We start from the raw sequence: 54,049 nt of genomic DNA, 5'->3' as shown, positions 1-54,049 counted from the left end.
ACGACACCCGATGCTGGCACCCACGTTACAAAGAGACCTGGCACCCGCGAAAGGAGCCGGCCGTGTCCCTATCAGCAGTCAACGCGTGCCTCCGAACCCGGCGACAACACCCCCCGGATCATCAAGTGACAGGGCAAGAAAGTCATACCAGGTCGGACGGTACATGTTCGACGGTCCCGTAGGGCGTCGGCATGGTCACGTTAGTCACCCTAAATACCCGGGATGTGGGGTGAAGGAGTGGCATTCCGAGCAGAAGCTTGGCTGTTGCTGCCAGCGAAAGATGCGCACTCCCGGATCCGATTCCCCGACGCCGCCGGTTCAGGAGGCTGAGGGCAGCGGCCGCTAGACCGCAGCCGGTGGCGTGATCCAGCGCCTGCACTGGCAGCGCCCCGGGGGACCACAATCCGTTGCCGTCAGCGACGCCATACGAGTACCCAATACCGGTGGCTGCTAGGACAACGCTGTCTCACCCTCTGACCCGTGACCACGGCCCTTGCCGGCCCGGGCGATGACCGCCAGATGAGGATGGCGCTCTCCGCAGGGTGGCTGTGTCCAGGCCGAAACGCGATAGCGATTGGGGTCAGTAGCCGGTGAAAATGACGCCGGCCGTCGCGACAAGACTGAGCAGACGGGATCGCGCGCTCGGATCTCGGAGATCCGCCACCGCGCTCCGCTTACCTCCCACTACTCATGGGTGATCCTCGCGGGAGCGGATGAAGGAGATAAAGCGGTCCCCCGAAGGGGGCAGACGGCGTTGCGGATCGTAGACGAGTCCCGCGAGCCGAACCGCGTCGCGATCTTCGAAGGGTATGACCTTGACCCCGGTCGGGGGTTCTCGTGCGGGGAGGATGGCAACACCGACGTTCCTTTGGACCAGGCCCCAGAGTGTTGAGAGTTCCGTCGCTTCGAGAATGATGTTGGGGACGAGGCCATGGCCGGCCAAGTAGGAGTCCGTGATTTGCCGCAGACCGAACTCTTTGCGCAAGGCCATGATGGGTAGCTCGTGGAGGTCAGAAGGTGTGATTGTAGTCCGACGCGACAGATCAGCACCGATCGAAGTTGCGAGCCCCAGTGGTTCGGAGGCCAGGGGTATCCATTCGAGCGACGGGTCGGCAGGTCGGGGGCTCATGATGCCGGCGTCAGCCTCGCCCGAACGGATGGAGGCAAGGACATCATCGGCAGCGCAGCCGCGCAACGTGAAATGCGATTGTGGCGAGGTCTTTTGGAAATCACTGAGCAGTTGCGGAACGAGCCAGGAACCGTAGGAGGTGACGAACGTCAGGGAGATACTGCCCCCGTGGGGGTTCTGCAGGGCCTTGATCCTGTCCTTGGCCGCCTGGATTTCGCTGACGGCCCGGGCGGCGTGCGGGAAGAGGATCTCCCCCGATTCGTTTAGAAGCAGTCTCTTTTTGTGCCGTGCGAAGAGTTCGGCGCCCAGTTCTTCCTCCAGCCGTTGCAGTGCCCGGGTCAGTGCGGGCTGCGACATATGGAGTTCCGCAGAAGTCTGGGTGACGTTCCCCGTCTCGGCGACCCGCATGAACCACACAAGTTCGCTGATGCGCATTTTTCCTGCCCTTCCACACATCCTCTGGCCACGGATCCCCCAACCGTTTCCTTCAATCATAACCAGCGGGCATGATTTCATTCGAGAAAGTCATTTCACAACATGTAATTTGATGCGCAAACTGAATACATGGACCTAAGTGACCCTACACATGCAGAAATCTCATACAGGCCGCTGGCCGGGATTACGGTTGTATCTCTCGAACAGGCGGTTGCCGCTCCCTTTGCCACGCGGCAGTTGGCCGATCTTGGTGCCCGAGTCATCAAAGTTGAACGACCCGGTTCTGGTGACCTAGCCCGCGGTTATGACCGCACAGTCAGGGGGATGGCGAGCCATTTCGTCTGGCTGAACCGGGGCAAAGAGTCAATCACCCTTGATGCGAAATCGGACGAGGACAATCGCATCTTGGCGGAACTGATCGACCAGGCCGACGTTGTCGTGCAGAACCTGGCGCCGGGTGCTTTCGAGCGGCTGGGTTTTGGCTCCGCGAAGCTCCGGGCATCGCGTCCGGAGCTGATCACCTGTGATATCTCCGGATACGGCGCCGGTGGGCCGTATGGTGAGAAGAAGGCTTATGACCTGCTGGTCCAATGCGAAGCAGGACTAGTCAGCATTACAGGAACTCCGGATAACCCCTCAAAGGTCGGCTTGTCGATCGCCGATATCTGTACGGGCATGTACGCGTACTCCGGGATCCTGACCGCTCTGTTCGAGCGCAAGACAACAGGGATCGGTGTCTCGCTGGAGGTCTCCATGTTGGAGTCGCTCGGTGAGTGGATGGGGTACCCGTACTACTACACCGTCTACGGGGGCGAGCAGCCGGCCCGGACAGGGGCCAGCCATGCAACGATCGCGCCGTACGGACCGTTTACAGCTGCCGACGGCGTCACGCTCAACCTCGGTCTGCAGAACGACCGGGAATGGAAGTCCTTTTGTGAGGAGTTCCTGCGTCATCCGGAGCTCACAGACGATCCGCGCTTTGCAGCCAACGCCGACCGTGTCGCCCACCGGGAAGAATTGGATTCCATTGTCAGCGCAGTCTTCGCCGATATGTCCTCAAGCCAGGCCGCAGATCGCTTGGAAACGGCAAAGATTGCCTGGGCAACGCAGCGTAACGTGCTCGACTTTGCCTCCCATCCGCAGCTCCTCGCCCGCGACCGGGTGCGTTCGATTCAGACCCCTGTCGGGCCCGTGGATGCCCTTCGCCCGCCCGTGACTGTGGCAGGCAGAGAGCAGCCAATGGGAGATGTGCCCGGTCTCGGACAGCATACGGCTGAGATTCTCAACTGGCTCCAAAGCCGCAAACCCCAACTCACCGCAGACCGAAAGTAGGCAACAATGACAACTGCAGAAAACGCCACACGCTCCGTACCGGGCTGGGATGGCCGCTATTTCGAAGACTTCACCGTGGGAGACCTCTATCGCCACCCTCTGGGCCGGACAGTCCTCCCGGTCGACAACAGCTGGATGACCCTGCTCACCCAGAACACGGCCCCCATCCACTTCGACGCCCATTATGCGTCCCAGACCCAATGGGGCAAACCATTGGTCGACTCCACATTTACGCTGGCACTGGTCACGGGCCAGAGCGTCACCGACATCAGCCAGCACGTCATGGCAAACCTGGGTTGGGACCGCGTCCGTCTCCCCAACCCCGTCTTCGAAGGCGACACAATCTACTCACAGTCGGAAGTCCTTTCCAGCAAGGACTCCGCATCCCGGCCCGACATCGGCATCGTCACCGTACGCACCATCGGGTACAACCAGGAAGGCGTCATCGTGATCACTTTCGAGCGGACCATCATGGTCTACCGCCGCGGACTTGGTCCGGAAACCGCCTCGGTCCAGCCTGTCTGGGACGACCGGGCACGGAAGGCTGCCGGCATCTCCCGCTCCGCGAACTGATCAGGGAAACCCCGCGGCGGAAAAATGGCAGCCGCCGCGGGCAACGTTACGCGTCCGTGATGGTCGAATACTGAGTCAAAGGGCGCAACACTAGAGGATCAAGCCAAGTGAATATTTCAGTCTGAACTGAGCCACTAGGACTGCCCGAAAGGTACCCACCTGAGCGACATCCGGACCTAATTACGGCTTGAATTGTGCCGCCTGTAAACATTGATCTCATCAACATCGGGGTCACTTTCAGGAGGGCTGTGGGGTCAAGAGCGGAGTTGTTCGCCAGTATCCGCAGGGACGCCAGAGTCGAAGGAACCTCAATCCGGGAACTCGCGCGCAAGCTCCACGTAGCGATAAAGAACGTCGGGAAGGCTTTGAAGTCCCCACTGCCGCCGGATCGAAAGACTCCGGAGCGGTCTTCGCACCGTCTCGATCCATCCAAAGCAGCGCTCGACGCAATGCTCACCGAGACACGGTTGCGCCGCGATAGCATTGCGATACCGCCCGCAGGATAGTGGCCCTACTGATCGAGGAACGTGGCGCGGAGGAGCTGTCGTATTCGACGGTGCTTGTCTACGTGCGGGTCCGCCCGGCCCAAATCGACGTTGAGGCCGACCGTCGTGCGGAGGCGTTCGTGCGGCAGGAAACACGCCCCGGCGGCTGAGGCGGAATGGACTTCGGTGAAGTCTGGGTTGTGCTGAACGGCGTGATAACGAAGTGCCACAAGTTCTTCCTCCGGCTCTCCCAATCGGGCAAGGCCATCCACCGGAGCGTTGACCGCACTACCGGCGTGTCTTCCGCGTAGCCGGGAACGCTTTGTCTCAAGTGGGAGATTAAGGACGGAGAGGTAACGGAACACGAGCAGGGACCCAATAAGCAGCTGAGCGGGCTCGTCGTTGCGAGGAGCGGCAGCGTGAAATCGTACGACGACCCGGCTTTGCCTTGGGTTGTTTTCGACGGGTCCGGGGGCCGTGCTCGATCCGGTCAGCGAATACCTCCGAGAGCTATTGGCCTGCGGAATCAGTCCGGCGTCCTGCCGTTCATACGGTTATGCCCTACTGCAGTGACGCCGGTTCCTGGCAGCGGTAAATGTTCCTGGGAATCGCGCTCAACGCTCAGACGTACGGGAATTCGTGCTGTGGTTGCGCACGGTCCAAAACCCACTCGAGACTGCCGTCGCCCGGGCGCACCCGCGGCGGGTCGGTCATCCGGCGAACGGGCACACCCTATCTGGCCGCCGGGTATACGCCGGCAACGATCAACCACGCACCGGCGGTAATCTCGGTGTTCTATGACTATCACCTGCAGACCGGGCAGGGGCCGGCGGTCCCACCGGTGCCGCCGCAATCACGGACCGGACGCCTGCCCAACGCCCACCACAATCCGCTGGAACCGTCCGGCTGCATGGGCGCGGCAACTATCGACATAAGCAAGCCGAACGACCACTGCGCGCGGTCCCGGATGACGTCGTCCAGGACCTGTTCGACGGGCTGGGCTGTAACCGGGACCGGGCCTGTTCAGCATGTTCCTGTCCAGCGGCGCACTGGCCGAGGAGATGCTGGGCCTCACGGTAGCCGACACCCCATCCGGGCGAGTGGCGGATCTATGTGCGGACCATAGGTCTGGGCGGGCGAAAGAAGCTTGCCCGGCCGCGCTGGAGGCATTCGCATGGCTGGGGCTCTATCTTGCTGAGCTCGCCGACGAGTGCCACCGGCCCGAACTGGACGAGCCGCTGTGGTGGACTTGACGGCGGCTCGGTGCCAACGCACTCCGCATAGAAGCGAGGACCTCATTGCTTTCGGCAGCGGGGTTCGCCGTTACGGCGCTCCGGGAGAAGACCGATGCTAGTCCAGGGATGGGGGGAGGCCGTACCTCGAAGTGGCTGAGCGATGGCTCTGAGGGATGTCGGCTTCCATGGCCCTATTTTTTGGGTGCATGTTGTTCGGTCGGTTGCTGAGAAGGTTCTTCCCGGAAGAGTTCCCAATCCTTGATGTAAGCGATGGGCGCGAGCAAGCCGGGGTGCATTTCTGTGACCACTGGGCGGTCGCCCCGTACGCGTGAAGCCAGTCCGGGTTGACGAGGGCGGCCTTACCGGGGCGACGAGATCGGCTCTTCCGTCCCGGACCATCGCGGCGCCTGCATCCGGATGTTCGAGGTCGCCGTTGGCGATAATCGCCAATCCTGAATATTGCTTGGCCAGCGGTGTGCCGTGTCGCTGACTTTGGTTTGGGAAATCCTGATTCCTGCCGCCATATCGGGTCCGATGGCCTCCACGATGTCGCGGCAGATTTCGCTCGCCAGCCCAACCTGGACTTCATATGAGCCGCCGCAGTGGTCGGAGCGGGCGTTGAGGTAGCTGGTGAGGAATTGATCAATGAGGTAGCCGTTGGCTCCCTGGATTTCGATGCCGTCGAAGCCTGCTGCCTAGGCGTGTATGCCGCCTGGATAAAACTCTGGCGGACGGAGCGATGGTGGTATCCACGACGGTTTTGCCTTGGCTTTGGGCCCCGGCATGCATCAGCTAGGCAAAGATGCGGGCGCCTGACCTGTGTGCGGCATGCGCGACGTCCTTCCACGCGTCGGATTGCTTTGGGTGGCATTCCAGGCTGGTAGAGGTAGCCCTGGCTGTGTTGGGTTCCGATGTATAAGCCCTCGGTAATGATCAGGCCGATGCCGCGGGCGAACTTTTCGTAGTACGAGGCCACACGGTCGGTCGCGTAGTCTTCGGCTGTGGCGCTGAACCTGGTCATGCGCCAGCGCCACTCGGTTGGGGAGTTCCGTGCTGCCGATCCGGACTCGTGATGCATGCGTGGAGTGGGTAGTTGCCGATTGGTTGGGCATGGGACTTTCTTTAGATATTGGACAAAGCTCGGACTGCGTCCGCATCCAGCGCGGGCATCTCCCTCCTTGGACCCTGGCCCGGGAGGGATGGAAGGGGCCACCGCCACCGCTGAGGCTGCTTGGCGCCGTTGCTCGGCCGCGGGTTTCTTAGTCTGTGGGTGCCTTGCGCGGGTCCACGTTTCGGGCGGCCAGGATGAGGATGCCGGAGGCGATGATCGGAATGACGCCCCACCAGAAGGTGGCGCCTGTCCAGGACATGCCAGCTGACAGGGATGCACGGATCAGTACACAGCCGATGATCGCTCCGATCTGGCCGGCTGCATTGATGATTGAGCCACCGGTGGCTCGGGTGTTGACCGGGAAGCTTTCGCTGTTGACGAACAGCAGCGATGCGTAGGGGCCGATCAGGAAGAACAGCCCGGCACTGTAGAAGGTGATGATGAGGGGAAGTTTCCGGGGCAAGCAGCATGCCGCTGAAGGAGACTCCGCAGAGGAACCATCCGATGGCGATGGCGTTGCGCCGTCCGATACGGTCGCCCAGCCATCCAAAAGCAAGGTATCCGAGGAAAGCGGTGAGATTCGAGATCATAAGGATGCCCCGGGGCGTTGTCGAATGCGGTCCCCTTGCCGCTCTCGGCGGTGAGTACGGAAGTGCTTAGAACGGCAAGGTGAGGACACCCAGCCAGCTGAGCATGTACGAGAGTCCGATGACCACGGTTGAGCGGAGCGATTCTCCCTTGAACGCTGCTGCGAGCGGGGCTGCAGTCTCAGTGTGGTCAACGCCAACGGTGGCGGCCAGGGCATGGGCTTCTTCTGCCTTGCCTCACGCAGCAGGCATGCTGCCCTGTGACGGGCCATGAACTGGGGGCTTTCCTTCAGGTACCGGCCGGCAATGAGGATGAAGATCGCCGGGAACACTGCGACCACAAAGGTCCATGCCCACCCGCCAATCGGAAGGACGATAGCAATGTAAGCGGCGGCGAGGACAGAGCCGACGGGCCATCCGGACTGTACGAGGGAATAGATGAAGCCCTGCGACGGGCCTTAGCCGGGTCCGAGTACACCGGGGCGAACATCTCGCCCAGGTACGTGGCGTTGATGGCCTGTTCCGCGTAGCCCGGACCGGCTAGGGAGCGGACGAGGATTAGTAGGACGAAACCCAGACCAGCGGCGATACCAAGAACCCACCCGACCGCCACGGTAAGCAGAGATGAGATCGCTGCTCCCACCACGGCAATAATAATGCCTTTACGCTGGCCATTGTTGTCCACGATTGGGCCGACCCCGAACGCCACGAGGGCCGTGTCCGCCGTGACCCAGGTGTTGAGTCCTGTAGCTGTGCTTGAATCCCAGCCGAATTAGGCGGCAAGCACGGGCAGAAGATTACCGAACAGGACGACGTCATAGACCGCGAAAGTCCAGGCGAAAAAGCAGATCCAGGTGGCGATCTTGACGTCACTGGGAGTTACCGTGGGTGCTTCATGCGTCAAGGAGTGTGAAACGCTCATTTCTTCGATTCCCTGTGTTGGTGGGCTATTCGGACTCGGTCCGCGGCGAATAGGACAGCGCCTGCACGGTTTCCGGGCCTCTAACTAGGACATGAAGCTCTTAAGCCGTTCCTTGATATCGGCGTGGGAAGCTCCACTCGCAAGAAGCAAGATCAGAAGCAAACGCGACTTCAGGCCGTCCAAGATTCCGGAACTCAGCAGTCCTTGGGCGAGAAGGTCGATTTCTGATCCCGGAAATCCATAGGTTGATTCGTAAAGTTCCCCTGCACCGGCGCGGGAGGAGAACAGCACCGGGAACGCTGCTGCGGCTTTGGTCAAGGACGGCATCAGCTGCCGTGGTACATGCCCGCCTCCAAAAGTTTCGACGACCAAGCCATCGAAACCGCCTTGGAGAACCAGCTGTACCAACGTTTCATCCTCGTCGAAGCCGAGCTTAAGTAGAGCCACCCGGGGCAAACCCGAAGACTGAATCTGTTCACGCGGCACCGGTTGTGTCCTCGTGGCCGGCCGGAGGGGGATCCGAACTCGCCCTTCTGTAATCCAGCCAATAGGGCCTGCATTGGGGGAACTGAATGCGCCGGTGCTGGCGCTGTGCATTTTCCGCACAAACCTGGGTAGGTGAATTTCATCGTTGAAAACGACCAAAGGACCCAGTCCTCTGGTTTGATGATTAGTGGCGACTTGCACGGCTCCCAGAAGGTTTGCTGGTCCGTCTGCTCCCGCGAGTCCGGGATTTCGCATAGCCCCAGTGAGCACAACAGGAAGATCCGTTGTCAGCACGAGATCCAGAAGGAACGACGTTTCTTCCAGCGTGTCAGTCCCCTGGGTAATGACGACGCCATCGATGTCCWGTGATTCAGCCATGGCTTCGACGACGACGGCGAGCTCCAGAATATCTACGATCGACAAGTCTCCTGAAGGGTACTGACGAAAGCCGCAATAACTAAGATTTGCCAGCTTCCGCGTCTGGGGCACAGCGGCGAACAAACTCTCGGCCGTCATCGTCGGGACGGCGTCGTTCCCGTTGGCGTCAGGGACCGATGCAATGGTTCCGCCCAACGTGATCACGGCGATACGGGGAAGTTGATTCGACACTTTGGAAAGTCCTTAGATTGCTCAAATAGAAGAGGAACGTGGCCAGAAACCATAGGGCGTCGCCGACCACGTTCCGGTCCGACAGCTATTCGGTTGTTGGGTCTATGGGTCCGAGGTCCCAGACCCTGGGTTGAGACCTTCCACGGTGTTAGGGAAGGTCGCGGTCGAAGGGATAGAGGCTGTTCGATTCGAAGGGGAAACGTTCCCTGAAATCGGACGCGACTGCTTCGAAAGTTTCGAATGAGACGCCGTCATGGCTGGAGATGTAAGTGAGGAGGCGTTCGAGCATGAGGAGGACCTGGGGACGGCCGGACACATCCGGGTGAATCGTGATCGGGAAAATCGCGTAGTCGTCATGTTCGCGGTACACCCAGTCGAACTGGTCCTGCCACATCTGCTCGATGTCCCGGGGATTCACGAAGCCGTGGCTGTTCGGGCTCGCCTTGATGAACATCATCGGGGGGAGGTCATCGATGTACCAGTTGAAGTTGATCTCCACGAGATCGATTTCTTGTCCACGGACCAGCGGCTTCATCCAATGCTCAGCCGGCTTGGACAGGTCGATGTTGGTCCAGGTGTCCCCGGTGCGTGCGTAGAACGGCTGAAAGTCGTGGAACGCCTGGCTGTGGTCGTATTTGAACCCGTTCTTAAGAAGGAGATCGGTAGTCACGGACGACAATTCGCACCAGGGGGCGATGTAGCCTCGCGGCCGCTGTCCCGAGAACTTCTCGATCAGCTCGATGGACTTGTTGAGGACGTCTTCTTCCTGTTCGGGGGTCATGGCAATGGGGTTCTCGTGCGTGTAGCCGTGTGCACCGAGTTCGTGACCTGCCTCGACGATCTGTTCGATCCGATGCGGGAACGTCTCAATTGAGTGACCGGGGGAGAAAAACGTCGTCTGGATGCCGAATCTCTTGAAGAGCTTCAGCAGCCGCGGAAGACCTACCTCGCCCGCGAACATCCCCCTTTGGATATCCGCAGGGGAGTCAGCTCCTCCGTACGAGCCGATCCAGCCTGCTACTGCGTCGATGTCGACGCCGATGCAGACCTTAATGTCCTTTGCCATTGGTTTCTCCTTTTATTAGTGATTTTCGAAAGAGACTACTTGTAGGCCTTGAGGGCCTATTCCGAGTGGCCGGGTCGACCGGCTGAGCAACTGTCAGTCCGTCGAAGGCCCTCTCGCTCCCTGATGATCAGGGTGGTAGCAAGGCGAGCTCACCGCGCATTCGTTTGCATTGAGCATATGTGTGATGTCACTCACTGGTCAAGTCAACGTCTTTTGAAGCGCAGCTCCTATTTCTAGGCATTATCGAGCTAGAAATAATACTGTAGCCTCATCCGCATAGGCGCCGATCCCTCCATTTGCGAAATCCTTTGCATAGGTGATGCGCAGGCATCGCTAGCAGCAGATGGGGGGGGCGGCTCGCCGCCTCGCACCTCTCATGACTGGGGGCGTGAAAACGTTTGGAATAGTTGCGGGGTCGGGCCATGCCAGCACATGCGCGGAGCAGGCGCAGGACTTCGTTCCGCAAATTCCGGGCCGCTGGCGTAGGCCTTCAAGGTGCCATGATCATCAACCGCGGGGCGGAAGCTTCGGGCGGGTATGCAGCAGCTTCAGCTCTGCTGTCCCGCAACCCCTGGGCGACGGCGATTTTCGCAATTAGCGATTTTGCGGCGGTCGGGGCTATGGGGGGCAATTCGTGAGTTCGGCAAGGCCCCTGGTCGCTATATCGCGGTTGTGGCCCACAACGGTGTGCCCATGTCTTCGTTCCTTCCGTTTCCCCTGACCGCATTAGGCTCGTCGATGTTCCGGATGAGCGGAAATGCTCCTCGACCTGATGGCTGGCCGTGAAGTGGAGCCCAGACTACTTGCGCCTCATCTCGTTGCAAGGGCGTCGACCGCGCCCTAAAGCACAGACGAGGATTCGACGCGTAGGGAGTCGGTCGCTTCCCGCTATAGAAGCACGTTTGATGCCTGGTGGCCGAGCGGCGTGATCAGATCCGGCCAAGTTGCGCCCAAGGATGATAGAATCCGCCCCCGCATGAGCGAAGCCCTGAGGGCACCCACCCGGCCTCGTGGCAGGCCAAATTGGATTCGGGCCTCAAGAACCGCGCTTCATCTCCCGGTCGGGTAGCTCTGCACTTGCCGAACTGGGCCGGAAAAGAGTAGCTCGTTGGGTTCCGCCGTCAGCGGGGCCCGGTCCGTGGACGCGCTGGGAACAAAGGATTCCAGAGACCGGGCCAGCAAATTCCGGTCAATGCCCTGGATAATGAAGACCATTGACGTCAGTTCTGAATCCGCGGGCCGCTCGGATGGAGGTACGGGCCGCGGCTGGGCTATTACGCCTCCCACGGACTGGAGGACGATTGGCCCGTTGGGGGTGTGGATGGTCCCCTTACTCCTGAGAATATGCTGCGGATGGGTACGGGTCACTGCATCGAGCCAGAGGGCATACTCGGCCCAACAAACCTCTGGGGATAACTGAACCGTCCAGGCCTCGGGGCTGAAGCTCTCCTGATCCCAATGCGGGGCTGTCTCTACCGCACCGGCCATCTGAGCCATTGCAACCTGGCTAGGCGTGAGGGCAGATTCGCGGCCGTCACGGGAGACCCTTAGCTCGGCGGCTGGGTTGAGCTGCCGGACGAGGACCGACAGTGGGCCCACGGCATCACTTTGGGCCAGATCCAACTTGGACAATACGACGCGGTCCGCGCACCCCACCTGGGCGCGGGCCAGTTCTTGATGGCGCAATTGGCTGGTGCCATTAATACCGTCCACGATGACCACCAGTTCCTTAAAGAGCAAATTCGCCTGAAGCACCGGGTGCTCAGTGATGACTTCGACAATGGAACGGGGGTCCGCCACCCCCGACGTCTCGATATAGACGTGACTTATAGCTGCGCCACCTTCCTGCCCGGTTCTGTGCGTTGTCCCAACAATCGAAATGAGACAGGCGATCAGCTCATCTTTCTTATCGCAACACACGCAGCCCCCGGCGACCAGTCTGGTGCCTACAGCCTTTGCCTGACTGGACGCCGAGTCCAGAAGCCAGTCGTCGACGCCAACTGAGGCATAGTCATTCACGACTACGGCCAGCGATTCTGCAGCCTGCGTTGCCGCTGCGTCCTCGAGAATCCTTGACAGCCACGTCGTTTTGCCTGCGCCGAGGAAGCCGCCGACGACCGTGACGTCAATCATTTGCTGCACTCGGGTCCGAGCAGGCGGTGAAACGCGGAGCCAGCGGGTCTAGAGGTGCGCCGTTTAACTTCCCAGCAATAGTCCAGACGTCCGACAAGGAGTGTATTTGCTCGGTGACCCCGGCTGAATTCCGTATCGACAGACCTGAGGCTCCGGGGTAGAACGTGACGTTCAACCCAGACCCAGTCAGGATGGCATTGGCTGCCCGGGCCAGCTGGCTTCTGGATAGTATCCGGCCGCCGGGGGAGTCCGAAATACCGGCGCTGTACCAGTCAATGTCGGAGGGCGGGGTTCCGCAACCTGAACACATGCTGCTTTGTCCTTTCGTTGGCATCCACCTCTAGCGTTCCCGATTTGGGCGGATGGCGGACGGCCTGCCGAGTATTTCCTGCGGGATCGGCCAGCAGACCTGTTTCAGTAAGACCGGGGCAGGCCCAGGCTTTGGTGGGCACGAAGCTTTTGATCACGTTGTTGACCGGGGCTATCTGGAATATGCGGGTTTCGCGGAATTTCCTTTCGACGTCGTATTCGTCCACCAAGTTGTAGGCTCCGGGGGTGTCTAGGCCGGCGTTTGGCTGCGGCCTAGCTGGCTTCGGAAACGAGGTGCTTGGCCATGTTAAACTCGGCGCCGCAGGGCGCCCATGGTGCACATCTGTGCTTGGAATGCGGCTTGAGTGGCCGTCGGGCTTGTTGAAATCCTCCACAATGACGCTGGCCTCGGTCAGGCCCAAGCCGCCATAACTCGGCCGGGATCAGGGTCGAAAGCAGACCCGCCTTAGTCAGCGTCTACATAAATTCCTGCGGGTAGCGGCGGCTGCGGTCCGGTTCGCGCCAGCACTCGTTCGGGAAGTTGGCGCACGGGATGCGGGTCTGCTCGCACACGTGCTCCGGTTCGGAATTCAGATAGGCATCGTTGCTCCTTGAAATCGGTTCCGGGTGACCCTGTGCTCCCGCTGAAATTCGACGTTACGCCAATATATTTGAAGTTGGCAAGAGTGACATCCGGAATCAGGACCCCGGACGAAACCTGGAAAATAGGCCGGAACAATGGCCAAACTAGCTAATTTCGCTAATATATTTCGTAGAAGGGAACCTCGTCAGGAGCAAAACCATCGGCGAGAACCTTGGCATCTCCACCACTCCGGCACGGGAGGCCCTCCATGCCCTACGTGTGGAAGGGTTTCTGGAACTGGTACCGAGGCGCGGATTCATTGTGGCGCCTCTGACCGGCCAGGACATCCGTGACCTCTTCCAGGCCCTCATCGACGGGGAACTCGCCGCCCGGGCCGCGGCCAAAGCCGGGGATGTATCCGAGCTCGAGGCTCTTCACCACGAGCTGTTCGCTGCCCGCAACGACCGCGCGAAGCAGGAGGATAGTAACCACGCCTTCCGCCGCGAAATCAACCTCATGGCCGGCTCCCGCAAGTTCGTGTGGCTCCTCGGACTGGTCACGCGGTACGTTCCTCGGCAGTTCTATTCTGCAATCCAGGGCTGGCCCCAAGCCACCATGAACGATCACTCCGTACTAATCGAAGCAAACCAGGCGCATGACCCCGAGACAAGCCGGACAGAGATGCAACAGCATATCGTTCTCTCCGGCGAGCTCCTTGCTTCATATTTTGACGCCCGCATCGCCGCCGCTGGGAGCGTCCCTGAGGATACAGCAGCCGGATCAAGAGACGCGACGCGACCCAGATCGTTCCCAGCGCATGGGTTGGAGGGCACGCTAGGTGTAGTGTCCCTGCAGGTCGGTGACACGGGATTGATGTGGCGCAATAAGAGGACCCACGGGTGTTGTGTGGTGCTTGTCGAGAGCAAACACTCAATCCAGGGGGTCCTCGTGTCCCACTCTAACGCGAACCTTACCCCTGCCGGTCGTCTGAAACTCGCCCGGTGTGTGGTGGATGGTCACTTGCCGTTGCGCCGCGCGGCTGAATGCTTCAATGTTTCCGTGCCGACCGCGGCCCGCTGGGCGAAACGCTACGTCGAGCTCGGGGAAGCCGGCATGCTGGATCGTCCCAGCCGACCGCTGAGCTGCCCGCACCGCAGTTCAGTGCGGACAGAACATCGCGTCGTGGGCCTTCGGACATCCAAGCGTTGGGGGCCGGCCAGGATCGCCTACCACCTGGGTTTGAACATCTCCACGGTTCATCGGATCCTGTGCCCCTACCACTGCGCGCCGCTGCGCGCCGCTGCGCTACACGGACCGTTGCGCCGCGCGGCTGAAATCCGTCAGGAACGAGCCCCTCGCTATGAGTACGCGCGGCCAGGGGAGATGATCCACGTCGATGTGAAGAAGCTCGGCAGGATCCCCGACGACGGGGGCCACTGGGGCCTGGGACGTGTAGCGGGAGAGGCTCACGCTCGCGCCCGAAACCTTGCCGAGGGCGCCCGTAGAACAGGGGCCTGCTCCGTGGTTTCACGTTCATCCACCATGCCGTCGATGACCACTCCCGCTACGTCTACTCAGAGATCCGCGCCGATGACACCAAGGAAACCGCCGCCAGTTTCATGCGTAACGCGATCGCCGCGTTCGCAGCCCACGGGGTGAAGATACAGCGCGTGCTGACCGATAACGGCTCCTGCTACCGGTCTCGACTCTTTGCTCAGACCCTGACGGAGGCAGGTATCCGACACAAACGCACCAGACCCTACCGACCCCAGACAAACGGCAAAGTAGAACGCTTCAACCGCATCCTTCTAGAAGAATGGGCCTACGCCCAGACCTACACCTCAGAGGCCGCACGCCAAGCCTGCTACCCGGACTTCATCGAGCACTACAATCACATGAGGCCACACACCGCACTCAAAGGCGCCTCACCTGCCAGCCGCGTCACCAACCAACCGGGTTAGTACAGCTAGGCGGCGGAGGCCGATCGGCTAAGCACTGTGATGCCGTGTGCAACCGTGCAAGCCTTTGCGTAAGATTGCGTTAGATGGTTTCTGCTTCGCCGTCGCGTAGAACGAAAGTGGCTCATGACAAACCCCGAAATAGATCGTAAGTCCCCAACGTTGGCAGAGATAGCCAGCCGGGCAGGGGTACACCAATCGACAGTGTCGCGGGCACTCACTGCCGACGGCCGGGGCGTAGGCGCGAAAACTGTGCAGAAAATTCGAACCATGGCAGCAGAGATGGGCTACAAACCAAACCCCGCCGCGGCGGAGCTGCGGACCGGACGCAGCAACTTGTTGGGCGTGCTCGTGCCCAACCTCATGGACATGGTGCTAGCCGAAATCTATGCAGGCATTGACGCAGGAGCCCACGAGTCCACATACAGTACCTTCGTCTCAAATACCCAAGATGATCCTGAACTCCGGCGCAGCAAGCTCAGCGAGTTCCAAGCTCGTCGGGTTGACGGAATTATCCTCGGCGACGCCAGGATCGATGGGGATGAGCTGGTTCAGATTCTCAAGCGCCAGGGAATTCCATACGTCTTGGTTAACAGAAGGCTGGCGGGTCACCCCTCGGTCACCACAGACGATGTCCTGGGGGGCGCGCTGGCAGCTTCCCATCTGCTCGACCTGGGGCATGTAAACGTCGGCATAGTGGCTGGACCCAGCTTCGCCAGCACCTGCGTCGAGCGCAGCCATGGGTTCGTCCAGAAGTATCTCATGGCGGGTTTAAGGGTCCCCGAGGGGTGCATAATCAATTCTGGGACAGATGCATCTGGTGGCTATGAGGCCGCGGCTCGGCTCCTTCACGAAAACCCGGAGATTACAGCCATTTTTGCAATAAATGATTTTGCAGCCGTCGGCGTCATGGGCGCCATCCGGGATCATGGGCGAACACCCGGAAAAGACATTGCGGTGATCGGATACAACGACGTGCCACTTTCGAAGTACCTCCCTGTCCCGCTGAGTTCGGTTCGATCGCCAATGTTCGAGATGGGGCGAAAAGGTGCATTGATGCTGATCGAGGCAATCAATGGCAAGAAGGCTCAGTCGCAGCTACTTGAGCCGGAACTGATCCCCCGTGCCTCTACGCTCGGGAATCAGCCAGCGGACGACGCGGGTCGGGTGCACCTGTAAAACGCATACAGACACGTATGGATTGATTTCCGTCGTCCTGACGGCATCCGCCGTTGGTTTCAAGGACCGTCCGGATTCGACCGATGGTTGAGCCTTGCGGCCCCGCCGGGTTCGGAAGCGCCGCGGAAATAGTCTCAGCGCCGCCGACGGGGCGGGGATCGCGGAGGCGCTGAATTCCCCCGGTTGGTTGATCTGGAACCATGCAGGTCTAGGTGAGTCGGTTCAGCGAATCTAATTGGGAGCGTTGTCTACCCTTTAGCGGGTGCTTGAAGAAAATAGCCAGGTCAATCATCGTCGGAACGCACGTCCACGTCACCAAGTACGGGGCGCTGGCCGTAGAAATGTCAAGGAGAACTTCCAGATTTACGGCACCCCGAGGTCGTGCACACGGACTCGGGAACATCCATGACCTCCGAGATGCTGGCGGGCTTGGAAGGACAGCTCGACCCACTTCCAGACTGCGGGTACGCGATGACAATCCTTCTGAATCGCTCCCTGAAGGGCGAGCCTGAGTTGCGGGGACGATTCTGCCTCAGGTCCGGCCACTACGCCCGTCACCACCACGACCGGACACTCCAGAATCGGCCTCCGCACCCCTTCGAACGTTCACTCTGCGTCCACGCCGTGGTGCCGCCGTGGCACCATTCGGGCTGAAGAAGTGCATAATGCAACGGACCTGATCCGGGGACGCATCCGCGTCCATTCAGCAGCTTTTCGTCCAGCCAATAAGAGCCAACCGCCCAGATCAGGGGCGCCTTGGAGGTTCAGGGTCCCAGAACTGCCAGCGGATCTTCCCACGGAGACACGGCTATAGCAGGGTGATCGCGCATCAATACATCGTCTCGATCATGCAGCCCTGCAAACCATTGCGTGATGAGGATGTGACCTCATGAAAGTGACTAGTCCTGTATTTTCAGGGCCTCCAAGGAATCCCTTGACGAAGCTGGCAGGTTATGTCTACGATTCATGCAATCCAATGCGTGATCTTCATTACACTATGGATTTGCTCCCCGCTGCATACCTGCTCGCTTCTTGAGCTTCGAAGCCGGCGCAAAACCTCCCGACGGCCTCCGCAGCCCGTCTAGACCTTTACCCTTCGTTTCAGTCACCTGAGAGGCCCCAATGAGCATCGAAACGGACAGCGTCGATCTGACGCCGCCAACCCAGAATGAAAAGCGGAAGCTTCCTAGCTTCTCCAAACGCGAAACCACGATCGCCACCGTCCTCGCTCTCCTTGCTTGGACGATTGCCGTCTTTGATTACGGTCTTTTTGGGACCCTTCTACCGGCGATGCAGGCCGACTTCGGCTGGACCGAAACGGAGGCCTACACCATCAACACGTGGGTCGCCGTCGGCACCGCCTTTGTCTGCTTCGGCATCGGACCAGTCATTGACCGGCTCGGCCGCCGCAAGGGCATGATGACCACCATCGGCGGAACCGCAATTGTCTCCGGTCTGACTGCACTGATCCCGACCGGAATCCCGTTCCTCAGCAACGGCTTGTTGGTGCTCATCCGTTCCTTCGGCGGCCTCGGATTCTCCGAACAGGCCGTCAACGCCACGTACATGAACGAGGTTTACCAAGTCACCGAGGTCGCCGACAAGCGCAAGCGGCCAGGTTTCCACTACTCCTTTATCCAGGGCGGTTGGCCGCTGGGTTTCGTATTGGCAAGCGGATTGGCCCTAGCCTTCCTGCCCACGCTCGGGTGGCGTGCGCTCTACTTGATGGCAGCTATACCTGCTGCGATCATCGTCTGGGTCATTGCCAAGAAGCTCAAGGAGACGCCGCAGTTTGAGCTCCACCACAAACTCACCGAACTTGAGAAGCACGGCCAGTCCGACGAGGCGCACGCCTTGGCACAGTCCTATGGCGTGGAACACTCCTCGACTGCACCCTTGAAGCGGATCTGGGAAGCGCACCTCCGCCGCAACACCATCATGTTCTCTCTGGCATGGATTCTCAATTTCTTCGGGATCCTGATCTTCAGCATCCTGGGCACCTCAGTTCTGAAGAACGCCAAGGGCGTCGAACTATCCGACGCTTTCTGGATGCTCATCGTCATCAACCTGATCGGCTACTTGGGCTACATCCTGCATGGCTGGATCGGCGACAAGATCGGTCGCAAGCAAACCATTATCGGCGGCTGGATCCTCTCGGGAATTTTCTTCGCACTGATGCTCAGCCCGCTCGTTGACAGCCCGCTCATGATCATCATCACCTACGGTGCAGGCCTCTTCTTCATGGTCGGTCCCTATGCGGCCATGCAGTACTTCCTGGCCGAGTGCTACCCGGTCAGCTGCCGGGCCACGGGCACGTCCTTCATCGGCGCGATGAGCCAGCCAGGCACCATCCTAGGCGGGATCCTGTTCACCGCAGTCGTCGCTGCCACGGATACCGGATCAGCAGCACTCTGGATCGGCGCATTCGGCCTGATCGGATCGGGCCTGCTGATGATCGGTACCAAACCGCCCATCGAAGTCATTCTGGAGGAGCCCCATGGCATCTGATCCCAAAGTCTCAATCATCACCGGAGCTGCCAGCGGAATCGGACGTGCGCTGGCCGTTCACTACGCCGCACGCGGCGATCAGACTGTCATCGGCACCTTTCCCGGCGATCCACACGACCCCGAAGAAACCTTGCGGCTTGTGAAGGAAGCAGGCGGTGAGGCAGTCATCCATGAGGTCGATGTCCGCAGCACACCCTCTGTCAACCGCTTCGCACAAAGAGCCGTTGATGAATACGGAAGACTCGACTACACGGTCGCCAACGCCGGCATCCTTCGGAACGCGCCGCTGGAAGAGTTATCTGATGAACGTTGGACGGAGATGCTCGACGTGGATCTCACCGGCGTGCTGCGCACACTGCGCGCCGGGGCCGTTCACACGGGGAAAGGCGGATCAATGGTCGCCATTTCCTCCATCGCCGGGGGCGTCTACGGTTGGGAGGAACATGCTCACTACGCAGCCGCGAAGGCTGGAGTACTGGGTCTCGTCCGAAGTCTGGCTGTCGAACTCGGCCACCGGCAAATCCGAGTCAATGCCGTCATTCCGGGACTCATCGAAACTCCGCAGTCCTTGGACCCTGTCAACTCCATCGGCGCCGCAGGTCTAGAACGTGCCGGCAGAGACATCCCGTGGGGGAGAGTGGGGCGCGCCGCCGAAGTCGCCAGTGTGATCGGGTTCCTGACTTCGACCGACGCCCAGTACGTCACCGGGCAGCCGCTCATCGTTGATGGCGGCCTGACCGTGAAAATGCGGGCCTGAGGTTTTCATTGAAAGGGAAATTATATGAACACTAGGACCTCCCAAGTGAGTGGGGGCCGGGCAGTCGTCGTGACAGGCGGAGCCAGCGGCATTGGCAAGGCAATTGCGGAACTATTCATCGCCAACGGCGACAATGTCGCCATTCTGGACCATAGGCCAGAAAAGGGCCACATCAGCATGGACGTTGCAGATGAAGCCAGCGTCCGGGAAGCATTTGCAGTCGCCAGGAGGCTGATAGGAGCGCCCCAAATCCTCGTCAACAGCGCAGGGCTGCTTACTCAGGCCCCCGTGGAATCAATGGAGCTGTCCCTCTGGAACGAAACAATCAATGTCGACCTCACCGGCGTCTTCCTTTGCTGCCGTGAAGTCATCGGATCCATGCGCGAGCAACGGTGGGGCCGCATCATCAACATCTCCTCGCAGTTGGCCATCAAGGGTGGAATCGGGCTCTGTCACTACAGCGCCGCCAAGGCAGGAGTCATCGGACTCACGAAGTCCCTCGCCCTGGAAGTAGCTGGAGACAACGTCCTTGTGAACGCCATCGCTCCCGGACCCATCAGAACGCCACTCGTTGACGGTGTCTCCGAAGACTGGAAAACGGCTAAACGGGCTGAACTTCCCCTCGGCCGCTTCGGAGAACCCGCAGAAGTTGCGCCTACTGCGCTACTCCTGGCCAGCGATCCTGGCGGCAATCTATTCGTAGGTCAGACCCTGGGACCCAACTCCGGTGACGTCATGCCCTGATCGGCCCCAGCTATTACCGAACAATGACGTACTGTGCTGCGCGTCGAACCTGAGCGCGACCGGCTCCACCGCCTGCGACGACTGCTTGGGTGATGGGGGCCGGTCGGCGCGTCAATCCTGTGCCAAATCAGACAGCCGCGGAGGACAGCTTTCCGACCTAGATGATGGCATGCCGCCCACTCTCGCTTGAGCACCCTGCCCTTGCAACACACCCATTAGAGGATTGAACATGAACCCCGGCTCCAGTCCGTTGCCCTTGATCACGCCGGTTACGGAGCCGGCGATGCCAAATGGCCTCGCGCAAGTTCTTCTCCATCACCTTGCCTTAGCTGATCCAGGCTCCTATTTTGACTTCCTTGGCAAAGATCTCGACACCGTACGGATCGCCGAGTGATGCCGGATCGGACACCCGGCGCGTCTCGATGGTTTCCAGCCGACCACCAAAGGAGAACAGACGTACTTTTCCGGACGCAATGGTCATCCTAGGAGAAACATGAAGAACCCCAGCTATGCCCGTCAGTTGGCCATCCATGCCACCACCCAACACCCACCAACCCAAGAAATCTCCGATTGGATGAGACTTCTCCTACTGGATTATCTTGCCGTGACCGAAGGCGGCTTAGATCGAGAGTCGGCGAAGGCGGCGCGCCGATCAGTTTCGTCGTCCAGAATACGAACCAACGATAAACCCGCTCGGGTCCTCGGAACCGAGCGCTTCTTGTCCGTCCAAGACGCAGCCCTCGTAAACGGAATCACCGGCCATGGACTCGAACTCGATGACACATTCGAAGAGGCGTCTCTGCATCCGGGTGTTGTCGTGTTCTCCGCCTTGCTCGCGGTCGCAGACGACCAAGGGCACACCCTCGACGACGTGTTACACGCAGCGACTGTTGGTTACGATGTCATGTGCGAAATCGGCATACTCGTGGGAGCCGCTGAAAGCTACGGCGTGGGTTTCATCCGACCGGCATATCCGGGGCGATTGGCTCCGCGGCCGCCGTCGCCACGCTCCTGGGTCTCTCGGAAGACGAGACCACAATGGCAATAGCGATATCAGCCAATCTCGCGGCAGGTTCGCTCGAATTTTTGTCCGATGGCTCCTGGACCAAGCGATTGAATGCCGGCCATGCCTCTGCCACCGGCGTTCGCAGTGCCAAGCTTTCCCAACAGGGATTCACTGCTCCTGAACTTGCAATTGAGGGCCGTGACGGTTTCCTTGGTCAATACGGTCGGGGTCTGGTCGAGGGACGCTCCCTGCATCTTGAGTACGGCCGAAACGCCCTGGCCACAAGCATCAAGTTCTACCCTTGCTGCCGCTATATGCACGGCAACATAGATCTGCTCAGCGACATCCGCCGTGAGAATCCTGATTTGAAGATTGAGGACATCAAAACGATTGAGACGGCAGTACTGCGGGCGGGCGCCACGCTCGTGTCCGAGCCGCCAGAACGAAAATACGTTATCCAAACACCGGTTGACGCGCAGTTCAGCATGCCATTCGGCGCGGCCGTTGCGCTGGCCACGGGAGAGGCCACCGTGGCCCAGTTTGACAATGCCCCAGCCGTTGCTAGACAGCTGGAGTCATGGCTGCGAAAAGTGGTGTGCTACTTCAGCGAAGACCTCGAAGCTGCCTTCCCAGCAGTATGGCAGGCGGAAGTGCGAGTAAGGCTCAAGGACGGAACCACAATCGAGCGAAGCGAAGCCTCATTTCGGGGATCACCGGGCGCCCGGACCACACATGAGCAAGTCATGGCAAAGGCAAAAGGGCTAATCGGAGCAGACGCCGCCCTTGCACTCGACCTATCCATCTCGACTCCCGGAAGTGTCGGGACTGCCCCCTTTTTTTGTTGACTCCTTAACCTAGCGGGCTTGTGCTCGTGGGTGTTGACCCTGCCCACGGCATATGGGCCGGAGTTCCGCCAGATTGTTATTGATGTGGCCCGCAAGGGCGAAGCGCCGCTGGCGCAGATTGCAAAGGACTTCAGGCTGTCAGTCACGACGCTCAAGCGGTGGATTGCCATTGCCGAACGTAAAGAATCCGGAGCCAGCCCGGCAAGCGGTGATTCGGCCGAGATGCGTGAGCTAAAGAAGCACAACCGTCTGCTGGAGCAGGAGAACGAGATCCTGTGCCGGGCGGCTGCCTATCTGGTCAGGGACATCAACTCAAAATGACTCTTCTATGGGTTCTGTCAAGCCATAATGGTTTGGAGTTGGCGGCAGATGGAGCGGCCGACGTAGCGTTTGAGGTTCCGGCCGATCTCGAGGTTTGATTTTCCTGTTGCCCGGTTCCGGGCCACGTATTTCTTGGTTTCGGTGTTGGAACTCATGCGGGTGCGGACGATGACGTCGAAGGCGCGGTTCAGTTGACGGTCTCCGGAGCGGTTAGCCGGTGCCGGGTCGTGTTGCCGTAGGACGCCGGACGTGTGGCGACACCGCCGAGCGCGGCGGAGGCTGCTTCAGAACGGATGCGGCCGTGGTGGGCGTAGGCGGACGTGATGATCGCTCCTGCTACGGGCCTGACCCGGAGACCGCTTAAGGCCCTGGCGCCAATTCTTGGGTGAGCTGGGCCAGGGCCTTGTGATTTTCGGCGACCTGGATGTTGAGGTCTTTGACTGCCAGTGCCAGGCGTTTGGCTTCGGCGCGGACGATTCGGATCACGGGTTCGGTGGTGTGTGAGGACCGCCAGGCTTGCAATGGCGGTGATCTGAGTGTCCCGAGGTGATGAACGCGCATCGATCCCGAGATCTGTGCCGCGGAGTAGGGCGGTGAGGGCGTTGCGGTTCGCGGTGCGTTGGTGATCGAGCAGAGACCGCGACGCCAGCAGAATATCCTGATCGCGGCCCGGGTGCCTGCAGCACTAGGCTCCATCACATGATCGTGGGTCACCCCAGGACTGAACGGTCTGCGGCTTCGGCGTCGATGGGATGAGCGGGCAGGAGGCCCGAGGCCGCCAACCTCGATGTCAGCGGCAAGGAGAGCCTGGGAGAGCCGGGTACCGTAAGAAGACGTGCCCTCAACGGCAGCGAAGACCCTATCCCCACCTGTGCGCCGCCGAATCCAGTCGATCGCACGGTCCATTTCCGCGGAGGTGGCAGGAGCCTGCCTGAGTCGCTTGGAGACGCATCTGTAACGAGTCACACCCAAGTGAAGGACAGTCTTCTGAGCAGGTCATCCGTGTGGGCAGGCCTGTGCCCGGAGAATGGTGCGGACGAGTCATTTTCAAGACACCGTGTGTTGCGGGTATAAACCCTGAGTCACGCGCCGTACTCCGGGACCAGCCGGTCAGCCAACCTCGGGCCGGCCACCGACCATTACAGATCTACCCGCTGGTCACGGATCTTGCCGCCGACAGTGTTCCAGTGGAGGTGACCCCGCAGGGTGTTGGGATTCAGCACGCAAGGCTAATACCGTTGGAGAACCAGCCCGGTAACCGAACGGGACTGGATCGATGCGCACTTGGTCAACGTCGCCCTTGACATCCACGCCGAAGACCCGGCAATCGGGTACCGTTTTATCGCCAACGAACTTCCGGAGAACGGCATCACAGCGGGCGAGAACAGGGTCCAGCGCCTATGCAGGGAGCGCGGAATCTGCTCGCCGTTCTCGATGAAACGCGGCCTGAACCGCAGACCCAGGCCACCGTTTCACGATGACCTGGCTGAGCGGGATTCACCGCCGCGGCACCGGACGAGCTGTGGCTGACAGACATCACCGAACACCCCACCGCCGAGGGTAATTTCTACCTCTACGCCGTGAAGGACGTCTATTCCGGCAGGATCGTCGGCTACTCGATGGACTCGCGGATGAAGTCCCCATTTGCCGTGGCCGGACTGGAGAACGTGGTGCGGGCACCCAACCCTGCAGGAACCGTGGTGCATTCGGATAGCGACACTGTTTGCATCGCTCGGTCGCCATTTGGCGGCGTCGTTGGACGAAATAACTATGCCCTTAGGGCGACGCGTTCAGGGGACACAGCCGTGTTGCCGTGGTCGTTGCCAGGTTCCATAGTCGAGCAGGATCGAGACGTCTTGTTGCAGGCAGGCTCCGAGAAATGGGTGACGTGCTGGCGACGGACGTCGTGGGGCGTGCAAGTCACTGGCGTGACTGCCTCAGTCGGACGGGCATAACCGGAGTCGACGATGGGACGGTCCTGCCAAGCGGCTGGTTCCTCGGGCGCACAATGAGCGTTGATCAATATCTGCACGGGTAGACTGCCTAATGTTCCCCCTTGGAGTCGCCAAACGGACGCGGCGGGTCAACCTCGGGTTTCAAGCCCTGTGGCACGGCTCCCTCTGTCAAACAAGCTTCCGGTAATTGCCGCCGTACTGAAACTAGCGTGGCTACCTCTGTCATGGTTCTGAAGGGTGGCGGTCTGCTTCCGGCGGGGCCCGAGGTTGAACGCAGGAGACTGGGCCCGGGTTGAGGTCCGGTCATCCGCTGCTCGCGAGCCGTCAGGAGCATAGCCAACGAGCCAAGAAAGTGGCCGGCCTCCTTTGGGAGGCCGGCCACTTTTTAGTGAATTATTGTAGAGCGCCTGTTGGGTTCAGATCGGGCGCCTTTCCTTATGCCACAGGAACTTTGTTTGTGGGAACTGCCGGCGCGAGGTCAGCCTCCAAGCTGGAGTTCTTTGACGGTTCTTTGACCATGAACGAGGCAACTAGAGTCAGCGCAATGCAGCCCGTCACGTACCAGAAGAACGTGGATTCCATGCCGGCCTGCTTCAGTGCCAATCCGATCGGCTCTACAGTTCCGCCGAAAGATGCGGCAACGAGTGCGTGAGGCAGTCCGACGCCTAGTGCGCGGACACGGGTGGGGAACATCTCGGCTTTGACGATCGAGGCGCAGGCCGTGTACCCGGACACGAAGACCAGGCAGAGCATCATGAGTCCGAAGGCGGCAAAGACGTTGGTGGTGTCGGCAAGTAACGTCAGCACGGGCACCGTGACAATGGTTCCGCCAATGGAAAAGAACAGCATGACCTTCCGGCGTCCGTAGCGGTCCGAGAGGCCGCCGGCGATCGGCTGCAGGAACATGAAGAGGAACAACGCCACGAAGCTGATAACGCTGGCGTCTTCCTTGGCGATGCCAGAGGTATTGACCATGTATTTCTGCATGTACGTGGTGTAAACGTAGAAGCTGACTGTGCCGCCGATGGCCAGACAGAAGACGGCGATGAGCTGCTTTGGGTACTGTAGGAGAGCGCGCAGTGAACCAACAGGCTTCTTGCCGGTGGACGCGGTCTCGGCTTCGCTGCGTGCCTTCTCAAGTTTGTAGTGCTCGGATTCGTCCATCGAACGGCGGAGGACCATGACCAGCAGTCCGGCAACTGCGCCGATGATGAATGGAATGCGCCATCCCCATTCGCCCATCTGCTCGGGAGTCAGGATGCGTTGCAGCAGGATCATTACCAGCAGGGCGGAGAGCTGGCCGATGATGATGGAAACGTACTGGAAGCTGGAGAAGAAGCCGCGGCGGCCCGGCGTGGCTACTTCGGAGAGATACGTTGCGCTGGAGCCGAATTCACCGCCGACACTCAGACCCTGGATAAGCCGAGCGAAGACCAGGAGGATAGGCGCCCAAATCCCGATGGTGTCGAAGGACGGGGTGAGCCCGATCGTCAGCGAGCCGGCGCTCATGAGGAGAACGGAAGCAGCGAGGGCGTTCCGGCGGCCATGCCGGTCCGCATACATGCCCAGCAACCATCCGCCAAGGGGGCGCATCAGGAACCCGACGGCGAAGACGGCTGCGGTGGACAGCAACTGGGCGGTGGGGTTACCGCTGGGGAAGAACTCTGCAGCGAAGTAGATGCTGAACGAGGCGTAGACGAACCAGTCATACCACTCGATCAGGTTTCCTAGGCATCCTTTGACGACGTTGCTCACCACACGGGACTTGGCGGGTGCAGCCGGCGCACTTTGAGTGTTCATTTGAACTCCTTTGTTCTATACGGCGGTGCTTGGCTTCTGCTGCCGTTGCCGCCGGTTCGAGGCTTTCGCCGTGGAACTACCTCCAATGTGTCTCAGGTCACCCGGATGTGAACAGCGAATCGGGGTTTTCTTAGCCGTCCCTTAAGACGGTTCTTTAACCTGCGGAAATCGACACAGAAAAGCCGGGCCCGCATCGGTGCGGACCCGGCATGACCGGCGAGGAGAGGGAGTTAGACGCGGGCCAGCCCGGGGGATTCGTCACTAGGTCTTTCGGCGGCGACCCTCTCATCAAAATGGGCAGCCAGAAGCTCGCCGGAGTGCATCAGGTGCTCTTCCATTTCCGCCCGGGCCGTCTGGGCATCACGGGACCGGATGGCTTCCAAGAGCTTGGAATGGTCATCGACCGTGGCTTTCGGCCAGCCTTCGATGCTGGAGTAGAAACGGCGGGGGACGTAGCGGGATACAAGGCCCATGGCCCAAATGATCTTCCGCGAATCCGCCAGGAGGTTGATTTCACGGTGGAAGGCGTGGTTTTTTTCCTCCAACAGGGCGTCGTCATGGCGGGCCGCAGCAGCAATGAGTTCGTGGTGCAGTGCTTCGAGCTCGGAAAGGTCCTTGTCGGTGGCGTTGTGCGTTGCACGTGCGGCCAGTTCACCGCCGATCAGTGCTTGGACCCGGAAGATGTCACGGATGTCTTTGCCGGTTAGGGGAGCCACCTGAAAGCCCTTCCGGGGCACCAGCTCCAGGAAACCCTCAACCCTGAGGGACTGGAGGGCTTCCCGGACTGGGGTGGTGGAAATCTGGAGTGCCTCGGCCAAAACCTCCGGCCGTATTTGGGCTCCTGGCCGGAGGCTGCCGGACATAATAAGGGCGCGGACGTAGGAGGAAGCCTCGTCACTGAGCTGCGGACGAACACGTTGACGCTCATTCATGGGCATGTCACTTTCTGCTTGCTACAACAAAACTACGGCATTACCTGGGAAGAATTGCCACAGCTAGCGGCAGACAGATTCCAGCTTAGGCATGGTTGCGCTTGTACGCGTCGACGGCTCCGGGATGGAGAGGAATCCCAGATGTATAAATCAGTGAGCGTGTGTCCAGGAACTGGATGCCCACCGCTCCCGGCGGCACCAGTTCTGCCGATCGTCGGACCAGGACGTCAACCACCCGGCTAACCACCTCGTTCGGAAGATCGGGACGGGCAAGGAGGATCGTCGAAATTCCCACCGACGCGATCTCGGTTCCGGAAGCGTAGAGGCTCTTCGGTAAAGTAACCGGCTGATAAACGGGCCCGTACTTTGCCTGTAGCACCTGCTGCTCAGCCGCGAGGTCCAACAGGCGGATTCCCGACGCCGGACCCCGGCCATTGCTGGTATCCATTTGGGGATGCGGGACCCCACCGGCAAAGAGGGCTGCATCAACTTCTCCGGTTGCCAGGGCATCGAGCACACCGGTGATAGGTACTTGTTGGATGGTGACCTCGGATTCTTTGAGGCCCCCCACCTCCAAGAGAAGGCGGCCCGCCCGGATCGTAGCGGAGCTCGCGCCCAGGCTGACGACCTTGCCCCTGAGTTGAGAAACGCTGCGAATCGGTGAACTGCCGGGCACGGCGAATTGCAGATAGTTCAAGTAAAGGCGGCCCACTGCCTGCAGACGGTCTTTTTGGGACAGGGCGACATCTGCCAATACCAAGGCAAGGTCCAGTTTTCCGGTAAGGATGCCTTCCAGATTTTCCACCGAGCCGTCGGTGATCACAGGATCAAGCGAGAATCCGACGTCGGCGCGCGCCACTGCCGCGGTAAGTGACTGCCCGAAATCGTAGAAGAAGCCGCGGTTCTCGGCAGTCCCCAATGTGAACTGACGTCCAGGGGTGCTGCAACCTCCCAACAGGGCTCCTGCTGCAGCCGCAGCAGATGCGGTGAGCAGCCGCCGTCGTGAGATGTCGTGGCGGGCGCCTGCATGGGCTATCACGGCGCGATACCTTCCTGCGCAACCGGCAAGGTCAAGACTACAGTGAGCCCACCCCCGGGAGTTTCCCCTGTGGTGAGGTGGCCGCCGTTGCGTTCCATCAGTGCCTCCACAATGGACATGCCCAAACCCGTGCCTCCAGGATTGACGTTTTCAAGTGCTGGTGGTTGGACAGCCGTACCCCGGAAGAACCTCCTGGTGATTAGCGGCAATTCACTCGCGAGTACGCCGTCACCGTCGTCCGCAACGGTGACGGTAACCGAGGCGTCGTCGTCGGAATCAACGGAAATCCCTACCGTGGCGCCCCTCCCGGCGTATTTGCAGGCGTTATCGAGCAGCACATCGACGGCTTGTTCCAGGTCGCCTGTTCTGACGGCGGCCGCATGCTCGGCGGGGGAGTCCTGAACATTGATGGCAACCCCGGCGGCAGCAGCCGTTTCCGCCCAAAAGTCTGCACGCTCACGCACCACAGGCAAAGGCAGGCAGTACTCATGACCCACTTGCCGGGCACGCGGCGTCTCTGCCACGGACAAGGCCAGCAGGTCATCGAGGATTTCTTCCAAACGCAGGGTTTCACCGACGGCCCGTTGATGGCTCTTGGTGCCCCCGACCTGGACTTGAGGCTCCAGCAGGTCAAGACGCAATTGAAGAGCGGTGAGAGGGTTTCGCAGCTGGTGGGCGGTGTCGGCGACCAGCCGGCTCTGCGCCTCAGTGGAGGCATGGACTGTGGTGGCCATCTTCTCGAACGACTTTGATAGCAAGCGAAACTCCGGCGGCCCTCCAGCAGCTTCGCCGGCCAGTGGTGGAAGAGCGCCGCTTTCTGTTGTAACGGCTGCCCTGGCGAACGGCAGGCTGTCCGTCAGTTCCTGCATCCGTTGGCTGACCTTGTCCAGGGGACGAAGGACCCACCGGCTGACGGCCCACGCCAACGCGCCAAAGCCGGCTACCGCCGTTACGGAGCCAGCCGCGATGAGGAGCCAAGTACGCAAAATGTCCTCACGGGGGCCTTCTGTGGAGGCGACGATCACTACGGCACCGTTCACCTGGGCGCCTGAACCGATTGGTTTGGCAAAGACCGCCGTGGGCGAGCTCCACGGTGTGAGCAGTTCGAGGCCTGACGAGCGTTCGTTCCGTAGCGCGCGGTCGACAGCGGCTGAGACCTCGGGATCGTTCAGGGTTGTTCCGAGAGCCTGGGCCGGTGCCCCTCTCGTGGACACAACAACCACCGCGTCACCATAAAGGCTTTTGTAGGCGGCGATCTCTTCCAGCAGCAGTCCAGGCCCGGCGTTGCGCACGTAGTTGTCGGCGAGGTCCGCGAACCGTTGAAGGTCCCCGTCCCGGCTGAGGACAAATTGACGTGTACGAAGGTCCGCGGATGACAACGCTAAGGGAATTGCAAAGCCTGTCACTACGATGGCTCCGAGGACCGCAAGGACCAAAAGAAGACGGGTTCTCACTGTTCGCCTGTCCAGCGATACCCAAACCCTCGGATGGTTTCGATCAGCCCGGGCCGACCGATCTTGCCGCGCAGCGCCGTCATATGAACATCCAACGAACGCGACACCGTTACGAAGGCATCGCCCCAAATGTGGTCCATCATGTGTTGGCGGCTTATGGCTGTCCCCGGACTGTCCACGAGCATCGCCAACAGTTGGAACTCCTTGGTCGTCAATGAGATCTGCTCCCCGCCCACCTCCATGGTCCGTCCCGAGAGATCGATGACCACGTCTCCGAATTCCCGAACATGCGTGGAAGTCACGGAGGCCCGCTGCGCGCGTCGACGGATAGCCTCAATCCTTGCCAACAGTTCAGTGATGCGTGCTGGCTTTACCAAGTAGTCGTCGGCTCCGTTCCGCAACCCGCGCACCACCGAACGTTCGTCGTCCCGCGCGGTCAACACGATGACTGGTACTGCCGAGACCTGGCGGAGACGCCGGAGGACCTCGATTCCGTCCATGTCAGGAAGGCCCAGATCCAGAAGCACCAAGTCGAAGTCGGGATGCCGGGTCAAGAGCTCGGTCCCGCGTGACATGCGGTAGGCGGTGATCCGGTTCGCTTCCAGCGCGTCTACGAGCGCGCTGGCAACGCCGTCGTCGTCCTCGACAACACCTATCCGCACGTTTCAGGTTCCTTTCACTGGGGCAGGCGGTGCAGGGAATCCCTGCACCGCCCGACCTTGGTCTGTGGTTACTCTAGGCTCCTCGTACCGTCAGGACGAGCCAGAGTCGCTAGCCGATCCGGAAATCGACGACGCCGGTCTGAGCTGCTGCGGTCAGTAGGCGCTCCTGGGCTGCTTTGTGCTCAGCCGAGTAGCCTTCGGCAGGCGAGGCTGCCTCCGGCCTGCCGACATAACCAAGGCGGAAGCGGCTCAGGCCCATCTTCAGGAGCTTGGGTAGTACGTAGCTCCAAGCACCCATGTTCTCGGGTTCTTCCTGGACCCAGACTATTTCCTCCAGGCTGGCCGCTGCTGCCACTTCCTGCATGATTTCCTCGTGGGGGAAGGGGTAGAGCTGTTCAAGGCGAAGCAGGCGCACGTCCTCACCCAAGCGGTCTTTGGCCTCCACGCCCACTTTGCCCGTGCAGAGAAGGAGGCGGGTGGTCTCTTGGCTGGGGGCACCAGAGGTAAGTACCTTGTTGAAAGTGCCTCTGGTGAAATCGTCAACCGCTGACTTGGCGGATTCAGCCCGTAGCAACGACTTCGGCGTGAAGATGATGTGGGGCCGCGGTTCTTCCATGGCTGCTGCATTCACCAGTGCATGGAAGTACTGTGACGCTGTGGTGGGAATGAGGATTCGGGCGTTGTCACGCGCCGCCAGCTGGAGGAAGCGCTCAAGGCGCGCTGAGGAGTGCTCCGGACCGGCGCCTTCCCAGCCGTGGGGGAGAAGTGCCACGAAGCGGCTTTCGCGGCCCCACTTGTCCCTGCCCGCCATGATGAACTGATCGAAAATGACCTGTGCGACGTTCACGAAGTCGCCAAACTGGGCTTCCCACAATTGGAGCGAGTCCGTGTTTGTCCGGCCGTAACCATATTCGAACCCAACCGTCGCAACTTCGGTCAACGGGGTATTCGCCACAAGGAACGGGGCGTCTCCGAACGTCAGGCGCTCGGCCTTGTCACCGGTTTCCGCGTCGTGGACCACAATATGCCGGTGGCTGAACGTCCCGCGCTCCACATCCTCACCCGTGAGCCGCAACGGTACGCCGGCCTGGTTGATGAGCTTCAAGGCCAACAGTTCCGCCTGGCCCCAATCCACCAGGAAGTCCTGGTTGCGCAAGCTGCGCTTCTTATCAAATTGCCGCATCAGCTTGGGATGGATCGCGACGTCGTCACGGGACTGTTCGGCCACGTCCAGGACGTCAGCCAGCCACGGAGCAGTAATGTCCCGCAGCTTATCCGCCACTCCGGGGCGAGGCGCAAACTCCTGGGTCACCACGGAGCTCAAATCGAACACACGGGCCTTTTCCAAGGCGCCGACAAGATTCGCTTTGGCGGCGGCCCGGGTTTCTTCGACGTAGTTCTTGTTCACCAGACCGGCTGCCTCAAGGGTGGACGCGTAGATGTTGTGAACAGGAGGGTGCTGGTCAATGTCGTTGTAGTAGACAGGCTGCGTGTAGCGGGGTTCGTCAGTCTCGTTGTGCCCATGACGGCGGTACCCCTGGACGTGGATGACAATGTCAGAACCAAAACGCTCGCGGTATTCGAAGGCAATCCGCGCTGCAACCAAGTTGGCGTCAACGTCGTCGGCGTCGGTGTGGATGACGGGGACGTCAAAGCCGCGGATGACGTCGGAGGGGTAGGAGGTTGAACGCAGCTGGAAGGGCGTTGCCGTGAATCCGAGCCTGTTGTCCTGGACGATGTGGATGCTGCCACCCACGTTGTAGGGATCCAGACGCTGCAGGTTGAAGGTCTCGTAGACAACGCCCTGTCCGGTAAAAGCCGCGTCGCCGTGGAGCAGGACCGGGAGCACCTTCCGTCGTGCGTCTTCCGGCGACATGCCCTCTGCGATGAGCTGGTCCTGTTTGGCTTTGGCAGCGCCAAGTGCCACTGGCGAGACGAATTCAAGGTGGCTGGGGTTCTGCTCCAACATGACGCGGATGGACGAGCCGTCGGTGTCTGTGAAGGTACCGCTGCCTCCGAGGTGCTGGCGGACATCGCCGGAGCGTGCCAATTCCGTGGATCGGGCCGATGGGAGGAACTCGGCGAGGATGCGCTCCATAGGCCAGTTCAGGATGTGGCCCATGATGCTAAGCCTGCCGCGGTGGGCCATGCCCAGCACAGTATCCGTATAGCCCTTGCCGGCCGCCTGTCCAGCCATTTCGGCCAAGGCAACCACCGTTGATTCGAGCCCCTGCACCGAGAGTGTCTTTTGCCCCAGGAACTGGGTCTGAAGGTAACCTTCGAAGACGTCGAGGTCCGTGGAAAGCTTGAGTGCCTGCAACCGGCGCTCCGCGCCCGGCTGGGGGGTGCCGTGCCGGATTAGGTCAGCGAGCCAAGTGCGGGTTTTGGGGTCGGAAAGGTGGGCGAATTCGATCTCGACGCCGTCAGGCAGCCATGATCCTTCGTCGCGGGCACGGACGGGTTCCAGCCGGGCGACCGCAGCGCCGCCTGAGGTGTTGAACTCAGCCAACCGCACGTCGTCGTCGGTGGTTCCACCGGCCGCCTGAAGGTCGTGCAGGGCATCAGGTTCGTTTCGCAGGATTTCCTGCTCAAGTTCAGCGAGGAACTCTGGTGAACGGAGGAGTTTCTCGACGGTTCCAAGGAAACTCCCCGAGTCCGCGCCTTGGATAGCGCGGTGATCATACGTCGAGGACAAAGTCAGGACCGGGTCCACGGGGTGCGTTGCCGCGAGGGTTTCCAGTCCCGCGGGGATTCCGATTGCACCTGCGGCGACGATGATGCCGGGGCCGGCGGGAAGCAGCGGGACCCCTGTCGTCGACCCGAACCGGCCGGTGCTGGTGAGGATCAGGGTGGCGCCGCGGAGCCTATTAACGGCGATCGTTCCGGCTCGGCATTCTTGGGAAAGCTGGCCGAGCTGTTCCACCAGCGAAGGGAAGGTGAGGCTGGCTGCATCTTGAATCACTGGGACCATGATGGAGTGCCCAGCGGAAGTCTCGACGTCCACCGCCACTCCAAGATTGACCGTTCCTTCCTGAACCAAGACAAGGTCCGAACCATCAGGTTCGATGCGCTGACGCACGGCCGGAACTTCGTGTTGGGCAGCGCGCGCCATGGCCGTCGCGAGTACGGCGGCAATCGGCACGTTGAAGCCCTGGCCGCGAAGGCGTTCACGCCACGTCATCAGGGATGACACCTCGAACGTTCTCATGGTTGATGCCGTGGGTACGCTAAGGCTGGCTTCCATATTGCGGGCCATCGCAGCGCCCCGACCGCGGAGGAGCTTGCGGGAATCGGGGTCAGCAGGGTCGGCTGGGTTGGACCCGGGGGTCAGGTTCTGGAGCATGTCATCGTCCTTCGTGCTGTGAAGTGAATGGTGCCGTATGGAATCCTTTGGCATCCACGGGCTTTCGTTCCATGGTCCTTGCTATGGATCAGGGTCACAAATACCTTTTTCTGATGGATCTATGCCACCCTGCTATTGAGCAGAGGAGTGATCTGATGGAAATGCGGCAGTTGCAGGCATTGGTGGCCGTGGCGGATACGGGTAGCGTTACACGGGCTGCGGAGTTGCTGCGGATTGTCCAGCCAGCGGTCACTCGGCAGATCCATAATCTGGAGACTGAACTTGGCGCCACCCTGTTTGAACGTAGCCGTTCCGGGATGCGGCTCACCGACGTTGGTACCCATGTGGTGGAACGGGCCCGGCGGGCACTAAATGAACTTGAGCGCGCCCGTGAAGAGGCGCGCTCCCAGGGCGCTGGCCTTCATGGAATAGTCACTGTTGGTCTCTTGGCTAGTACGTCCTCGCTCCTGGCCGTTCCGTTGGTTGAACGGGTGCTGAAAAGTCATCCAGGTGTCCGGCTGAGGGTTGTAATCGGGTACGCGGGTCATCTGAGTCGTGGGCTCGAATCGGGCGATATTGACGTTGCCGTCACGTACAACCAGCCGCCTGCCGCTTCCCTGGATGTTCTGCCGTTGTTGGACGAAGACCTGTGGGCGATCGCGCCGCCTACTGATAATGCGACTTCTTCCTTGGGTGTGAACCTTCAGGATCTGCTGCAGAGGACGCTGGTCATGCCGAGCGCTCCCCACGGCATTCGTTCACTGGTGGAGAGCGCTGCAGCGCGCGTCGGACTGTCGCTTGAGATTGCCGTGGAGACAAATGACGCTGGAGTTCAGGCCCAATTGGTGCGCGCTGGAATTGGGTGGACTGTTCTGCCGGGCATTCTCGCAGCGCAAGAGGCAGCAGCCGGGGTTGTCCACGCAGTTCCTATCACTCCCGCGATTCCCCGCAGGATCGTCTTGGCTCGGCCCACCAGCACGCGCTCAACGGCTGCCGTGCGGATGGTGGCCGAGATGCTGGAGGAAACCATCCTTGAGAGAATTTCCTCTGGCATGTGGCCTTCCGCTCGTCCGGTTCGACAGTGGCCAAGCGCTCGACAAGGTGCAGCCCCGTCTGTCTAGCCAAACTTTATGGGTGCTCTCAGCGGCCTCGGCTGAATCCACACCTCGAAGGCATCGGCAGAGCAGAATATGGCCCGTTGGTTAGTGGCATCCGCCGCGATCCACAAGGCTGACGAATCCGGCATGACGTGTTCAATAATCCCGGTGCGGACGAGGCGTTTGTCTCTCCTGATCTCGACAGTGGCCCCAACGAGGCGGCTCCAGTTCTGCGATTCATCCATGGCAGGCACCCTCAACTGCTCAGTAGGAGCGGGGGAGCCCCAGCACCTTAGTGGCGACGAAGGACTTGATCATGTTGTTGTTGACCGGCGCTACCTGGAACATGCGGGTTTCGCGGAATTTACGTTCGACGTCGTATTCATCAACGAAACCGTAGCCGCCGTGGGTGTCCAAGCAAGCGTTGCCGGCGGCCCAGCTGGCCTCAGAGGCGAGGTGCTTAGCCATGTTGGCTTCGGCTCCGCACGGCTCGCCGGCGTCGAACAGCCGGGCCGCCTCGTAACGCATCATGTCCGCTGCCCGGACTTTCATGTAGGCATCGGTGATGGGGAATTGCACGCCCTGGTTGGTTCCGATGGTGCGGCCGAAAACGGTACGCTTGTTGGCGTACTCCACCGCGCGGGTGGTGAACCAGTATCCGTCACCGATCGCTTCCGAGGCGAGGAGAATTCGTTCAGCGTTCCATCCGTCAATAACGTAGCGGAAACCCTTACCCACTTCTCCGATGACTGCTGACTGCGGAACGCGCATGCCTTTGTAGAAGATTTGGTTGGTGGCGTAGTTGAACATCGTTCGGACCTTGACCACTTCCAGGGTCTCGGGCTGTTCGGTGCGCACTTGTCGTAGGTCTACGAGGAACAGGGTGAGGCCGTGGGTGCGGTCTCCGCCCTTCTCTTCGGACTTGGCTGAAGTGCGGGCCAGGACGAACGCCAGGTCTGATTCGTCGATACGACTGGTCCAGCTCTTGTGGCCAGTGATGACGTAGTCTTCGCCGTCTTGTACGGCGGCGGTTTCGATGCTTGTGGTGTCTGAGCCGGCGGCATCCTCCGTGATGGAGAACGCCTGGAGACGAAGATCGCCGGAAGCGATTGCGGGCAGGTAGGCATTCTTTTGGGCCTCATTGCCGTGGCGGAGAAGCGCGCCCATGGTGTACATCTGCGCATGGCATGCTGCTGAGTGGCCACCGGACTTGTTGATTTCTTCCATAACGACGCTGGCTTCGGTGAGTCCCACCCCGAGGCCGCCGTATTCAGTGGGGATCAGTGCGGCAAGGAGGCCTTCTTTGGTCAGCCTGTCCACGAACTCCTGGGGGTAGCGGCGGTTGCGGTCGGTCTCGCGCCAATACTCATCCGGAAACATGGCACACAGTGTCTGCGTCTTTGCCCGAAGTTCTTCAACGGTGGTGGGGACAGTCATCGGATGCTCCTTTGTGGGTTTGGCTAGTGCGTCATCGGTAGCCTGAACTGAGAATACAGAATATATTCAGAGTCTGACAAGGGGTGAAAAATACTTCAGTGCGTATGTAACTCATGTCTAAACCCTTGACACAACAGTCAGTTCTCCGGTTTGCTAGCTTGAGTACAGAATATATTCAGTTCCAAACGAAGTGAACTTGCACCGTCGAAGGAGACGACCCATGACTGAAGCAACGTCGACGAATACTTCGGGCCATACCCGGGTAGTCCCTGGCTGGACGGGAAGGCTCTTCGAGGACTTCGCCGTCGGCGACATCTACTATCACCCGTTCGGTAAGACTGTCACCGAGGCTGACAACCAGACGTTCACGCTTGTAACCCAGAACGTTGCCAAGACGCACATCGACAGAAACTTTGCTGCCGCCACCGAGTTCGGCCTGCCGCTGGTCAACTCCACTTTCACGTTGGCGCTGGTGACGGGACAGTCCACCATCGACCTGTCCATGAACGTCTTCGCAAACATGGGCTGGGAGGCTGTCAAGATGCCCAACCCCGTGTACGAAGGTGACACCATCTACTCGCGCTCCAAGGTGCTGGCGGTCCGGGAATCCAAGTCACGGCCCAACCTCGGTCTGGTAACCGTTGCAACAGAAGGCTTCAACCAGGACGGCAAAATCGTGATCAACTACCGCCGGACCTTTATGGTCTATCGCCAGGGCCATCTGCCCAGCGTCGAGTCCGCACGGCCGGACGAGTCGAGCCTTCCCGACCACGGGGACTTCCAGTAGTGAGTGGCGGAACATTGACTGTAAAGCCCACAGGGCAGGACGTTGTTACCGCAGCTGTCACAGCGTTGTTCGTACCCGGCGACCGTCCCGAACGCTTCGCAAAGGCAGTGGCCGCCGGTGCCGGCGTCATCATTATTGACCTCGAGGACGCCGTAGCGCCTGCGAGCAAGGCGGCAGCACTGGCCGCCGTCGCCGACTCACTGATGGACGGCGGCATCCGCGCTTTGGTGCGCGTCAACCCGAAGGATTCAGAAACGCACGACGCCGAAATTTCGGTCCTGCTCGAAATCGCATTCAAGGCGGGGCATGGCCTTTTGGGGCTGGTGCTGCCCAAGGCCGACGATCCTCAGCTGGTTGCAGAACTGCTCGGACTTTTTCCAAGGGACTTGGCTTTGGTGCCCTTGATCGAATCAGCCGCTGGTCTTGTGAATGCCCTGGATTTGGCCCGCGTTCCGGGAGTGTCCCGCCTGGCCTTTGGGGCGATCGACTTCGCACTTGATGTTGACGCATCGGGGGAGGACCGGTTCTTGGACCATGCCCGTTCACAGTTAGTGGTAGCGTCACGGGCTGCTGGCATTGCAGCACCCTTGGATTCGCCGTGCGTCGACATTCAGGACGAGGACGAAATCGCAGAGTCTGCCTTGTTGGCCAAGAAGTTCGGGTTCGGCGGCAAGCTGTGCATCCACCCCCGGCAGGTTTCCATCGCCGCCGCCGCTTTTGTTCCGTCCGAGGCTGAAGTAGCGTGGGCGCACTCGGTAATTGGCGCGGAAGGTTCCGCAGTACAGGTGGATGGCCAGATGATTGATCGTCCGGTCACCGATCGTGCTAAACGCATCCTGGCCAAGGCTGGAAAGGAGCTCTAGTGTCCCGGCTTCCCCTGGAAGGCATCACCGTCATTTCCTTGGAGCAGGCAGTCGCCGCTCCATTCGCTACCCGGCAACTCGCTGACCTTGGGGCGCGTGTCATCAAGATCGAGCGTGACGCCGGCGATTTCGCACGAGGCTACGACACGAAGGTTGATGGCATGTCGAGCTACTTCGTATGGCTCAACCGAGGCAAGGAAAGCGTGGTCCTGGACCTCAAGTCCGAAGACGGGCTTGCTGTGCTTAAAGAGGTGGTGTCCAGAGCTGACGTGTTGGTTCAAAATCTGGCTCCAGGTGCAGTGGAACGGCTGGGGTTCGGACCCGACGATGCCTTGGCCTTGAATCCGAAGCTCATCCACGTCTCCATTTCCGGCTATGGTCGGGGGGGATCACATGAGCAAAAGAAGGCTTACGACCTCCTCATCCAGTGTGAGTCGGGTCTGCTTAGCGTGACTGGATCGCCCGGCTGTCCAGCAAAGGTGGGAGTTTCCATTGCCGACATCTGCGCCGGGATGTACGCATACTCGGGCATCCTCACGTCTTTGTTGAGCCGTGCCACCACCGGTCGCGGCGATGTAGTGGAAGTTTCCATGTTGGAAGCCCTCGCCGAATGGGTGAGCCAGCCCTACTTCTTCGCCGAATACGGCGGGGCACCACCAGCCCGCGCCGGTGCTCAGCATGCCAGCATCGCTCCGTACGGTCCCTTCCAGGTACAGGACGGCACGGTATTCTTGGGGATCCAAAATGAGCGGGAATGGGCAACTTTCTGCGTTAAGGTGCTGGGTAGTCCCGGCCTCGCTAGGGATCGTCGTTTCTCGAGCAACAGCCTTCGAGTCACCAATCGTGCTGAACTGCACGGGGCCATCGACGCTGTCCTGAGTTGTATGACCACGGATGCGGTCACGGCGGCGCTCGACACTGCAGGTATAGCAAACGCCGAGTTGAGGGACATGCATGGTTTGTCGCAACACCCCCAACTATCGGCGAGAAACCGGTGGCGGGACGTGGAGTCACCGGTTGGGCCCTTGCGAAGTCTCATACCACCGGTCACGTCACGGGAACTTGACTACCGTATGGCTGCCGTCCCGGCGTTAGGTGAGCACACCGCCAAAGTCCGGGCCGAGATGGGGTTTGGCTGAGGAGAGTGACGACGCGAAGGCCGTCCGGAGCTACATCTCCGGACGGGCTTTCTTGTGGTTCATGGGCACCCGAAGCAAACCGTAGCTGTCATTGAAAAGCTCCCAATGTGGCGGTCATGCGCTGGAGACCTCCTTGCGGGCTTGCGACGTTCGTAGCGAAGGACAACCGTGCGTGGCCCTCCTCAGGCGGCCGAATTCGGTTCCGGAGCTAACCAGCGCCCCCGAGCGAATCGATCCACCAACTCATCGGAGACAACGGAGATGCGCAGCGTGGAAGCGCATAACACGCACCTTGCGGGACAGCTTTCTGAGCCGGAATCTCGCTGAGTACGGCCGTCGTTCGATCACGGCGTTCTTGATATGAGTACGATAGCGCCCTGACATCGGATGCAAGTGTCTGCAGAGCTGTCAGCGCGGCGTCCTGGACGGACGTATTGAGAGCTCCGTTGAATGTGCGGTGGATTACGTTGCTCTCTTCCCTGCCAAGGGCTCGACGGCTAAGACATAGCCAAAAACGCAGTCCCGTCATCGAGGAAGTCTTTGAGAACGTGCTGACGTGTACGACTTGGGAGGACACGTTCGCAGGCTAAGAGCGGATACGAATGGAAGTCCACCGAAGACAGTGTTTCCGCATGGTTCGTCGGATAGGAGCAGCACGTCCGAGTGCTCGGCCAGGAAGGCTTCGTGTACCTCGATTCATGGGCAGAGTACACGCCGCCTGTCGGAGGGCGTCCAAGTCGAGGGAATCATTCTTTCGCGCCGGATGCTCCCGCCATCGCAGCATGGTCCGCATAGAGGACTAAAGGGGGGTTCGGCGATCAGCACGCGGTCCCCGGGTTGGACAAGCGCGAGCATCAAGGTAGCAAGGCCGGCTCTGCCATCCTGGGTCAGGACAACTTCCTGGGTGTTCGTGGTACGTGGGTGATCAATCGAATTTTGTGCGGTGGCGTCCCTCAGTGTCGGCCACTCCGGTTATGGGTGCATAGCGGGCTCGTCCGTTTGAAGGGAACGGACCACGGCCTCATTGATCGCAGGGGGTGCCCGTATCAAGCTCATCCAAGGTGAGTGAGACGTTCCTCGGTGTCTCTGTCCCCGGGGTGGCAACGCGCCGACTTGACGCAGCGATCCGTCCGGCCGGACCGGGTCAGGCCGAGAAGTTGGTCACGAGGGTTCTTCCGTTCGAAGGGAGTAAAGCTCGAGTGTGGTTTTGCCACTGCGGATCTCGGCGAGAATTCGTTGTTCTTCGGCGACGCGTTCGTCGGCGGTGTCCAGTACCGACTCGAGCTGGTCCTGCGGCAGAATGACAACGCCGTCGGAATCGCCGACCACGAGGTCCCCGGTCCGGACAATGAGTCCGCCAACGCGCACCGGCGAGGAGAAGTCTCCCGTGGAGTCCTTGGTCGTACCGACCACACTGACGCTCCGAGAGAACACAGGGAAGCCCATTTCGGCCATTTCATCCGTGTCGCGGACGCCGCCGTCGATTACCAGTCCGGCGATCCGTCTGTGCTGCGCGGCGGCAGCGAGAATTTCACCCCAGTGGCCATTTGCGGCGCCTTGGACGTCGACAACCAAGACGCTCCCGGCGGGTGCCCTAGCAACGGCTTGATGCAGGGCGAGGTTATCGCCGCTGACTCCGAAGACGGCGAAAGCCGCTCCGGCGACCTTAGCGCCAGGCCATGCTGGTTTGATGCCGGGGTCGCAGGCGCAGTCCACTTTGGACGCTTCGTAGAGCGTAGCGGAAGAATGTCCGCGGGCTGAGTTCATCATTTGATGCTCAGAGCATGGATGGCACTTGCTGCGTCCGCAGAGGGCTTGACGTCCTTCGACTTGGGGTTCGAGCTAAGCCGGACCTCAAGGTACTTGGCGATGCCGGCCAGGAGAAGGCACAGGCTGATATAAATGCTGCCGACCACCAAGGCTGCGGGGATGATGGGCGACGAATAGCTCGCCGAACTCCCCACAAGCTTGCCGAGGTAAAGCAACTCCTGATACGTGATCACGAAGCCGAGAGCTGTGTCTTTCAATACCACGACCATCTGGGCAACGATCACGGGCAGCATCGCTCGAACTGCCTGAGGCAACAACACAAGGCGCATGACCGAGTTTTTACGGAATCCGATAGCATACGCCGCTTCCGATTGACCGCGGGGCACGGACTCTACACCTGTTCGGAATACTTCTGCCAAAACCGCACCGCTATAGACGGACACAGCCGTAACGACCGCAGTAAACGGAGTCACCCAGGTTTGCCCAATGACTGGGAGTCCGTAGTACATGATCATCATCAGCACCAGGACCGGTATAGCTCGGAGGACTTCGGTGATGAATGCGAAGCATTTGCTAAGCCAAGGACGGTCGGACATGCGGCCCAGCGCGAGACCAAATCCAAGGGCAAGACTGAAAGCGGCGCCCAAGCCGAAGGCGGATAGGGTGCGCGTGGTTGCTGCGCCGATTTGCTCCCAGACCTGGGGGTACGAGAATACTCGCCACTTCTGTTCACTGAACTGGCCGGTAACTGCCAATCTATAAGCGATGAAGGCCAGCACTGCGATGACAAGCAATGTTGCCACTGCTGCGAGGAGTCGGTTTCGGGCTATTGCCCGCGGGCCGGGAAGGTCTGAAAAGACACTGCTCATCGAACGATTTTCCATTTCTTCTCAAGGAATCTCTGGGCGAAGGACATGACTGCAACCAGCAGGATAAAGATCATCGCGACCCACAACAGCACGCCCAGCGCATTTTCTCCGCGTTCGCTGAGGTTGGCCCGCACGGCGCCAAGCTCCAGAACGGAGAAGCCCGCCGCAATGGTCGTCATCTTGAGGATTGCGATGAGTGCGCTGATGAGTGGTGGGACGACTGACCGGAAAGCTTGTGGCAGCACCACGTTGCCCATGACCTGACCGAACGTCATCCCGAGGGCCCGCGCGGCTTCGGCTTGGCCGACAGGAATCGTGTTGAATCCTGACCGGAGCACCTCCGTGACGTATGTGGCCGCATACAGCCCTATGGCCGTGATCGCAAGGGCTGTGTAGTCGAGTCGGGGGAGCCCCAGTGCGGGGTAACCGAAAACGAAGATGAAGAACACTAGGGTCAATGGCGTATTCCGGACAAGATTCACATAGGCGGTCCCGATGGCGCGGGCGGCCGGGACGGAGGATACCCTCATCACACCCAGCACCGTGCCGAGGATAAGAGCTATGATGGCCCCGCCAAAGAAGAGGACCAGGGTGTTCCCGAGTGCCGGGCCCCAGAGGTCGAGGTTGTCAGAGATGATGTTCATTGATAGAGCTCAAGCCTTAGTAGTTGTTGACGGGGGGTTGTTCCCCGGCCCTGCCGGTACTCCCGAGTGTGGCCTCGTATATCTCCGTCCACGTGCTCGTCCCGTCGGTGAGCATGGTGTTGATTGCCTTGCGGAGGCTAGTGTCATTCTTAGTAATACCAACGCCGTAGAGCTCAGTGGTGAAGGTTTCTCCGACCACTTTTAGCTTCTCCGGATCTTGAGATGCGAATCCAAGAAGCTGCGCTTGGTCTGAGGAGACAGCGTCCACTTGGCCCGCCTTGAGGGATTCCACGCACTGGGAGTATGTGTCAAATTCGGTGGTCTTCACACCCGGAAAATTTGCCCTGATGTTCTGTATGGGTGTGCCGCCGGTGATGGAGCAAACAGTGACGCCTGGTTTCAGGTCATCCTTGCCCTTGATCGTTTCGTTGTCCTTCTGAACAAGGATTCCCTGACCTGTCTTGAAGTACGGGCCCGCGAAATCTACCGCAAGCTTGCGCTTCTCGGTGATTGAGTACGATCCAACGTAGACATCCACGTCACCGTTTGCCAGTGCCTGTTCCCGTGCCACAGATGGGACTGCCTTATAGGTAATTTTTTCTTCACCGAAGCCCAGCGACGCCGCTGTCCATCGTGCAATCTCCACGTCGAAACCACTTCGCGTTCCCGTGACAACGTCCAGGTATCCGAACCCGGGCTGGTCTTCCTTGACGCCAATTATCAAGTGCCCACGGCTCTGTGCGCGCTGGAGTGTTGGGCTGTCATCGGGGGTGACGGAGGCGGCTACGGTGTATGAACGAACTTGCGGCGCAGCAGCGCCGGACGTTCCGTCCGCTGCACCAGAGCAGCCGGCAAGCGCAAGCAGGACTACCGTAGCGACCGCAATATGGGCATAGGTCTTGGTCATTTTGAACTCCTTGGAGGTGAATAGTTGTTGGTTTCCGATGTTGAAACGTCGGTCACCAAAGGAGAGTTTGCGGAAGCTGACGCCCTTTGAGCGACGCCAGCATCGGTGTCCTTCAGTGCGTGATTAACTTTGAAAGGAAGTCGCGGGCACGTTCGCTGCTCGGATTCGTGAAGAAGTGTTGAGGGGCCTGGTCCTCGATGATTTCGCCATCAGCCATGAAGACAACCCGGTCGGCAGCTTTACGGGCAAAACCCATTTCGTGGGTAACCACGATCATGGTCATTCCTTCCTTGGCCAGCTCGACCATCACGTCGAGAACCTCGTTGATCATCTCCGGGTCAAGCGCTGAAGTTGGCTCGTCAAACAGCATCACTTTAGGGTCCATTGCCAGTGCCCTGGCGATGGCAACACGCTGCTGCTGGCCCCCGGAGAGTTGGGCAGGAAGTTTGTGCGCCTGCTGCGCGACCCCTACTCGCTCCAGAAGGGTCAACGCCAGGCTTTCTGCTTCTGCTTTGCTGATTCTCTTCAATCGGGTTGGCCCAAGCGTCACGTTTTCCAGGACGCTCATGTGGGAAAACAGGTTGAACGATTGAAAGACCATGCCGACCTGGGCGCGAAGAGCGGCGAGGTCACGTCCTTCCTCGGGCAATTCGTGGCCGTCCACGCGTATCGTTCCCGAGGAAACTGCCTCAAGCCGGTTGATCGTCCTGCAAAGCGTTGACTTACCAGAACCGGATGGGCCTATAAGAACCACTACCTCTCCTTTGTCGACATCCAAGTCCACATTCTTGAGGACGTGGAGTGGTCCGAAGTGCTTGTTCACACCTCTAAGAGAGACCATGGGGGTGTCCGCTGGATGGACATCCGCGGATTTCTGCGCGGGCTGGGCGTAAGAACTATTCAAGCTGTTTCCTTGCTACGACATCATTGTTGGGGGTGCGGGATGACTCGAAACTGAATTCAGCGGCGCAGCTCCGTTGCTGCTGAAACTGCCAAAAGAAGATCGCGTCACTTGTTTCATTTGGCGGTAAATAGAGCCTAGGCATCGAGTGATCCGTGTCACCAGAGGTTTGGCATGCCTGTCGGATCATTCAGATATGCCGCCTAGGAATACCGCCTGAATCACAGCGACGATGGACGATGAAGAGACGTCTCGCTATGGACGGCGGGAAGGCGATGACAGAAACAAGTCGTACGCTTTAGTTGTGGACCTCAAGGAGCTGGAAACGTTCCGCGCAGTGGCGGAGTTGGGTAGTCTTACCAAGGCCTCGGGCAGGCTGCACACTGCCCAACCTGCCTTGAGTCGGCAAATCAAACTGCTGGAAGCCGAGCTTCGAACCTCCTTGTTCGTCCGGGACGGGCGTGGCATGCGGCTTACTCCAGCGGGAGAGATGCTCTTTGAGCGCACAAGAGGCCTCCAACGGGATGTCGATCGTCTGCGCGACGACATGCGGTCTTTTTCAGGGTCGCCGTCGGGGCGTGTCCATCTTGGGCTTGTGCCAACGGTGAGCGCCCAAGTTGCGGGCACTGTTGCGCGGAGGGTGCTCACGGAATTGCCCGGAGTCTCGCTGGTTATGTCCGAGAGTTACACGGGCCATTTGATCGACTGGCTGCATCGTGGGCAACTGGACCTCTCCGTCCTCTACGGACCCAGCGGCTCGTTGCCAATGCCAACGGAGTCATTTGGGAACGAGGAACTTGTCGCCATTACGGCTCGAGGAGGGCATCTTGCCAATCTTGAAGAGATAGAGCTGACTGCGCTTCTGAGTAAACCGCTAGCACTTCCGAGTCCTTCTCACGGGTTGCGCCGTATCATTGCTGACGCGGCAGAGCGGGCGAACGCCCCCATGAATGTGGTCATCGAAGCCGATTCGTTTCGCCTCCTTCTGGAAATTGCGGCGCAGGGGCTCGGAATCACGGTGCTGCCCATATCTGCTGCACGATCAGAAGTGGAGGCTGGCATACTCGAACTGACTCGCATCATCCATCCGACCTTGCACCGTGAAGTAGTTATGGCTTGGCCGGGGAACGAGACACCCTCGATTGCTGCGACTGCTGTTTCGGCGATCCTCCGAGACGAAGTTGCAAAGATCTTCACAAAAACATTGGAATCGCAGATAAAGTGACGGACGTTGAGACTTCGATGGTCTCGGAGGTCACCGCAGATAAGGATCCTCAGTACGTGCGGGAGTTTTGGCCTTACTCGGGGCGTCCTGCAGTTGGGCTTCCGACTCCGCGGCCAAGGACACGATAGTGACAATAGCGTCTGGGTACCCCTTTGTTTTGGCCGTGGCCACCATAGTTCCTTTTGCTGGTGTCACTTTCGATGCCCGCTCTGTCGTCGATGGGGCCTTCGAAATCCATGTGGGCGGAGGTCTCGATGGAACCGCTGTCCGCGAGCTTCGGCGATTGACTCCTTCACACTGGACCCATCGCAACGTCTTAGGGCCCGGTCCAGTCAGCCGGGAATCTATCCACTGGGATTCCGTAGCGTTGCTGCCCCACAGGGAACTGCTGCAGGGGCAGCCTAGGGTGATCCCGAAGGCAAGCCCGTGTACTAATTATCGGCGGTGTGGGTTGAGACCGTGCGTGATTCAAGCATAGGGAGGATCCGCTCAGCGCCGATTTGCTGGAAGTGTGCACTGTTGCGGTGGATTTCGAAATCTGCCGCTGCTCTGTAGCTCTCGAGGATGATGATCTGGCGGTCGTCCTGCCAGCCGCGGAAGAAGTCGTAGGAAAGGTTGCCAGGCTCGTTACGTGACGCCTCGGCCATGTGATCGAGGAGGGCCAGCACCTCTTCGGCTTTGCCTTCGAGTGTCCGGTAACGGGCCACCACATTGAATGTTGTTACCATCTTGATGCCTTTCAGCTTGGTTTGCCTATGACGATTGCTTCGCCAGGAGGGAGGTCTTCGCACTGCGGGTAGCGCATCAGGACGTCGCGGTCATGGCCAGGAATTAGTACGCAGTACGTTTTGTCCGCGCCGCCGCGGAGGTTCTCGAAAACCTCGTACATGCGAGGGAGGTCGCTGATCGCGGTGAAGGGCATGTCTCGTTCTAGTTCCTCATAGAAGTGCACGGCATCAGAGGCCAGCAACACCACCCCTTCCGTAGTGGAGACATAGACCATGGCTTGCCCTGGTGTGTGTCCGCCGACTTCAACCAGCCTGATGCCGGAAGCCACGGACGTCTCGCCTGTGAAGAGCCGAAGTCGCCGTTCGTTCCCAGCCCGTCGGAGTTGATCGATTTCATGGTCTTCTGAGTAATACGAGAACTGGGTGTTCCCTGCAACAGGTGAAGTCCAAAATTCATACTCGGACTCGGCCATGTGGATCGTTGCGCTCGGAAACAGGTCCACGTTGCCAACGTGATCATAGTGTCCATGGGTCACCACCAGGTCCTTGACGCTCCCTGGGTGAATGCCAAGGCGTTCAAGCGCCTCGACGGGGTGTAGAAGGAGGTGGCGGCCCCGACGCTCGCCAGCCTCGGTGCCGAATCCGGTGTCTACGATGACGGTGCGTTTGCTGTTCCGAAGGATCCAGAAGAAGTAATCTACGACGGCTGGGCCGTCCCGTTCACCGTAGAGGTGGTAATTAAGGTAGACGTCACTGCGGTGAGTGTCCCGGGTTCCAACACGCACCGCAATGACCTCATAGAGCTCTGTGTCCATTGGTCAGGAAGCGCCGTTTCCGCCCTCGTGAACCTGGACCGTCGGTTCGATGCCGTCCGCTTCCACTACCTCGCGCCAAGCTTCAAATCCGGCTTGGAATGCTACTACACCTGCTTCCGGCAGTGAGATCTCAATCGCTTCGAGAATCTCGGTGGGAGTCAGCCCAAGATCAAGGGCTACGCGGATGTGGCTCTGGATGTGGCCTTTGGATGCCCGCATGACCGTCAGGCTCACAATGAAAATAAGCTCCTTGGTCTTGCGGTCCAGCGTACGCTGATCCAGGTATGCCGCGGACACGACATGGTTGGCTGCCTGCAGTACCGGGAAATCATGCTTGGCCATGACCTTGTGGTAGTCCAGCACGTAGCCGCGCTTAACAGCCATGTCGTTGATGTACTGCTGGGCTTCGGAGTACTGGGAATTCCGGGCGGTATCGAGTGTCATTATGATCTCCGGTTCTGGTCTTATTCGCCGCTGAACGACGTCTTGTTGGTGATTTCGTAGTAGCGGGCAAGTTCGGTGTGGTCTGGCGCAGGACTATCCAAGGTCTCGCGGGCGTGGCGTGCCAGTGTTTCCGCAGAGAGGACGATCGGGGCTCGAAGGGACGAAGACTCGATGAGGCTCCTCGCGATCCTCATGTCCTTAAGCATCAGATCCATGGAGAAACCGGAATCGTAGGTTGCGTTCAGGATGTGCTTGGGATATTTGAACTCGGAGGCCTGGCTGCGGCTGGTTGAACCGTTGATCACTTCGATCATGATTGCCGGGTTGATGCCCACACTCTTTGCCACGCTGAGGATCTCCGCTGCGGCGGCGAGGTTGGTTGCGGACAAGAGGTTGTTCAAGGCCTTGGCGGCGTGACCAGTGCCGGCCGGACCGACACGGACGACCGTTTTGCCCATCAAGTCCAACAAGCCCTTGGCGCGTTCGGCGGCGGCCGGTTCACCGCCGACCATGATCGCAAGTTCACCGCTGATTGCCTTGGGAACACCGCCCGAAACCGGAGCGTCGACGTAGACGAGGTCCGATTCGGTGGCCTCGCCGGCGAGTGCGATGGTGCTCTCCGGCTCCGAAGACCCCATGTCGATGATCAGCGTCCCTCGCTTGAGTTTCCTGAAAAGTCCGTCCTCGCCGCGAAGGACTGTTTCAACAATGCGACTTGTCGGCAGCATGAGAATCACAGTGCCGACGTCTTGAGCCACTGCTTCCAGGTCCGCCGGTCCATGAACGTGCAGTTCCTTGGCAACGGCTTCGGTTGCTTGGGGGTCGGCATCGTAGACGAACAGCCTTTGCCCGCTTCTGGCGATATTTCCGGCCATGGGCCGCCCCATGTTGCCCAGACCGATAAATAATGTGGCGTCGTTCACCATGTCGAGGTCCCACCGTCCACGGTGAGTACGCTGCCGGTGGCGAAGCTGGATTCCTTGGAGGCGAGCCACAAGATCGCCTCTGCGATCTCCTCTGGACGACCCATGCGGTGCATGGGGGCGCGGCCGTTCAGCTCGTCGAGTACCGCCTGGGAGTTAGTGGATTGGTTGACGATCTTGTCAAAGTAGGGAGAGTTAATGGTGCCCGGGGCCACGGCGTTTACCCTGACACCCTCGTCGATGTGATCGAGGGCCATTGCACGAGTAAGGGCCGACACTCCACCTTTTGATGCCACGTAGGCTGCGCGGTTTTGGATACCAACCGCAGCCGTGTACGAGGAAGTGTTAACGATGCGTCCGTCGCCTGACTTGATCAATTCGGGCAGGCAGTACTTTGAGCAGAGAAAAACCCCTTTGAGATTGACCGACATGAGGCGGTCCCAGTCGGATTCTTCTATGTCCGCCACGGTCCCGAGCGATCCAAACCCCGCGTTGTTGCACAGGACGTCTATTCCGCCCAACCGCTGCACAACGGCGGCGGCCATGGCTTGGACGTCGGCTGAGTTGCTGACGTCCACAACAACGGCGAAAGCGTTCGACCCGGCCAGTTCAGCGACCTCCTTGGCGGCATCGCCGTTAACGTCCGCGATGGCAACCAAGGCACCGAGTTGAGCAAATTTGAGCGCCGTTGCTTTGCCGATGCCGCTGCCGGCCCCGGTAACGATTACCCGTTGATTCGTGAAATCCATATTCTCCTACTTCGTGAATTCTGTGATGGTGGAGTGGCCTGCAGGTCGTGCCAGCAGGCCACCCCTTGAGGTGGCGTGAGCTATACGTGTTCCGGGATGGTCGAGAGGACGTAGTCGCGGAAGTTGTTTCGTAGACGCACACCTTCACGTTCGATCACGACGTTTGCGGCGGGGCCGGGCGCGACCCTGATCAATACCAGGGCGGTGTCACCTGGCATAAGGATCAAATTCCGTGCAGCGGCGAAGTCCGACTCGTCGTGGACCGTAATGGTGCGCTGGATTCCGAAACCGCGGGCGACCTCTTCCAAGTCCGTAACGGTGTGTGTCGCCGTCACTTGGTTGCCGGTCAGGCCGTACCGCCCGTTGTCGACGACGATGATGCGCAAGTTTTGAGGGTTCTGCACGGCAATGGTGGCGAGTGTGCCGATGTTCATCAGGAGTTCGCCGTCTCCGGTTACTACAAGGATCTCCTGTTCCGGGCGGGCCAAGGCGAGTCCAAGACCCACCGAGGCGGCAGCACCCATTACCCCGTCGAGCAGGAAGACGCGGGGGTCGTGGTCGGTGATGTACGCGAGGTCGTTCGCCGCGCTGCCGAGACCCGTGACCACCAGTCTGTCTTCGGTGCCGTCCAAGAGGGTGGCCAAAGTTGGGGTACGTTCAAGCATCTTTTTCTCCTAGAAGGACTTGGCGCCGAGCAGGCGCTGGGTGAGCAGGACGGCGACGGACCGCCCCGCACGGTGAACGGAGCCAAGGGCCGCTTCGACCGTTTGGGTGACGTCTTCAGGGGAATCAGTGCGTAGGGTGATGACGTCCATGGCCTGCAGCGTCGGTTCGACCGCCCGGCCCATGGCGAACTGCCAAGGATTCTGCTCGCCGTAGTCGCCACGCATGGTGACGATGGTGAGGAACGGAATCTGACAGTGCTGGATCAGCGACAGAAAGTTGATGGTGTTTCCGACGCCGCTGGACTGCATTAGCAGCACCCCGCGTTCTCCACCAAGGTAGGCTCCCGCCACAACCCCGACGCCTTCCTCCTCGGTCGATAGCGGGATTGCGTGGACTTCCGGGTCTTCAAGTGCGGTATCGATCAAATGCCGGTGTCCGGCGTCAGGCACGAACGCGAACTGCGTTATTCCGTGGTCGCGTAAGAGCTGATACAGATCCTGTTGCCAGGTGCGGGCCGGCAACGTTTCGATGATGGTCATGCTGTGTGTTCCTTCCGGATGTACTTTCCGTGATTCCGCCTAAGTGCGGCGGGCAGATTCGGTCGTTGAGTTTCGTGTGGCTTTGGACCTCGGGTCGCTAGTTCTTGTCCTTGCTGAGTTTGTGCCCCTGCTCGAAGATTCCGCCCAGCAGGACAAGAGCACCCAGGAAGACAAGGATGATCACAACGCCAACGGTGGAATTCGTTGGTGATGCCGTGACCAGGCCAAGGGCAGCAAGGGGCACGACGGCGCCGGCGATTGCGGCGCCCAATTCTCGTGCAGTTCCGACACCAGTTGAGCGCACTTCAGTGGGGAACTGCCGGCTTAGCAGAGACCCCTGGGCCGCGAACATCATGGGGCTGATGATGCCGGCGCAGAGCCCAACGCCTACGAACACGGCCCACGGCTGCGCATTTCCGAGCAGCCAGAGGAATGGGGCCGCGACCAGGATGGACAACACGGCACCGATGATGTTCACGCGTTTGCTGCTGATGGCGTCACTGAGCCGTCCGAAGAGAGGAATAACGCAAATTGCGACGAGGGCGCCGATCATGATCGACATGGAGCTCAGGTTGGCGCTAACGCCCTGGAATTCGGTGAGGTAGGCGACCGAGAAGGTCTTGTAGATATAGGTCAGGGCGCTGTAACCGAGAGCTATTGAAAACACGACCAGGCATGCGCGCCAGTGGGAGCGGAAGACATCGCTGAATTTGGCTTGCTTTGCCGTTTCCTTGTGTGCGACGTAGTCCGGAGTCTCAGGGACTATCCTCCGGATCCAGATGCCGATTCCCACGAGGACGATGCTCATGATGAAGGGGATGCGCCATCCTCCCGCTAAGAGGAACTCATCGCCGTTAAGGGTCAACAAGGTCACGCTCAGCGAGGAGAGCACAACACCGATGTTCAGCCCCAGGGCAGGCCACGCTCCCTGACGGCCGCGGCGACCGGGTCTGGCGTGCTCGTAGGAGACGACGGCCGCTCCTGCGAACTCGGCGCCGGCGCCCATACCTTGGACGATGCGAAGGACAACGAGCATGATGGGCGCCCAGATTCCAATCTGAGCGTAGCCGGGGAGAAGGCCGATGGCCGTGGTTGCCAGCCCCATCAACATGAATGTAATGACGAGCATGTTCTTGCGGCCGATTCGGTCCCCGATGCGACCGAAGACGATTCCGCCGATGGGACGTGCCAAGAAGCCCACGGCGAAGGTAGCGAAAGATTGCAGCGTTGCTGTCTGGCTGTCGCCGCCAGGAAAGAACACCTTCCCGAAGACTATCGACGCCATCGTTGCGTAAAGGTAGAAGTCAAACCACTCAACGGTGGTTCCAACGATGGCGGCAGTGGCAACGCGTCTTGTTCGCTTGCGCTCCTCCTGACCCGTTTCCGGCCTCCTGCCGGCAGTGGTCTCCTGCTTCAAATCCACGTCTGTACCTCATTGTCTTTTCGTGATGTCTCTGGGCGTGTGGCCGAAGTCTCGCTGCTCTGCGAGGTTGAGGGGTGATGGAAGCCGATCCAGCGCGTGCGGCGGGCACCTTCTTTGGCGAACCCGCTTATCTGGACATTCTTCGGCAGCGGTTCACTGAGCCACGCTTATGAGAATACCGTATTACGGTCTTCTGAGTTATGCAAGTCACAACACGGAACGAAAGGGCGACCAGTAGAGGTAAAAGTGATGTCGGGAGTTGCCGAACTGATGTAAAGGGCATGGCTAGTCACGCGCCTTAGTTCGCTGCGCCAGATGGTCCCTGATGGGCAATGCGTGGAAAACGCAGCCAAGCAACGCCGTATGTTGGCATTTGCTGAGGGTAAGCGCGACTCTCGCGTGTTTGCTGAAGGGGGCAAATCCTGGACCCACACCATGCACACCGTAATACGGTCACGTGACGAAGGTGTGGATGGACGCTAGTTGCCGTTCTCGAGTCTCCGCATCGCGGTTAGGGCGGCATGTGCGGCTGCCGTAACGTGTTCCTCACAGGCGATCCGGGCGTCTTCAGGATCGCGAATAACGGCAGAAGCTGCGGTGATGCGCGCGATCTCGGCCACGGTACGCACCGCACGCCCGGGGGTGGCCAGGGACAGATTTCTCAACATCTGTGTGCGAGCGTGCACGCTTCGGAGCATCCGGGCGATTTCAGGGTTTCCGGCACCTTCGAATAGTGCATCGTAGTATCGGTCCTTCGCTTCCAGCCGCTTTACGGGATCACCCGAGGCCATGGCGCTCTTGATGGCGGAAAAGCGGGCAACCAGTTCGGTGCACTGCACACCTGTTGCTCGCTCTGCAAAAAGACTGCCAGCTAGCGACTCCAGTGCACGCCGAACCTCGTAGAGGCTTTGGGCCTCGCGAATGCTCAGGGTGGCGACCTCGGGCCCACGATTAGCGATCATCCTGACGAGGCCTTCTGACTCCAGTTGACGCAGGGCTTCCCTTACAACCGTTCTGCTGACCGAATACCTTTCACACAACATCGACTCAACGAGTCGCTCGCCGGGGCGGAACTCTTGGGCCACGATGTCGTGGCGAAGGGCGTTGACCACTTCCTGCCTCAATGGGGCCGCAGTTCGACGGACAGCGTCGGTGGTCATGTCCCTATTCTCCCTTGGGGTGCTTGCTTCAGATGACCTTAGTTGGCGGGTCATTTTACGTAATACAGTATTATAGCGGTCGTAGTGCCCTGGAAGGAGCTTTCATTCCCTCCCTAACTACCGCCTCATCACATTGGGGAGTCGGCGCTCTCCCGCATGCGGCGTCGCATTTCTCCCAACGTGGACTCGGTAGCCATTCGCGCGTGATGATCACATGCCGCCCTGGCTTCCTCGGGATCGCGAGTCATTGCTGCTGCCGAAGTAATGCGGCTCAGCTCGGCGACAATTCCAGGTCCACGGGACGGGAGCGCCAGCGAATACATCCGAAGGGCTTGCGTTCTCGCGGCCACTTCCCGGAGCATCTTTCCGATCTCCTCGTTCCCAGCCCCCGCAATCAGGACCTTCCTGAAGTTGTTCTTCGCGGCTAGTTTCTGCAGGACGTCGTCGCCCTTCATGGCCGACTTCACCTCGTTGAGTGCGGCGACCAAACCTGCGCAGTCCGGGTCGGTGGCACGCTCTGCAAACAGGCTGCCAGCAAGCGCCTCAAGGGAACGGCGGATCTCGTACAGGCATTCGGCTTCGTGCAGGCTGAGTGCGGCGACAGCAGGACCGCGGTTGGGAACCACGACCACAAGCTTCTCGGTTTCCAATTGGCGCAGAGCCTCCCTGATCACAGTCCGGCTGACCTGGAACTTCTGACACAAAGCGGCCTCCACTAGCCTCTCACCGGGAGAAAACTCTGCGGTCACGATGGCTTCGCGCAGAGCATCCGTGACCTCTATGCGGAGCGGAGCGGCGACACGATCGGCCCGGATGTTGTTCACTGTCTTCCTTTCATTGCCCGACCTTTGCACCCGATTCAAAGCCGGAGAATGCGTCGGCCTAGACAGGAGAGCGCGGTATAAGTTGCAGTCGCAGATGAACTGGCCACGACGTGGCATCTATAGTTTTTGCCCGCCTCAAGACTACTCCGCAGAGTGAAGGCATTTCGCTGGGCTGGCCGGGGCAGGGAGCAGTAGATGAATATTAGATCCCTGGGGCAGTACGTCCGGGGCCGCGGCTTTGGATTTTTCCAGTCGGTATCGGATTCAGGGGTGTCCCTATCCTTTTGGTCAAGCGGCGTGGGCGGGATTTTCTTCGTAGAAGGTGCCGTGTCGGAGCATGGAGTAGATGACGTCGCAGCGGCGCCGGGCCAGGCAGATGACGGCGGCGTTGTGCTTCTTTCCCTGGTCCCATTTCTTTTGGTAATAGGCCTTCGACGCCGGATGGTGGCAACTGGCGATCCAGGCTGACCTGAAGAGCGCGTTTTGAGCTGTTTATTGCCGGAGCGTGCGGGGAATTCCGCGCGGATGAGGTTCCCGAGAGCCGCGTCACCGGGGCGATGCCGGCGTAGGCGGCCAGGTGCCCAGCGGAAGTAAACGTACCGGCGTCGCCGATGGTCAGGAGTATCGTCGCTGCGGTCTTG

At 60.0% G+C, this 54,049-nt stretch carries 47 protein-coding genes and 8 pseudogenes; 19 read left to right on the top strand and 36 right to left on the bottom strand.

Features of this window, described 5'->3' with window-relative positions:
• Positions 1-688: 688 nt before the first annotated feature.
• On the bottom strand, positions 689-1,564 hold the full coding sequence (locus tag AB4Y77_RS21370; protein ID WP_442015269.1) for a LysR substrate-binding domain-containing protein: 876 nt from the start codon (positions 1,562-1,564) through the stop codon (positions 689-691).
• A 129-nt stretch (positions 1,565-1,693) separates the two neighbouring features.
• Between AB4Y77_RS21370 and AB4Y77_RS21365 the strand changes: the two genes are divergently transcribed.
• From AB4Y77_RS21365 to AB4Y77_RS21355, 3 genes and pseudogenes are all read left to right on the top strand, one after another.
• A complete protein-coding gene (locus tag AB4Y77_RS21365) occupies positions 1,694-2,896 on the top strand; it encodes a CaiB/BaiF CoA transferase family protein (protein WP_442015268.1) in 1,203 nt (400 codons plus the stop codon).
• Positions 2,897-2,902: 6 nt separating this feature from the next.
• Complete coding sequence (locus AB4Y77_RS21360; RefSeq protein WP_442015267.1) at positions 2,903-3,469, top strand: MaoC family dehydratase; 567 nt, start codon at positions 2,903-2,905, stop codon at positions 3,467-3,469.
• A 248-nt stretch (positions 3,470-3,717) separates the two neighbouring features.
• Positions 3,718-4,229, top strand: a pseudogene (locus AB4Y77_RS21355) (IS21 family transposase); the annotation flags it as partial.
• A 1,319-nt stretch (positions 4,230-5,548) separates the two neighbouring features.
• Here AB4Y77_RS21355 and AB4Y77_RS21350 read toward each other — a convergent pair.
• The 8 genes and pseudogenes from AB4Y77_RS21350 to AB4Y77_RS21315 form a co-directional block, all read right to left on the bottom strand.
• Positions 5,549-5,869, bottom strand: a pseudogene (locus tag AB4Y77_RS21350) (oxidoreductase); the annotation flags it as partial.
• A gap of 579 nt (positions 5,870-6,448) precedes the next feature.
• A complete protein-coding gene (locus AB4Y77_RS21345) occupies positions 6,449-6,763 on the bottom strand; it encodes a hypothetical protein (protein WP_442015266.1) in 315 nt (104 codons plus the stop codon).
• A 123-nt stretch (positions 6,764-6,886) separates the two neighbouring features.
• Positions 6,887-7,327, bottom strand: a complete 441-nt coding sequence (locus tag AB4Y77_RS21340) for an MFS transporter (RefSeq protein ID WP_442015272.1) — start codon at positions 7,325-7,327, stop codon at positions 6,887-6,889.
• A 332-nt stretch (positions 7,328-7,659) separates the two neighbouring features.
• Entirely contained in the window at positions 7,660-7,809 is a 150-nt protein-coding gene (locus AB4Y77_RS21335; RefSeq protein ID WP_442015265.1) for a hypothetical protein, read from the bottom strand.
• Positions 7,810-7,893: 84 nt separating this feature from the next.
• Entirely contained in the window at positions 7,894-8,904 is a 1,011-nt protein-coding gene (locus AB4Y77_RS21330) for an asparaginase (RefSeq protein ID WP_442015264.1), read from the bottom strand.
• Between the two features lie 148 nt (positions 8,905-9,052).
• Positions 9,053-9,970 carry a polysaccharide deacetylase family protein gene (locus AB4Y77_RS21325; RefSeq protein WP_442015263.1) on the bottom strand — a complete coding sequence of 306 codons (918 nt, stop codon included), beginning with the start codon at positions 9,968-9,970 and terminating at the stop codon, positions 9,053-9,055.
• A 1,050-nt stretch (positions 9,971-11,020) separates the two neighbouring features.
• A complete protein-coding gene (locus AB4Y77_RS21320) occupies positions 11,021-12,103 on the bottom strand; it encodes a CobW family GTP-binding protein (RefSeq protein WP_442015262.1) in 1,083 nt (360 codons plus the stop codon).
• Between the two features lie 272 nt (positions 12,104-12,375).
• The gene (locus tag AB4Y77_RS21315) at positions 12,376-12,639 is read right to left on the bottom strand and encodes a hypothetical protein (RefSeq protein ID WP_442015261.1); all 264 of its coding nucleotides are present in this window, start codon (positions 12,637-12,639) and stop codon (positions 12,376-12,378) included.
• 635 nt (positions 12,640-13,274) lie between these two features.
• On the opposite strand from AB4Y77_RS21315, the pseudogene AB4Y77_RS21310 reads away from it, so the two are divergent.
• From AB4Y77_RS21310 to AB4Y77_RS21285, 6 genes and pseudogenes are all read left to right on the top strand, one after another.
• Positions 13,275-13,631 (top strand): annotated as a pseudogene (locus AB4Y77_RS21310) (GntR family transcriptional regulator); the annotation flags it as partial.
• 312 nt (positions 13,632-13,943) lie between these two features.
• A pseudogene (locus AB4Y77_RS21305) lies at positions 13,944-14,956 on the top strand (IS481 family transposase).
• Between the two features lie 123 nt (positions 14,957-15,079).
• Positions 15,080-16,132, top strand: coding sequence for a LacI family DNA-binding transcriptional regulator (locus AB4Y77_RS21300; RefSeq protein ID WP_442015260.1), 1,053 nt, complete (start codon positions 15,080-15,082; stop codon positions 16,130-16,132).
• Between the two features lie 1,122 nt (positions 16,133-17,254).
• Positions 17,255-18,640 carry an MFS transporter gene (locus AB4Y77_RS21295; RefSeq protein ID WP_442015259.1) on the top strand — a complete coding sequence of 462 codons (1,386 nt, stop codon included), beginning with the start codon at positions 17,255-17,257 and terminating at the stop codon, positions 18,638-18,640.
• Positions 18,630-19,397 carry an SDR family NAD(P)-dependent oxidoreductase gene (locus AB4Y77_RS21290; RefSeq protein ID WP_442015258.1) on the top strand — a complete coding sequence of 256 codons (768 nt, stop codon included), beginning with the start codon at positions 18,630-18,632 and terminating at the stop codon, positions 19,395-19,397. The genes AB4Y77_RS21295 and AB4Y77_RS21290 overlap by 11 nt, the downstream gene beginning before the upstream one ends.
• 24 nt (positions 19,398-19,421) lie before the next feature.
• On the top strand, positions 19,422-20,141 hold the full coding sequence (locus AB4Y77_RS21285; RefSeq protein WP_442015257.1) for an SDR family NAD(P)-dependent oxidoreductase: 720 nt from the start codon (positions 19,422-19,424) through the stop codon (positions 20,139-20,141).
• A 325-nt stretch (positions 20,142-20,466) separates the two neighbouring features.
• Here the strand turns inward: AB4Y77_RS21285 and AB4Y77_RS21280 are convergent, their stop codons facing one another.
• Complete coding sequence (locus AB4Y77_RS21280; protein WP_442015273.1) at positions 20,467-20,673, bottom strand: hypothetical protein; 207 nt, start codon at positions 20,671-20,673, stop codon at positions 20,467-20,469.
• Between AB4Y77_RS21280 and AB4Y77_RS21275 the strand changes: the two genes are divergently transcribed.
• From AB4Y77_RS21275 to AB4Y77_RS21260, 4 genes and pseudogenes are all read left to right on the top strand, one after another.
• Positions 20,635-21,189: an MmgE/PrpD family protein gene (locus tag AB4Y77_RS21275; protein WP_442015256.1), complete on the top strand. Its 555-nt coding sequence runs from the start codon at positions 20,635-20,637 to the stop codon at positions 21,187-21,189. The two genes, AB4Y77_RS21280 and AB4Y77_RS21275, sit on opposite strands and share 39 nt — an antisense overlap.
• Positions 21,102-21,359, top strand: a pseudogene (locus AB4Y77_RS21270) (MmgE/PrpD family protein); the annotation flags it as partial. The gene AB4Y77_RS21275 and the pseudogene AB4Y77_RS21270, both read left to right, overlap by 88 nt.
• Positions 21,336-21,992 carry a hypothetical protein gene (locus AB4Y77_RS21265; RefSeq protein WP_442015271.1) on the top strand — a complete coding sequence of 219 codons (657 nt, stop codon included), beginning with the start codon at positions 21,336-21,338 and terminating at the stop codon, positions 21,990-21,992. The pseudogene AB4Y77_RS21270 and the gene AB4Y77_RS21265, both read left to right, overlap by 24 nt.
• 39 nt (positions 21,993-22,031) lie before the next feature.
• Positions 22,032-22,310, top strand: a pseudogene (locus tag AB4Y77_RS21260) (transposase); the annotation flags it as partial.
• A 20-nt stretch (positions 22,311-22,330) separates the two neighbouring features.
• Here the strand turns inward: AB4Y77_RS21260 and AB4Y77_RS21255 are convergent.
• Positions 22,331-22,468: a hypothetical protein gene (locus AB4Y77_RS21255; RefSeq protein WP_442015255.1), complete on the bottom strand. Its 138-nt coding sequence runs from the start codon at positions 22,466-22,468 to the stop codon at positions 22,331-22,333.
• Between the two features lie 205 nt (positions 22,469-22,673).
• Positions 22,674-23,009, bottom strand: coding sequence for a hypothetical protein (locus tag AB4Y77_RS21250; protein WP_442015254.1), 336 nt, complete (start codon positions 23,007-23,009; stop codon positions 22,674-22,676).
• A 440-nt stretch (positions 23,010-23,449) separates the two neighbouring features.
• On the opposite strand from AB4Y77_RS21250, the pseudogene AB4Y77_RS21245 reads away from it, so the two are divergent.
• Positions 23,450-24,025: pseudogene (locus AB4Y77_RS21245) on the top strand (DDE-type integrase/transposase/recombinase); the annotation flags it as partial.
• Positions 24,026-24,703: 678 nt separating this feature from the next.
• Here AB4Y77_RS21245 and AB4Y77_RS21240 read toward each other — a convergent pair.
• The 6 genes from AB4Y77_RS21240 to AB4Y77_RS21215 all read right to left on the bottom strand — a co-directional run bounded on the left by AB4Y77_RS21240 (position 24,704) and on the right by AB4Y77_RS21215 (position 33,498).
• Positions 24,704-26,068: an MFS transporter gene (locus AB4Y77_RS21240; protein WP_442015253.1), complete on the bottom strand. Its 1,365-nt coding sequence runs from the start codon at positions 26,066-26,068 to the stop codon at positions 24,704-24,706.
• A gap of 230 nt (positions 26,069-26,298) precedes the next feature.
• On the bottom strand, positions 26,299-27,000 hold the full coding sequence (locus tag AB4Y77_RS21235) for a GntR family transcriptional regulator (RefSeq protein WP_442015252.1): 702 nt from the start codon (positions 26,998-27,000) through the stop codon (positions 26,299-26,301).
• 85 nt (positions 27,001-27,085) lie between these two features.
• A complete protein-coding gene (locus AB4Y77_RS21230; RefSeq protein ID WP_442015251.1) occupies positions 27,086-28,039 on the bottom strand; it encodes a TAXI family TRAP transporter solute-binding subunit in 954 nt (317 codons plus the stop codon).
• The gene (locus tag AB4Y77_RS21225; protein WP_442015250.1) at positions 28,036-29,493 is read right to left on the bottom strand and encodes a sensor histidine kinase; all 1,458 of its coding nucleotides are present in this window, start codon (positions 29,491-29,493) and stop codon (positions 28,036-28,038) included. Before AB4Y77_RS21225 ends, AB4Y77_RS21230 begins: the two co-directional genes overlap by 4 nt.
• Positions 29,490-30,155 (bottom strand): response regulator transcription factor, encoded by a 666-nt coding sequence (locus AB4Y77_RS21220; RefSeq protein WP_442015249.1) that lies wholly within the window; start codon positions 30,153-30,155, stop codon positions 29,490-29,492. The genes AB4Y77_RS21225 and AB4Y77_RS21220 overlap by 4 nt, the downstream gene beginning before the upstream one ends.
• A gap of 109 nt (positions 30,156-30,264) precedes the next feature.
• Complete coding sequence (locus AB4Y77_RS21215; RefSeq protein ID WP_442015248.1) at positions 30,265-33,498, bottom strand: 2-oxoglutarate dehydrogenase E1 component; 3,234 nt, start codon at positions 33,496-33,498, stop codon at positions 30,265-30,267.
• A gap of 155 nt (positions 33,499-33,653) precedes the next feature.
• Here AB4Y77_RS21215 and AB4Y77_RS21210 point away from each other — a divergent pair, with 155 nt between their 5' ends.
• The gene (locus AB4Y77_RS21210; RefSeq protein ID WP_442015247.1) at positions 33,654-34,619 is read left to right on the top strand and encodes a LysR family transcriptional regulator; all 966 of its coding nucleotides are present in this window, start codon (positions 33,654-33,656) and stop codon (positions 34,617-34,619) included.
• A 240-nt stretch (positions 34,620-34,859) separates the two neighbouring features.
• Here AB4Y77_RS21210 and AB4Y77_RS21205 read toward each other — a convergent pair whose 3' ends face one another.
• A complete protein-coding gene (locus AB4Y77_RS21205) occupies positions 34,860-36,032 on the bottom strand; it encodes an acyl-CoA dehydrogenase family protein (protein WP_442015246.1) in 1,173 nt (390 codons plus the stop codon).
• Positions 36,033-36,252: 220 nt separating this feature from the next.
• On the opposite strand from AB4Y77_RS21205, the gene AB4Y77_RS21200 reads away from it, so the two are divergent.
• From AB4Y77_RS21200 to AB4Y77_RS21190, 3 genes are read left to right on the top strand one after another with little or no spacing between them, the layout of a single operon-like run.
• Entirely contained in the window at positions 36,253-36,819 is a 567-nt protein-coding gene (locus tag AB4Y77_RS21200) for a MaoC family dehydratase (protein WP_442015245.1), read from the top strand.
• Between the two features lie 14 nt (positions 36,820-36,833).
• A complete protein-coding gene (locus tag AB4Y77_RS21195; protein WP_442015244.1) occupies positions 36,834-37,682 on the top strand; it encodes an HpcH/HpaI aldolase/citrate lyase family protein in 849 nt (282 codons plus the stop codon).
• Entirely contained in the window at positions 37,682-38,821 is a 1,140-nt protein-coding gene (locus tag AB4Y77_RS21190; protein WP_442015243.1) for a CaiB/BaiF CoA transferase family protein, read from the top strand. Before AB4Y77_RS21195 ends, AB4Y77_RS21190 begins: the two co-directional genes overlap by 1 nt.
• A 208-nt stretch (positions 38,822-39,029) precedes the next feature.
• Here the strand turns inward: AB4Y77_RS21190 and AB4Y77_RS21185 are convergent, their stop codons facing one another.
• From AB4Y77_RS21185 to AB4Y77_RS21160, 6 genes are all read right to left on the bottom strand, one after another.
• Positions 39,030-39,398: an aminotransferase class I/II-fold pyridoxal phosphate-dependent enzyme gene (locus AB4Y77_RS21185; RefSeq protein ID WP_442015242.1), complete on the bottom strand. Its 369-nt coding sequence runs from the start codon at positions 39,396-39,398 to the stop codon at positions 39,030-39,032.
• Between the two features lie 584 nt (positions 39,399-39,982).
• Positions 39,983-40,591, bottom strand: a complete 609-nt coding sequence (locus AB4Y77_RS21180) for an RraA family protein (RefSeq protein WP_442015241.1) — start codon at positions 40,589-40,591, stop codon at positions 39,983-39,985.
• On the bottom strand, positions 40,588-41,394 hold the full coding sequence (locus AB4Y77_RS21175; protein WP_442015240.1) for an amino acid ABC transporter permease: 807 nt from the start codon (positions 41,392-41,394) through the stop codon (positions 40,588-40,590). The genes AB4Y77_RS21180 and AB4Y77_RS21175 overlap by 4 nt, the downstream gene beginning before the upstream one ends.
• A 62-nt stretch (positions 41,395-41,456) precedes the next feature.
• The gene (locus AB4Y77_RS21170; protein ID WP_442015239.1) at positions 41,457-42,104 is read right to left on the bottom strand and encodes an amino acid ABC transporter permease; all 648 of its coding nucleotides are present in this window, start codon (positions 42,102-42,104) and stop codon (positions 41,457-41,459) included.
• Positions 42,105-42,120: 16 nt separating this feature from the next.
• Positions 42,121-43,011 carry a glutamate ABC transporter substrate-binding protein gene (locus AB4Y77_RS21165; protein ID WP_442015238.1) on the bottom strand — a complete coding sequence of 297 codons (891 nt, stop codon included), beginning with the start codon at positions 43,009-43,011 and terminating at the stop codon, positions 42,121-42,123.
• 112 nt (positions 43,012-43,123) lie between these two features.
• The gene (locus AB4Y77_RS21160) at positions 43,124-43,852 is read right to left on the bottom strand and encodes an amino acid ABC transporter ATP-binding protein (RefSeq protein ID WP_442015270.1); all 729 of its coding nucleotides are present in this window, start codon (positions 43,850-43,852) and stop codon (positions 43,124-43,126) included.
• Between the two features lie 364 nt (positions 43,853-44,216).
• Here AB4Y77_RS21160 and AB4Y77_RS21155 point away from each other — a divergent pair, with 364 nt between their 5' ends.
• Positions 44,217-45,137 carry a LysR family transcriptional regulator gene (locus AB4Y77_RS21155; protein WP_442015237.1) on the top strand — a complete coding sequence of 307 codons (921 nt, stop codon included), beginning with the start codon at positions 44,217-44,219 and terminating at the stop codon, positions 45,135-45,137.
• Between the two features lie 431 nt (positions 45,138-45,568).
• On the opposite strand, the gene AB4Y77_RS21150 is transcribed toward AB4Y77_RS21155, so the two are convergent.
• From AB4Y77_RS21150 to AB4Y77_RS21100, 11 genes and pseudogenes are all read right to left on the bottom strand, one after another.
• Positions 45,569-45,865 carry a putative quinol monooxygenase gene (locus AB4Y77_RS21150; RefSeq protein WP_442015236.1) on the bottom strand — a complete coding sequence of 99 codons (297 nt, stop codon included), beginning with the start codon at positions 45,863-45,865 and terminating at the stop codon, positions 45,569-45,571.
• Positions 45,866-45,876: 11 nt separating this feature from the next.
• Positions 45,877-46,680: an N-acyl homoserine lactonase family protein gene (locus AB4Y77_RS21145; protein WP_442015235.1), complete on the bottom strand. Its 804-nt coding sequence runs from the start codon at positions 46,678-46,680 to the stop codon at positions 45,877-45,879.
• A 3-nt stretch (positions 46,681-46,683) separates the two neighbouring features.
• Entirely contained in the window at positions 46,684-47,124 is a 441-nt protein-coding gene (locus AB4Y77_RS21140) for a carboxymuconolactone decarboxylase family protein (RefSeq protein WP_442015234.1), read from the bottom strand.
• Between the two features lie 20 nt (positions 47,125-47,144).
• Positions 47,145-48,050, bottom strand: coding sequence for an NAD(P)-dependent oxidoreductase (locus AB4Y77_RS21135; protein ID WP_442015233.1), 906 nt, complete (start codon positions 48,048-48,050; stop codon positions 47,145-47,147).
• The gene (locus AB4Y77_RS21130; RefSeq protein WP_442015232.1) at positions 48,044-48,796 is read right to left on the bottom strand and encodes an SDR family oxidoreductase; all 753 of its coding nucleotides are present in this window, start codon (positions 48,794-48,796) and stop codon (positions 48,044-48,046) included. Before AB4Y77_RS21130 ends, AB4Y77_RS21135 begins: the two co-directional genes overlap by 7 nt.
• An 80-nt stretch (positions 48,797-48,876) precedes the next feature.
• The gene (locus tag AB4Y77_RS21125) at positions 48,877-49,461 is read right to left on the bottom strand and encodes a thiamine pyrophosphate-dependent enzyme (RefSeq protein WP_442015231.1); all 585 of its coding nucleotides are present in this window, start codon (positions 49,459-49,461) and stop codon (positions 48,877-48,879) included.
• A 9-nt stretch (positions 49,462-49,470) separates the two neighbouring features.
• The gene (locus AB4Y77_RS21120; RefSeq protein WP_442015230.1) at positions 49,471-50,001 is read right to left on the bottom strand and encodes a thiamine pyrophosphate-binding protein; all 531 of its coding nucleotides are present in this window, start codon (positions 49,999-50,001) and stop codon (positions 49,471-49,473) included.
• Between the two features lie 97 nt (positions 50,002-50,098).
• Complete coding sequence (locus tag AB4Y77_RS21115; protein WP_442015229.1) at positions 50,099-51,424, bottom strand: MFS transporter; 1,326 nt, start codon at positions 51,422-51,424, stop codon at positions 50,099-50,101.
• A gap of 479 nt (positions 51,425-51,903) precedes the next feature.
• A complete protein-coding gene (locus AB4Y77_RS21110; RefSeq protein WP_442015228.1) occupies positions 51,904-52,584 on the bottom strand; it encodes a GntR family transcriptional regulator in 681 nt (226 codons plus the stop codon).
• A gap of 128 nt (positions 52,585-52,712) precedes the next feature.
• On the bottom strand, positions 52,713-53,408 hold the full coding sequence (locus tag AB4Y77_RS21105) for a GntR family transcriptional regulator (RefSeq protein WP_442015227.1): 696 nt from the start codon (positions 53,406-53,408) through the stop codon (positions 52,713-52,715).
• A 288-nt stretch (positions 53,409-53,696) separates the two neighbouring features.
• A pseudogene (locus AB4Y77_RS21100) lies at positions 53,697-54,049 on the bottom strand (transposase); the annotation flags it as partial.

Source organism: Paenarthrobacter sp. YAF11_1, from assembly GCF_052113445.1.
Lineage (GTDB): Bacteria > Actinomycetota > Actinomycetes > Actinomycetales > Micrococcaceae > Arthrobacter.
This window is presented reverse-complemented; position numbering and strand designations above follow the sequence as displayed.

What these genes read in the sequence shown, in the direction of transcription:
- AB4Y77_RS21370 (WP_442015269.1), bottom strand. Translation starts at nt 1,564, where the DNA reads ATGCGCATCAGCGAACTTGTGTGGTTCATGCGGGTCGCCGAGACGGGG.
- AB4Y77_RS21365 (WP_442015268.1), top strand. Translation starts at nt 1,694, where the DNA reads ATGGACCTAAGTGACCCTACACATGCAGAAATCTCATACAGGCCGCTG.
- AB4Y77_RS21360 (WP_442015267.1), top strand. Translation starts at nt 2,903, where the DNA reads ATGACAACTGCAGAAAACGCCACACGCTCCGTACCGGGCTGGGATGGC.
- AB4Y77_RS21335 (WP_442015265.1), bottom strand. Translation starts at nt 7,809, where the DNA reads ATGAGCGTTTCACACTCCTTGACGCATGAAGCACCCACGGTAACTCCC.
- AB4Y77_RS21325 (WP_442015263.1), bottom strand. Translation starts at nt 9,970, where the DNA reads ATGGCAAAGGACATTAAGGTCTGCATCGGCGTCGACATCGACGCAGTA.
- AB4Y77_RS21320 (WP_442015262.1), bottom strand. Translation starts at nt 12,103, where the DNA reads ATGATTGACGTCACGGTCGTCGGCGGCTTCCTCGGCGCAGGCAAAACG.
- AB4Y77_RS21300 (WP_442015260.1), top strand. Translation starts at nt 15,080, where the DNA reads ATGACAAACCCCGAAATAGATCGTAAGTCCCCAACGTTGGCAGAGATA.
- AB4Y77_RS21295 (WP_442015259.1), top strand. Translation starts at nt 17,255, where the DNA reads ATGAGCATCGAAACGGACAGCGTCGATCTGACGCCGCCAACCCAGAAT.
- AB4Y77_RS21290 (WP_442015258.1), top strand. Translation starts at nt 18,630, where the DNA reads ATGGCATCTGATCCCAAAGTCTCAATCATCACCGGAGCTGCCAGCGGA.
- AB4Y77_RS21285 (WP_442015257.1), top strand. Translation starts at nt 19,422, where the DNA reads ATGAACACTAGGACCTCCCAAGTGAGTGGGGGCCGGGCAGTCGTCGTG.
- AB4Y77_RS21275 (WP_442015256.1), top strand. Translation starts at nt 20,635, where the DNA reads ATGAAGAACCCCAGCTATGCCCGTCAGTTGGCCATCCATGCCACCACC.
- AB4Y77_RS21280 (WP_442015273.1), bottom strand. Translation starts at nt 20,673, where the DNA reads ATGGATGGCCAACTGACGGGCATAGCTGGGGTTCTTCATGTTTCTCCT.
- AB4Y77_RS21255 (WP_442015255.1), bottom strand. Translation starts at nt 22,468, where the DNA reads ATGAGTTCCAACACCGAAACCAAGAAATACGTGGCCCGGAACCGGGCA.
- AB4Y77_RS21250 (WP_442015254.1), bottom strand. Translation starts at nt 23,009, where the DNA reads ATGGAGCCTAGTGCTGCAGGCACCCGGGCCGCGATCAGGATATTCTGC.
- AB4Y77_RS21240 (WP_442015253.1), bottom strand. Translation starts at nt 26,068, where the DNA reads ATGAACACTCAAAGTGCGCCGGCTGCACCCGCCAAGTCCCGTGTGGTG.
- AB4Y77_RS21235 (WP_442015252.1), bottom strand. Translation starts at nt 27,000, where the DNA reads ATGAATGAGCGTCAACGTGTTCGTCCGCAGCTCAGTGACGAGGCTTCC.
- AB4Y77_RS21215 (WP_442015248.1), bottom strand. Translation starts at nt 33,498, where the DNA reads ATGCTCCAGAACCTGACCCCCGGGTCCAACCCAGCCGACCCTGCTGAC.
- AB4Y77_RS21210 (WP_442015247.1), top strand. Translation starts at nt 33,654, where the DNA reads ATGGAAATGCGGCAGTTGCAGGCATTGGTGGCCGTGGCGGATACGGGT.
- AB4Y77_RS21205 (WP_442015246.1), bottom strand. Translation starts at nt 36,032, where the DNA reads ATGACTGTCCCCACCACCGTTGAAGAACTTCGGGCAAAGACGCAGACA.
- AB4Y77_RS21200 (WP_442015245.1), top strand. Translation starts at nt 36,253, where the DNA reads ATGACTGAAGCAACGTCGACGAATACTTCGGGCCATACCCGGGTAGTC.
- AB4Y77_RS21180 (WP_442015241.1), bottom strand. Translation starts at nt 40,591, where the DNA reads ATGATGAACTCAGCCCGCGGACATTCTTCCGCTACGCTCTACGAAGCG.
- AB4Y77_RS21170 (WP_442015239.1), bottom strand. Translation starts at nt 42,104, where the DNA reads ATGAACATCATCTCTGACAACCTCGACCTCTGGGGCCCGGCACTCGGG.
- AB4Y77_RS21165 (WP_442015238.1), bottom strand. Translation starts at nt 43,011, where the DNA reads ATGACCAAGACCTATGCCCATATTGCGGTCGCTACGGTAGTCCTGCTT.
- AB4Y77_RS21160 (WP_442015270.1), bottom strand. Translation starts at nt 43,852, where the DNA reads ATGGTCTCTCTTAGAGGTGTGAACAAGCACTTCGGACCACTCCACGTC.
- AB4Y77_RS21150 (WP_442015236.1), bottom strand. Translation starts at nt 45,865, where the DNA reads ATGGTAACAACATTCAATGTGGTGGCCCGTTACCGGACACTCGAAGGC.
- AB4Y77_RS21145 (WP_442015235.1), bottom strand. Translation starts at nt 46,680, where the DNA reads ATGGACACAGAGCTCTATGAGGTCATTGCGGTGCGTGTTGGAACCCGG.
- AB4Y77_RS21140 (WP_442015234.1), bottom strand. Translation starts at nt 47,124, where the DNA reads ATGACACTCGATACCGCCCGGAATTCCCAGTACTCCGAAGCCCAGCAG.
- AB4Y77_RS21135 (WP_442015233.1), bottom strand. Translation starts at nt 48,050, where the DNA reads ATGGTGAACGACGCCACATTATTTATCGGTCTGGGCAACATGGGGCGG.
- AB4Y77_RS21130 (WP_442015232.1), bottom strand. Translation starts at nt 48,796, where the DNA reads ATGGATTTCACGAATCAACGGGTAATCGTTACCGGGGCCGGCAGCGGC.
- AB4Y77_RS21125 (WP_442015231.1), bottom strand. Translation starts at nt 49,461, where the DNA reads ATGCTTGAACGTACCCCAACTTTGGCCACCCTCTTGGACGGCACCGAA.
- AB4Y77_RS21120 (WP_442015230.1), bottom strand. Translation starts at nt 50,001, where the DNA reads ATGACCATCATCGAAACGTTGCCGGCCCGCACCTGGCAACAGGATCTG.
- AB4Y77_RS21110 (WP_442015228.1), bottom strand. Translation starts at nt 52,584, where the DNA reads ATGACCACCGACGCTGTCCGTCGAACTGCGGCCCCATTGAGGCAGGAA.